The sequence below is a fragment of the Serratia sp. Tan611 genome, assembly GCF_905188235.1.
Classification (GTDB): domain Bacteria; phylum Pseudomonadota; class Gammaproteobacteria; order Enterobacterales; family Enterobacteriaceae; genus Serratia_B; species Serratia_B rhizosphaerae.
The window spans coordinates 401,243-458,206 of sequence record NZ_LR994655.1 but is presented as its reverse complement, the minus strand read 5'-3'; the positions used below and the strand labels follow the sequence as shown (position 1 = coordinate 458,206).

Below are 56,964 nucleotides of genomic sequence, written 5' to 3'. Positions count from 1 at the left end.
CCGCTTTCGGCGCATCGCCCGCTTTCTCTCCGGCTTTCTTCACCATATCGACCGCCGGCTGTACTTCTTCCGGTAGCGGATTGGCCGGCGTTTTCGGCAGGGCAATCAACAGCGAAGCGATTTTGGTCGGCTGCAGTTGCAGCGCGCGCTCCTGCCATTCGGCACCGGTGCTGAACTCCCCGAGTGAAATGGCGGTGTCGTCAACGTTGACCTTGACGTTATTCAGCGCCAGTTTGCGCAGGATAATCGGGTAGGGAGTGCTGAGATCGGTGGTTGGTTCGCTGCTCTCCGCCGCCGGCTCGGACGGCGCCATTTCGCTGGTTTTCACCACCACGTCGACGTCATCAGCGGTCAAGGCGTTCACACACAGCGAACTGCGTTTAAAACATGACAAATCGAGTGACAGATGGAACTGGCCGGCATTCACCGTCACGCCCGGCATCTGGTATTTCACGCCTTTCAACGTCAGATCGCGCCAGCCGCCGCTGACGCTGGCGATATCCAGCCCCGGCACCCAGCGCGCCGCGCCGTTGAGCACCATATGCAGACCGCTGGTGGTGCCGAGCAGGTAGGCAACGCCTCCCACCAGCAACAGCAGAACGATCAGCGCCCCAAGACAAATCTTTTTCACCAGGCTCATAGTTCAGGCCCCAAACCGATATAGAACTGCATCCCGTGGGTTTCCTTATCCCCGACCGGGGCGGCAATATCCAGTTTCACCGGCCCGACCGGCGATTGCCAGCGCACGCCAACGCCCGCGCCGGTTTTGAAATTGCTCTGTTTGATATCATTCACCGCTTCGCCGGAGTCGACGAACACTGCGCCCCACCACTTGCCGGTCACGTTGTATTGATACTCCAGCGAGCCGGTCAGCATCTTAGAGGCGCCGGTCAGCTTGCCGTCTGCGTCACGCGGCGAGATGTCTTTATATTTGTAGCCGCGGATGCTGCGGTCGCCGCCGGCGAAGAAGCGCAGATCCGGCGGCACCTTATCGAAATCATTGGTTTCAATCCAACCCACCTGACCACGCGCCACAAAGCGGTGTTTATCCGCCAGCGTGCGGATCCAGACGTTCTGCGCCTGCAGCAGCGCAAAATCGACGCCTGAGCCCCAGGTGGTATCGGAAACGTCAATGGAATAGCGCTGGCTGTCGCCCCAGGTCGGCATCAGACCGCCGCGCGAGCGGGTGCGGCTGAGGCTGGCGCCCGGATACAGCAGCACGGTGGTGTTGGTGACATTACCTTGGGTAAAGTGGTCAAAACGACCGGTCATATTGATGGCGTACTGCCAGCCGCTGGATTTATCCCAGTTGCGCGATACCACCACCTTGGTGCTGTCTGACTTGGTGTCGTTCAGGTCGCTGCGCTTATAGCCGCCCTGCATCAGGTAATACTCTTCCAGCGGGCTCTTCTGCAGCGGAATTTTATACGTCAGATCCAGCTGCTGCTCCGGCGCCGAAATATAGGCGCTGGTTTCCAGACTGTGGCCGCGATCGTTCAGCCAGGGCTTCTTCCAGGTGCCCTTTATCCGCGGCCCGACGTCGGTGGAATAACCCACGCCGGTTTCCAGCGTATTGCGGCTGCGCGGCGTCACCAGCGCATCCAGCGGCAGGATCTTGCTCTCTTTGGCATCTTCAAAATCAGGCGACACCACCACCGAGTTAAACCAGTTGGTGGCAGACAAACGGCGGTTCAGCTCGGCCAAATCCTGCGAGCTGTAATACTCCCCCTGATGGAAGGGGATCAGGTTTTGCAGATAGTCTTCGCGGATTTGCGAACCTTCGAACTTCACTTTACCAAAGCGGTAGCGCTCGCCGCTGTTAAAGTCGAAATCCCAGTACGCCTTACGCAGCTCTTCCGACACACCCAGTTGGCTCTTGGTCATCTCGGCGTCAAAGTAGCCTTTGCGCAGCGCCAGACCGCTCAGGGAGCTTTTAAAGCTTTCATAGGTGCCGTGGTTAAGGATCTCGCCGATGGTCGGCCGTCCCTTCTTCACCAGCGCCAGATAGTCTTCATCGGTTTTAGCGCCGCCTTCCAGCGTGATATTGGCGCCGGCAATACGCACCGGCTCGCCGGGCTTAACCTTGGCATGCAGCACCGGACGCGACAGCTTGGGGTTGTCGTCGAGAGTAAATTCAATGGTCGGCTCATAATAGCCCAGCGCGCGCAGCCCCTGACGCACCGCCTGCTCTACCCGCGCACGAAAGCGACCGTCGGCGCTCACCTCTTCGGGGGTGATGGCTGACAGACGAACCCGCACGTTTTTTTCCAACTCTCCGCTCAGCCCTTCGACCTGCAGCCGCAAATTGGCCGACAGCGCCGCAGGCGCGACAAATAGCGCGCATAAAACGCAAAGGACACGGTAACGTGGCACACGTTCTCCTTAATTTATTGTACTTTCCTGTAAAAACCGTCGTTCAGATCGCCAGACCATGCCGCCACGCTATCAAAATGGCGACTCTCCCATGGCCGACTCCCACCGACCTGCGCACAAATTGGCATAAACAGGACGTATTCTTGGCTTTTTGCGCTCAAAAGACTGCGTTAAGCTTACACATAAACGCAACATCGGCCTTATTGTGGGCAAATAAGCGACGAGTTACAACTCGCACAATGCCGTCTGGGGCCAATTCTTATGAAGACAACAGGAGTCAATCGCGGTGCAAAATACAGATAAATCTCGCCTGGTCGACCAGGCCAACGCGCTGCCGGGGCGCGCCACGCCGGTGCCGGTCGCCGCACTCAACATCGTCACTCAGCACTCTATGACAGAGGTGCCGGCCGGTATGGACGTGGCGATTTTCGCCATGGGCTGCTTCTGGGGGGTCGAGCGCCTGTTCTGGCAACAGCCGGGCGTCTACAGCACCGCCGCCGGCTACACCGGCGGCTACACGCCGAATCCGGCCTACCATGAGGTGTGCACCGGCCAGACCGGCCACGCCGAAGCGGTGCGCGTGATCTTCGATCCGAAAGTCATCAGCTATCCGCAGCTGCTGCAGGTGTTCTGGGAAAATCACGATCCGGCCCAAGGCATGCGTCAGGGCGGCGATATCGGTACCCAGTACCGTTCTGCAATCTACTACCTGACGCCGGAGCAGCAGGCCGACGCCGAGCGCAGCCTGGCCAGCTTCCAACAGGCGATGGACACCGCGGGAGACCAGCGCGTCATCACCACCGAAATCGCCCCGGCCGCGCCGTTCTACTACGCCGAAGACGACCACCAGCAATACCTGGAAAAGAATCCGGGCGGCTACTGCGGGCTGGGCGGCATCGGCGTTTGTCTGCCCCCGCAGGCCTAACGCGTTAATTTTTAACCACTGGCGGGCCTTATCGGGCTGCTGCTATACTATCCAGGCCGCCGATACGCGGCCTGCTTTTTGCTTCGGCAAAACGGGCGCTGTCAAACGCGTCCGGCAACTCTTTTTTACAATGTATTGCCCTTCCTCAAGAGCGCCGTCATCCCGTCGGCACGTATGGATAGATTATGTTAAACAGTATTTTACTGATTCTTTTTCTGATCGCAGTGAGCGCCTTCTTCTCTGTATCGGAAATTTCTCTGGCCGCCTCGCGCAAGATTAAACTGAAGCTGATGGCTGACGAAGGTAACGTCAACGCGGCCAAAGTGCTGAAACTGCAAGAAACACCCGGCCTGTTCTTTACCGTGGTGCAAATCGGCCTTAACGCCGTCGCCATTTTGGGCGGTATCGTCGGCGACGCGGCATTCTCCCCGAGCTTTCAGGTGCTGTTCGATCGCTTCCTGTCGCCGGAACTGTCGCAACAGCTCAGCTTTATCTGCTCATTCGTACTGGTCACCAGCCTGTTTATCCTGTTCGCAGATCTCACCCCGAAGCGCATCGGTATGATTGCACCAGAGGCGGTCGCCGTCCGGATCATCAACCCGATGCGTTTCTCGATCATGATTTTCCGTCCGCTGGTCTGGCTGTTCAACGGTATGGCGAACCTGATTTTCCGCCTGTTCAAACTGCCGATGGTGCGTAAAGACGACATCACGTCCGACGATATTTACGCCGTGGTGGAAGCTGGCGCGCTGGCCGGCGTACTGCGCAAGCAGGAGCATGAGCTGATTGAGAACGTGTTCGAGCTGGAATCACGTACCGTACCTTCCTCGATGACCTCCCGTGAAAGCGTGGTCTATTTCGACCTGCGCGAGAGCGAAGAGAGCATTAAAGAGAAAGTCTCCACCCATCCGCACTCTAAATTCCTGGTGTGTGACGGTCATATCGATCAGGTAGTGGGCTATGTGGATTCCAAAGACCTGCTGAACCGCGTACTGGGCAATCAGAGCCTGGTGCTGAGCAGCGGCGTACAGATCCGCTCCGCGCTGATTGTGCCGGATACCCTGACGCTGTCCGAGGCGCTGGAAAGCTTTAAGGCGGCCGGCGAAGACTTCGCGGTGATCCTGAACGAATATGCGCTGGTGGTGGGGATTATCACGCTCAACGACGTGATGACCACCCTGATGGGCGACCTGGTGGGGCAAGGGCAGGAAGAGCAAATCGTCGCACGCGACGAAAACTCCTGGCTGATTGAAGGTGGTACGCCAATCGACGACGTGATGCGCGTGCTGGATATTGACGAGTTCCCGCAGGCGGGCAACTATGAAACCATCGGCGGCTTTATGATGTATATGCTGCGCAAGATCCCGAAACGCACCGACTTCGTCAAATATGCTGGCTACAAGTTTGAAGTGGTCGATATCGACAGCTACAAGATCGACCAGCTGCTGGTCACCAAGCTGAGCGATAAGCCGGCGGCGACGCTGCCGAAAGCGGCGGATGAAAACCTGCCGGCCTGATGCGCTACGGCCATTAAAAACATCAGCGGCCCCGTTTGGGGCCGCGCTTACATCTGTACGCTGTTATCGCGGCAGCCCTCAAGCTACAGCCATAACAACGTTTTAACCCATTTCCGATTGCAAAAGCAGCACTTGCCGATTAACTTCAGACATCACGCTGAGATGACGCTTGTCGCGGACTTTCGGCACCAGGATTCGGCCTTTGTCGAATTCAAATGCACCAACGTCCTTGATATATAAACGTCCGCGGAATAGGGTCTTCACATATTTGGCAATTTTCAAAGGGTTATAACGCTGGAAGATTCTCATTTTGTTCTGTGCTCCTCCGTTGGACCTAGCGTTCATTCGAACCGCTAATCGGGCGGTTTCTTATACAAGAACGCAATTGATTGCAGTGGTGTAGACCTAGTTAAGACCATTTTGTTCACTTTCGCCTGGACGTCTTCACTGGATTTACACTTGTTGACAGATTTGTATATGATTATTTACGGCATATTCAGAATATCCCTTCAAAATAAAGGCGTTAGAGACCGATAGGGAAAACTGAGATCGCGCTAACAGGACAGACCTCCGATCACTGCCTAAGATTTAGGCTGCGGAGACTGTTCGCACTATCCCCCATAACAAGGAGCAAGCATGAAAAAGAGTCGCATGCTAATGATGTCCCTGCTGTTCGCCCCCCTACTGGCCTCAGCGCACAACTTTCAACTGCTGCAGCGCGTAGCGCCGGTCAGCGTCACTGACCGTGGCGAGCTACATTACGCTAACGGCGACTTCAGCTACGAAAAATGGAGCAGTGGCAAGCTCAGCGGAAAAGTGCGGGTAATTCAGCATATTGCCGGCCGCGGTTCCGCCAAAGACATGAACGATCCATTAATTGAAGCCATTAAGGCCGCCAAACTACCACGCGATCGTTACCAAACGACGACAATCATCAATATTGATGACGCCATCGTCGGCACCGGCATGTTTGTGCGCAGCAGTATTGAAGACAACAAAAAAGAGTTCCCGTGGTCGCAGTTTATCGTCGACAACAAGGGCTACGTGAAGAAGGCCTGGGATCTGCAAAGCAACGGCTCGGCCATTATCGTGCTGGACGATCAGGGACGGGTGAAATTCGCCAAAGACGGCAAGCTGACGGAAGAAGAAGTGCAGCAAGTGATGAACATGCTGCACCAGATGCTGCGCTAACCGATCAGAACAGCGACACGCGGAAGCCGGGGTTGAGGAAAGATTCACGAGGCGAATAAAGCAACGGCTTGCCTTGCCAATCGTGAATCTGCGCCCCGGCAGCGATCGCCACCGCATGCCCTGCTGCGGTATCCCAGATATTGGTCGGCCCAAAGCGCGGATACAGTTGCGCCTTGCCCTCCGCCACCAGACAGAATTTCAGCGACGATCCCACCGAGATGGTTTGGTGCACGCCCAGCTGTTTCAGGTAGTCCTTCAGCTCATCATCGCTGTGCGAACGGCTGACCACCACCAACGGCGGCTGCCCTTCCATCACATGAATAGGCCGGCGCTGCCCTTTTTCTTCTTTCCACGCCTTGCCGCGCTCCGCCAGATACAGCACGTCCAGCGCCGGCGCATACACCACGCCCATCACCGCCTGGCCGTCCTCAATCAACGCGATGTTGACGGTAAATTCACCGTTGCGCTGCAAAAACTCCTTGGTGCCGTCAAGCGGGTCCACCAGCCAATAACGCGTCCAGTGCTGGCGCTCTTCCCACGCCGGCGGGTCTTCTTCCGACAGCAGCGGGATATCCGGCGTCAGCGCCGCCAGGCCCGCCTTGATGATGCCATGGGCCGCTAAATCGGCGGCGGTAACCGGTGAATCATCTTTTTTCACCGCGGCCTCAAGCGGCTGTTCGCCGTGATAGACCGCCATAATTGCTGCGCCCGCCTCGCGGGAAAGCTGGCAAATTTGTTCTAACATCATTCACCTCAGATCAAACAATTCCGTGGGAAATCTCCCGCTACCTTTGCTAGCAGACTAGTTTTTTTTGCCGGGAATATCCATCCCGGCGTGGTAACGGCAGGTAATAATTCAAGTTTGCCGGCGCGTAACTGTGAGCTTTCCCGCGGTGCCAACGGGTATTTTCTGCCACACTTCACGTTTTCTGATGGCAAGTAAGCATAATTACATCGTTCTTTGCGGCTTCTCACCAAGAAGGCGCCAAAAACATCATGGTATGGAGAACACCAATAATGATGAAACGTCCGCTGGCATTATCCGCCCTCGCCCTGCTGATTTCCGCCACGGCGCAGGCGGCGAAGGTCGACCTGCGCGTGCTGGAAACCACCGACCTGCACGGCAACATGATGGACTTTGATTACTATAAGGATAAGCCCACCGAGAAATTTGGGCTGGTGCGTACCGCCAGCCTGATTCAGCAGGCGCGCCAGCAGGCGGTTAACAGCGTGCTGGTCGACAACGGCGATATTATTCAGGGCAGCCCGATGGCGGACTATATGGCGGCCAAGGGGTTGCGCAAAGGCGACATACACCCGGTCTACAAAGCGCTGAACCAGCTGGATTATGTGGTAGGCAATATCGGCAACCACGAATTCAATTACGGCCTTGATTATCTGCAAACCGCCCTCGCCGGCGCCAAGTTCCCCTACGTTAACGCCAACGTTATCGACAGCAAAACCCAGAAACCGCTGTTCACCCCGTATATTATCGTCGATACGCCGGTAAAAGACCGCGACGGCCACACGCACACGCTGCGCATCGGCTATATCGGTTTCGTCCCGCCGCAAATTATGGTCTGGGACAAGGCCAACCTGCAGGGTAAGGTCACGGTCAATGATATTACCGCCACCGCCAAACGCTACGTGCCGGAAATGCGTCAGCAAGGGGCCGATCTGGTGATCGCCATTCCCCACTCCGGCCTCTCCAGCGCGCCTTATAAAGCCATGGCGGAAAATTCGGTCTACTACCTCAGCCAGGTGCCGGGCATCGACGCCATTATGTTCGGCCACGCCCACGCGGTCTTTCCCAGTAAGGACTTCGCCGCGATTAAAGGCGCCGATATTGAGCAGGGCCTGCTGAACGGCGTACCGGCAGTGATGCCGGGCCAATGGGGCGATCACCTCGGCGTGGTGGATTTACAGCTCAGTAACGACAGCGGCCGCTGGGCGGTCACCCGTGCCAAGGCCGAGGCGCGGCCGATTTACGACAGCGCCGCCAAACGTTCGCTGGCGGCGGAAGACGCCGGTCTGGTGAAGGTGCTGGCCGACGATCATAAGGGCACCCGCGAGTTCGTCAGCCAGCCGATCGGCAAGTCCGACGGCAATATGTACAGCTATCTGGCTTTGGTGCAGGACGATCCGACGGTGCAGATCGTCAACAACGCGCAGAAAGCCTATGTGGAGCACTACATTCAGGGCGATCCGGATCTGGCGGATCTGCCGGTGCTGTCCGCCGCCGCGCCGTTCAAGGTCGGCGGCCGCAAAAACGATCCGGCCAGCTTTGTGGAAGTGGAAAAGGGACAGCTGACCTTCCGCAACGCGGCCGATCTGTATCTCTACCCCAATACGCTGGTGGTGGTCAAAGCCAGCGGTAAAGAGGTGAAAGAGTGGCTGGAGTGCTCCGCCGGGCAGTTTAACCGCATCGACGTCAACAGCAGTAAGCCGCAGAGCCTGATTAACTGGGACGGCTTCCGCACCTATAACTTCGACGTGATTGACGGCGTCAGCTACCAGGTAGACGTCAGCCAACCGGCGCGCTACGACGGTGAATGTCAGTTAATCAATGATAAAGCGGAACGGATCAAACAGCTGACCTTCAACGGCAAACCGATCGACCCGAACGCCACATTCCTGGTGGCTACCAACAACTACCGCGCCTATGGCGGCAAGTTTGCCGGCACCGGCGACAAACACATCGCCTTCGCCTCGCCGGATGAAAACCGCGCCGTACTGTCGGCCTATATTAGCGCAGAGAGTAAAAAACACGGGGCGGTGCATCCGCAGGCGGACAACAACTGGCGTCTGGCCAACATCGACGCCGCCCAGCCGCTGGATATCCGTTTTGAAACCTCACCAAGCGACAAGGCCGCGGCGTTTATCCGGCAAAACGCCCGTTACCCGCTGAAGCCTGTCGGCAACGACAGCATCGGTTTTGCGATTTATCAGGTCGGCCTGCAAACGCCGCCCGCAGAGGCAGCGCGCTAAATAACAAACAGGGCGCCGTCTGGCGCCCTGTTTCGTCAATCCCGCTTACAGGATTTCCAGCAGTTCAACTTCAAACACTAGCGCGCTGAACGGTGGGATAGCGGCACCGGCACCACGCTCGCCGTAGGCCAGGTTGTGCGGGATATACAGCTGCCACTTGGAGCCAACCGGCATCAGCGTCAGGGCTTCGATCCAGCCTGCAATCACGCCGGTCACCGGGAACTCGGCCGGCTGGCCGCGCTCAACGGAGCTGTCGAACACATCGCCGTTAATCAGACGGCCGGTGTAGTGTACGCGCACGCGGTCCTGACGGGACGGGATTGGGCCGTTGCCCTGCTGCAGCACGGAGAACTGCAGGCCGGATTCGGTCAGCGTCACATCATCACGCTTAGCGTTTTCTTCCAGGAATTTCTGGCCTTCTACCGCCATCGCCTGCTGACGCTCACGACGTACGGCATCCGCACGCTCGTGGATTTCACGCAGCGCGCGATGTACGACGTCAACGGGAACCGCCGGGGCATTCCCTTCCAGCGCGTCACGCAGACCAGCCAGCAGAGCATCCGGTTGTAAACCTTCCAGACCGGATTCCTGCAGTTGCTGGCCGACCTGTAAACCAATCCCGTAGCTTGCTTGCGCTTCAACGCTGTCAAAAGAAGGGGTTGTCATGGGGTTTTCCTTAAGTCTGTAAAAAGTCGAAGGCGCAGCATAACAGCGCCGGAAAGCCGGGTAAAATCTTGTGTCGAGAATGATGACTTTTCGCGTAGAAAAAGAAACAATGGCCTTCTGTTAATCCCCGTTGCCGCGTCCGCCGTGCAATCACGCCGCTGCCTTTCACATCAAACAGTTAGCGGACTATACTGAAAGCGGGTCATCGGACCGTCGGCACACCATTTGGTACTGTGGCAATTTACGCAGTTGAAGAGAGGTCACCATGGGCAGAATCGCGCCCAGGAGAAGGAAAACCACCCGCACCCAGCGGTCGTTGCTACGCGTCTGGCAACGTATCAGCCAACGCCTGAAGTTCGGCGCACCACGGCAGATGTCCGCAGGGTCGGATTCGCAGCAGCCGCCTGCAAGCGGTCAGGGACAGGGAATCAAAGCGCTACTGTTGAAAATCTGGCATTTGCCGGACGGCTTCGGCTGGCTGGAACCTTTGCCCTATTTCCACCGCCGCTGGGTCATCATCTTCGGCGCCGTGCTGCTGCTCTCGCTGTTGTGGCCCTATTCGCCGGAGCGCGATGAGCGCCCGTACGGCCGTGAGCCGCAAAGCGTGCAACAGACGGATGCGCAGCCGCCCGCCACAGCATCGGATCCCGCCGGTCAGTGGCAGCGTTACCGCATTCAGCCCGGCCAGACGCTGGCGCAGCTGTTCCGCGACAACAGTCTTCCGGTCAACGAGGTGTTCGCCATGGCACAGGTGGAAGGCAATGATAAGCCACTGAGCAATCTGAAAGCCGGGCAGGAAGTGCGTATCGAACGGGATAGCAACGGGGTGATTATCGCGCTGTCAGTCACCACGCTCGACAATAATCAGGTGACCTTCCGTCGTCAGTCCGATGGCGGCTACCGCCGCCAGCGCTAAGCCGACAACCGTTCCAGGAGGAAATCGCGCAGCACAACGCCCTGGTTGTGCTGTGTGTCCTTGCTGCCGTACAGCAGGGTCAGACACTCGCCCTGCCGCAACAGCGCTGTCAGCGGCTGCCAGGCGCTGCTGGTAGCCAACTCCTGCCGATAGCGCGCGACAAACGCGTCCCACTGGTCAGTATGATGATGGAACCACTGGCGCAGTTCACCGCTGGGCGCCACCTCTTTCAGCCATTCAACGCCTTCCAGCCGCTGCTTGCTGATGCCGCGCGGCCACAGCCGATCGATAAGAAAACAGTGCGGCGCCGGGCCGCTGAAGTCATACACCCGCAGTAATCGGATCTGCGTCATCGTTGCCTCCTTGTCGTTCCTGGCACCATAACGCATTTTACCGGCGACAGAAAAGCAAAACGCCAGCACGAGGCTGGCGTTTTGCTTGGGTGGCAATCGCGATTAAGCGACAGCAACCACAACTACATTCAGCTGTGCGAACACGTCGCTGTGTACCTGGAAGTGCACTTCGTGCTCACCAGTGGTACGCAGAACGCCGTTCGGCAGGCGAACTTCGCTCTTGGCAACGTCAACGCCTGCAGCGGTAACTGCGTCAGCGATGTCGCGGGTGCCGATAGAGCCGAACAGTTTACCTTCGTCGCCTGCTTTAGACTCGATGGTAACTGTCGCCAGTTCGTTGATCTTGGTTGCGCGCGCTTCAGCAGCAGCCAGAACGTCAGCCAGTTTGGCTTCCAGTTCAGCACGGCGTGCTTCGAAGAACTCGACGTTTTTCTTGGTAGCAGGAACAGCTTTGCCCTGTGGTACCAGGAAGTTACGGGCGTAGCCCGCTTTAACGTTAACTTGATCACCCAGGCTGCCCAGGTTTGCTACTTTATCAAGCAGAATAACTTGCATTACCTTATCCTCTCAAAGTCGTTAATGGACAGTGGCCGATTACTGATGACGATCAGTGTACGGCAACAAAGACAGGTAGCGCGCGCGCTTGATAGCACGGGCGAGCTGGCGCTGATATTTTGCACGAGTACCGGTGATACGGCTCGGGACAATTTTACCACTTTCAGTGATGTAGTTTTTCAGCGTAGCGATGTCTTTATAGTCAATCTCTTGAACGCCTTCCGCGGTGAAACGGCAGAACTTGCGACGACGGAAATAACGTGCCATTTGGCTAGTCTCCAGAATCTATCAATTCAATCTGCTCGGCATGCAGGACCAATTTGTTCAGGCCGTTGCGCCCTTGATGGCAGCTAACAAAACCTTGAACGGTAACCTGACTGCCGACCGTTAATCTTTGAGTCAGTGCTTGTGACTGTTGTCCGCTGACAACCACGGGCATGCGGCACCATGCTTGTCTGCTGAATCCGGCTTCTGTCTGCGTCGATCTGTGCTCAAGCACAAACTGGCAGTGGGGAATGCCGGAAGGACTTACCTTTCGCACCGGTTGCTTGCACAGCGTGCCAGACAAAACCAGACGATTAGTCGTCACGGCGGCAATTACTCTTCAGAATCCCCAGCATCTGCTTCTTCAGTGGTTTCGTTAGAGAACTCTTCGCGGCGCTCGCCACGACGTTCGTCTTTCGCTTTAACCATTGGAGATGCTTCAGTTACCGCGTGCTTAACGCGCATAACCATGCTGCGGATAACGGCGTCGTTGAAGCGGAAGTTAGTTTCCAGCTCATCGATCGCTTCCTGCGGAGCTTCAACGTTCAGCAGAACGTAGTGAGCTTTGTGCAGTTTGTTGATCGGGTAAGCCAGTTGACGGCGGCCCCAGTCTTCCAGACGGTGAATCTGACCTTGCGCGTTAGTGATGGTAGCACTGTAACGCTCGATCATGCCCGGAACCTGTTCGCTTTGGTCAGGATGGACCATAAAAACGATTTCGTAATGACGCATCGAATTGCTCCTTACGGATTATTCAGCCTCCTGTCAGGGTCAACCGCGGCCCATGGAAGCAAGGAACGTGTTTGTGTGCGGCTGAAAAATGACGCGTAATCATACTGGCGCAGGGGCGGAAACTCAAGAACAGAGTGGGATTTATTCACCGTCAGGCGGCGGGAAAGTAAAAACCGCACAATTTGCCATGGCAAAGCAGCAAGGACACGCGGCCGCACAGGCGGGAATCTTTCAATAAAATCATCATCAACCGCGACGCTTTATTCATATTTTTTGAAAAACCCCATCAAATAGCTGCGCTTTTTTATCTGTGAGAACGGACTAGAATTAAACATATCCGCCGCAGACAGCGCGACGAACAGATTCAAGGTTATTCAAGACAGACAAATAACTTTTTGCCCCACGATCATCGCTGCCGGACCGACCGGGCCAAAGAGTTAAGCGAGGCTTTATGAAACACGCCACTCTCGCCATGCTTGCAGTATTGCTGTTTTCCAGCGGTGCGATGGCCGCAGAAGAGATCGACGCCCGCCAGGCTTCACAGCGCCAGAGCATCGGGTTTGTCACCCTGAACCGCAACGTGGTGTCTCCCGACGACGCCGAGGCGCAGGTCAGACAAATCGCCGAACGACGCGGCGCCGGCGCTTATCGCGTCATCGCCATGCATGAGCCGGGCAGCAACGCGTCGATACACGTCAGCGCCGAACTGTACCGCTAACCGAACGATCAACGCCAGGGAACCAAGCCGCAGCCAAAAGCGGCAGTCTAAAATGGTAATCCAACCCAACGCCCCCTGCTTGCAGGGGGCTTTTTTATAACGCGGCGCGGAAAAAACCCACGCAGGCGTCCAGCGCCGCCGGCGTAATGCGGTGCTTCACGCCCGCCTCAACCGCCACCGTCAGCCGCTCGGCCAGACCGCGTTCGCGCAACACCTGCGCCAGTCGCAGGCTTTCCGCCGCGGGCACCACATCATCGGCCTCGCCGTGCCACAACAGCAGCGGGCGTTCGGCCAACTTATCCCACTGCCGCTCAAACTCATCATCCGCCAGCGGCGCCAGGTATGCGGCATGCTGCGCGTCAGCCAGCGGTTGCCCGTGTGCATCCAGCGGCGGAAACAGCGTGCGTGACAGCGAGGTAAACGAACCGGACCCCATCAGGCTGGCCGCCGCGGTGATCCACGGATAGCGTGTCAGCGCTCCCAGCGTGGTCATGCCGCCCATCGACGCCCCGGCAACGCCGACGCGCGCACCGTCAATCAGCCCGCGCTGTGCAAAATGCGTCTGCAGCGCCGGCAGTTCGTCGATATTGCTTTTCAGGATGTCCCAGAACTGCGCCAGCCGCCGCTGCTCATCGCCATGATAGCGTTCGCCATGCTGAGCGGCGTCCGGCAATATCACGCGGAATCCGGCCTTCGCCAGCGCATAGCCAAAATAGGCATACACTTCTTTCGATGAGCAGTAACCGTGATAAAAGAACACCGTCGGCAGGGGGTGCTCATATTTCCCGGCCGGCACCGCATGAATAACCGCAATTTCCCCAACGCGTTCGTCAAATAGCTCAACCATCGATAAACCTCTTATTGCTCCGCAAGCCGCTCTATCATGGCAAAAAAACGCCGTGAGCATTAGCTCATTCTGTTCCAGCTTATGCTTAAGCATTACACTTGGGGTATTGCGATGAAAATAGCGAGGTCGCCGATGACTCTTACACGCACTGCCGCCCTGCTGACGCTGCTGGCCGCGTTATCCGGCTGCGGCCTGATGACCACCACGCCCAAACCGCCGCCGCCGCCAATTGCCGGACAGGCGCAGGAGGTCATCCGGGCGCAGACCTTTGGTCTGGAAAAGATGACCACCGTCAGCGCGCTGGTGCACGGCAGCCCGATGAACGTGGAAGACGCCATCCAGAAAAAGGCCACCGCCAGCGGCGCCCGCTACTACCTGATTATTATGAACAGCGAAACCGTGGTGCCCGGACAGTGGTACTCACAGGCCATTTTGTATCGCTAAGCGATAAAGTGCGGCACAAAGCGTGACGTGTCTTTGGTGATCGGCGAATTATCTTCCCGCAGACCGATGCCTGCCGCCCGATCGCCCACCAGCCAGCTACCGATCAGCGTATAGTCATCGCCAAAACGCGGCAGCGGCGCGCAGGCCTGCCAAATCTGCGCTTCCTGCGCATAGTCGCCGCCGGTCATCGCCTCACAGCGCAACCCGTCCCGATCGCTGAACATCGCCACATTGGCGCCTTCGCGGGAATACAGCGGCTTACGTACAAAACCGCGCCACTGCGCGCCCATCTCTTGCGCCAGTCGCCAGCCCGGCCGCTGCACCTCCTCGGCAAAATAGGCCGGCAGCAGGTTCGGATGGCCGCGGTGCCAACGCCACAGCAAGGGCAGAATCCCCTTGTTGCTCACGATGCTTTTCCACAGCGGCTCCAGCCATTGCGTACGGCCGCCGCGCAGTGCGGGGCCGAAATCGTCGCGCATCATCCATTCCCACGGATAGAGCTTAAACGCCTGACGCAACGTCCGATCCTGCAGGTCGGTAAATACGCCGCCAACGCCGAGACCAATCTCCTCCATATGCAGAAAACGGGTGTCCAGCCCGGCCTGACGCGCGCAGTCCTCCAGATAACGCACGGTACCGCGATCCTCCTGCGAATCGCGACAGCAGCAAAAGTAGAGCGGATCGGCGCTGCGCCACAGCGCAAAGCGCTGGATCAGCTGTTCCTGCAGGGAGTTAAACTGGTCTGCCCCTGCCGGAATGCGCCCGGCCGCCACCGAGTCCGCCAGCCAGAGCCATTGGAAAAATGCGCTTTCGTACAAAGAGGTCGGGGTATCGGCGTTATACTCCAGCAGCTTCACCGGCCCGCTGCCTCCCCAGGCAAAATCCATCCGGCCATACAGCGACGGCTCTTGCCGCCGCCAGCTGGCGGCGATGGCATCCCAGTAAAGTTCAGGGATCGCCAGCTGCGTCAGCAGGGCATCGTCCGCCACCACTCGACCGACCAGATCCAGACACATGGCGTGCAGCTCTTCGGTCGGTGCTTCAATCCCCTGTTCTATCTGTTGCAGGGTAAAACGGTAGGCGCGCGACTCATCCCAATAGGGTTCGCCGTCGATGATATGAAAGTGGAAACCGTAACGGGCGGCGATGTCTGCCAGGTTGCGGCGCGGCGTCATCGGTAAACGTAGCACCGTTAACCACCCCAACTGCGCGATGAAGAGCCAAAACCGCCGCGTGAGACCGTCTGCGCCGACGCCGGCTGAACGTTGCCCGCGCTTTTCAGGCGCCAGCTTTCGCGGTCGCCCGGCGTTTGCAGCTCATTGAACCTGTCGCGCGAACGGAAGAAGGGACGCGCGCGCGAACTTGCACCGCCGCCGTAATAGCTACCTCCGGACGAGGAGGAAGACGCACCGCTTTCATCATCCTGAGCATTCGTCGCCAGCGTAAAGCCCGCCATCCTCGGGATAAAGTGTTGCGTCGGTAAATCATAGGTGCAGTTATACGCGCCGTAGTGGGACTCGCAGCTGTCTATCCGAGTAAACCCCAGGCTGTCGAGCCGCAGCGCTTCCTGCGCCTGCTGATAGCTGTTCTGGCACACTGCCCGACTATTGCCGGCATCCACGCAGGCGGACACCGAATGATAAATCACCGCCTGCTCGGGCGCGGGGTCATCCAGGCTATACCACACCGCGCCGGCTGCGCCGCCCATCAACACCAGCGTCAACAGCTGCGGCGACTTGCGTGTGGTCGACGGTGATGAATAACGCTTGAACGCGGGTGTACTCTGCGTGTTGCGCGCCGTCTGCGCGCGCCGTTTGCCGGCCATGGCCTGTACCTTCCGTTTTCGTTAATTGATTAATATGTCATGCACGCCGCATTCAATACGCCGCCGCTGATGGAGACGCCGCCGAGGAAAATCCCCGCCGCCAAATGGTTGGCCTCAATTTTATCGCTGATGCGCGGCATATAGACTTTCACTGCGGCAAACAGCAGCAATTGCACCACCAGCGCGACCGCGCCCCAGATAACGTAATCCAGCAGGCTGACCGAGTTGATCGCCGCGCTGGCCAGGGGAATCACGTACCCCAGACAGGCGCCGACGAAACCGAATGCGGCAGACTGATTATTCTGTTTAATCAATGCCCATTCGTCATGCGCCGTGATGCGGGTGTAGATAAACAAAAAGACCAGCACCATGGCAAAACCACTGAAAAAGTAGGCGGCAAACGCCGCCAGTGCGCTAATGATATCCATATAATCCTTCCTGAACGAGAGTCGTTATCCCTTTACGGGCCGATGCCGTGTGACAAAATGTTTCACGCCGGCGCTACTTTATGCCTAGCCGCCCATCGCTCTGTCAAGCAGCGATGCGCACAGCGTCTCCGGCAGTACGCGATCGCCGCGCGCATCCAACGCCATCTGACACCAGGCCTCCGCCAGCGGCGGCGCTGCGCTGCGCAACAGCTGCGCCGCCGCAAACAGATTAAACAGCTGCGCCGTCATGCTCCGCCCCTGCGCCTCCTGTCCCTTACGCAGCTGCTGCATCAGCTGTCGCCACTGGCGATCGAAGTGGCGGTTCTGCCCTTTGACCTCGCTGAACTCCTGCTGTACCGCCTCCTGTACCGCGCTGCTTTTCGTCCAGGCGCGCAACACGTCCAGGCTCATAATATTGCCCGAACCTTCCCAAATGCTGTTGACCGGCATCTCGCGATACAGACGCGGCAGTTCGCTCTCTTCGCAATAGCCGATGCCGCCCAGCGCCTCCATCGCCTCGGCGACAAAAGGGCTCCCCTGACGGCAGACTTCAAACTTCGCCGCCGACGTCATAATGCGGCTCAGCCCCTGCGCCAACGGGCTGCCAACGTCGCCATAGGCGCGCGCCAACCGCATCAGCGCCGCGACCTGCGCCTCTAGCCGTAGCGCCATACGCGCCAGCTGCTGGCGCATCAGCGGCAGTTGGATCAGCGTTTTGCCGAAGGCCTGGCGCTGATGGGCGTGATACAGCGCCACCGACAGCGCACGACGCATCAGCCCGTGGCTGCCGAGCGCACAGTCAAAGCGGGTCAGCGCGCCCATTTTGAGGATTTGCCGCACGCCATCGCCCTCGTCGCCCAGCAGCCAGGCGCTGGCGTCAAGAAACTCCGCCTCGCTGCTGGCATTTGAACGGTTGCCGAGCTTGTCCTTCAGCCGCTCCAGCCGCACCGCATTACGCGTGCCGTCGGGCAGGATACGCGGCAGGAAAAAGCAGGACAGCCCGCCGCCGGTCTGCGCCAACACCAGATGCGCATCGCTCTGCGGCACCGAGAAAAACCATTTGTGCCCCACCAGGCGGTAAAGCTCGCCGTTGCCACGTCCGGCCAGCGGCGTCGCGGTGGTAGTGTTGCTCAGCACGTCGGAACCGCCCTGCTTTTCCGTCATGCCCATGCCGATCAACAGGCCGCGCTTCTGCGCCCCCGGCAGCAGATGGGCATCATAACGGTCGGACAGCAGCGGCGGCAGCCAGTCGCTGAACACCGCCGGCAGGGTGCGCTGCAACAGCGGCGTGGCGCCGTAAGTCATGGTGATGGGACACAGCGTGCCGGCCTCCACCTGCGCATGCAGCATAAAACGCGCCGCACGGGCGACCACCGAACCAACGCGCGCTTCCTCCTCCCACGGCAGGTTGTGTACCCGGTTAGCCACCAGCCCCTGCATCAGAATGTGCCAGGCGGGATGGAAGCGAACGTCGTCGAGCCGCTGGCCGCAGGCGTCGTAACGCAATAACTCCGGCGGGTTGGCGTTGGCCAGCCGCCCCAGCTCTAACGATTCCTGGGTGCCCAGCTGTTGTCCCAGCGAGGCCAACACCTCGCTGTCCCAGCCGGCCTGCTCGCGCTGCACCGCCTCGCGCAGCGGCGTATCGGAAAGAAAAAGGTTGCTGTTGCCCAGCGGTTTGGGCTGATTAAAGACATCGTGCGTATGCCAGACCATAGACCTGCTCCCTGTTCAAGACCTCAGCAAACAGTATGGCCGACGTGACGATTTCTGCCGCAGGGCGGCGCACAGGATGGGATATAGGCGGGGGAAAACAGCGGGCCAGACGATGCCTGGCCCGCAGGGATCAGCTGCGCTGGCGCACCGCTTCGAACAGGCAAACGCCGGTGGCGACCGACACGTTCAGCGAGGAAACGCTGCCCGCCATCGGAATGCTGATCAGCTCATCGCAGTGCTCGCGCGTCAGACGGCGCATGCCTTCGCCTTCTGCGCCCATCACCAGCGCCATCGGCCCGGTCAGCTTGCTCTGATACAGCGTATGATCGGCTTCGCCGGCGGTACCGACAATCCACACGTTCATCTCCTGCAGCAAACGCATGGTGCGCGCCAGGTTAGTGACACGGATCAGCGGCACGCTTTCCGCCGCGCCGCAGGCCACTTTCTTCGCCGTCGCGTTCAGCTGCGCGGAACGATCGCGCGGTACGATCACCGCATGCACGCCGGCTGCGTCGGCGCTGCGCAGGCAGGCGCCAAGGTTATGCGGGTCGGTCACGCCGTCCAGAATCAGCAGAAAAGGCGTATCGACGCTTTCCAGCAGCCCCGGCAGGTCATTTTCCTGATACTGGCGGCCTTCGCGTACGCGGGCGACGATCCCCTGGTGCACCGCACCTTCCACCTTGTCATCCAGCCACTGGCGGTTAGCCACCTGAATCACGATGCCGGTGGCTTCCAGCTCGGCGATCAGCGGCTGCAGACGGCGGTCGTCACGGCCTTTCAGGATAAACACTTCCAGGAAGCGTTGCGGGTCACGTTCCAACAGGGCTTTAACGGCGTGGATACCGTAAATAATTTCGCTCATGATGCTCTTTTAACCGTGCGGCCGACGTCGGTCGGCCGGTGATAATTACCGTGCGGCAGGTCAGCCCTGCTCCGCACCTTTCGTCTTGCCGGCACGCTTGGCCTTGGTGGCCGCGGCAATCTTTTTGGTTTTGGCCGATGCTTTCTTCGCTTTGGCCTTCTTGTCTTTCTTCACTTTGCCCGCTGGCTTGGCGTCATCCTTACGGAAGGCGCTGTCCGGCTCAAAGTTGGCCGGCGCTTTGCCGCCGCGACGCTTACGGCCATTGCCGTTGCCGTCACGCAGCGTACGCTGCCCGCCTTTCTTTGCCCGCTCGCGTTCGGTTTTACCTTCGCCGCGCGGCTTGCGGGTGCTGGAGATCAGCACGAAATCAATCTTGCGCTCATCCATATGCACCGCCTCAACGCGGATTTCCACCGTATCCCCCAGGCGATAGACCATCCCGGAAGATTCGCCGATCAGCCGCTGACCGATATTATCGTAGCGGTAGTAATCGTTATCCAGCGTCGAGACGTGCACCAGACCGTCGATAAACAGATCGTTCAGGCGGACGAAGAAGCCAAAGCCGGTTACGCTGGCGATAATGCCGGTAAACTGTTCGCCGACGTGGTCTTGCATAAAGTCGCACTTCAGCCAGTCGGCCACGTCGCGCGTGGCTTCATCGGCACGGCGCTCGGTCATCGAGCAGTGCAGACCCAGCTGCAGCATCTCGTCGAGATCGCTGTGCCAGCCGCCAGTCGGCGTCCAGCGATGCTGAGGCTCGCCGTGCTCTTTCGCCAGTTGGTATTTAATCGCCCGGTGCAGCGCCAGATCGGGATAACGGCGGATCGGCGAGGTAAAGTGGCCGTACGATGACAGCGCCAAACCGAAGTGGCCGCGGTTTTCCGGATCGTAAATCGCCTGCTTCATCGAACGCAGCAGCATAGTCTGCAGCATTTCATGATCCGGGCGATCGGCCACTTCATCCATCAGCGTAGCGTAATCCTTCGGCTGCGGCTTATTGCCGCCGCCCAGCGTCAGCCCCAGCTCGCCCAGTACGCTGCGCAGTGCGGAGATATGGTCGTCGCTCGGACGATCGTGCACGCGGAACAGCGCCGGCTCGTTACGCTTCTCAACAAAGCGCGCCGCGGCGATGTTCGCCAGGATCATGCACTCTTCGATCAGTTTGTGCGCGTCGTTGCGCACCGTCGGCTCCACGCGCTCAATGCGACGCTCGGCATTGAAAATAAACTTGGCCTCTTCGGTCTCAAACGCGATGCCGCCGCGCTCTGCGCGCGCCTGATCCAGTACCTTGTACATGTTGTGCAGTTCCTGCAGGTGCTTGACCAGCGGATGATACTGCTCACGCAGCTCCTGATCGCCCTGCAGAATGTGCCACACCTTGGTATAGGTCAGACGCGCATGAGAGCTCATCACCGCCTCATAGAACTTGGCGGTGGAGAGGCGCCCCTGCGCGGAGATGGTCATTTCACACACCATGCACAGGCGATCGACCTGCGGGTTCAGCGAGCACAGTCCGTTGGACAACACTTCCGGCAACATCGGCACCACCTGCGACGGGAAGTATACCGAGTTGCCTCGGCCGCGCGCTTCGTCATCCAGCGCGGTGCCCGGACGCACGTAGTAGCTGACGTCGGCAATGGCTACCCACAGCCGCCAGCCGCCGCCGCGCTTTTTCTCGCAGTAAACGGCATCATCGAAATCACGGGCGTCTTCGCCGTCGATGGTAACCAGCGGCAGCTTACGCAGATCCACGCGCCCCTGTTTGGCCTCTTCCGGCACCTGCTCGCTGAGATCGGCCACCTGTTTCTCCACCTGCGGCGGCCAGGTATGAGGAATTTCATGGGTGCGCAGCGCGATATCCACCGCCATGCTGGTGCCCATTTTATCGCCGAGGATCTCGACGATTTTCCCTACTGCCTTGGTGCGGCGCGTCGGACGCTGGGTCAGCTCAACCACCACCATATAGCCCATGCGCGCACCGGCTACCGCATCGTTCGGGATCAGGATGTCAAAGCTCAGGCGGCTGTCGTCAGGCACTACAAAACCGGTGCCGGCATCCATAAAGAAGCGGCCGACAATCTGGCTGGTTTTCGGCACCAGCACCCGCACAATGCGCGCCTCGCGCCGTCCTTTACGATCCGCACCCAGCGGCTGCGCCAGCACCACATCGCCGTGGATTGCCATTTTCATCTGTTCTGCGGAGAGATACAGGTCGTCTTTGCGCCCTTCAACGCGCAAAAAACCATAGCCGTCGCGGTGGCCGATCACCGTGCCGCGCAGCAGATCCAGCCGCTCCGGCAGCGCGTAGCACTGGCGGCGGGTAAACACCAGCTGACCATCGCGCTCCATGGCGCGCAGGCGGCGACGCAGCGCCTCCAGATGTTCATCACTGGTCAGGTTCAGTTCTTTTGCCAGCTCTTCGCGGCTGGCCGGCGTCTCACGCTTGGCCAAATGGGCAAGGATGAATTCGCGGCTCGGGATTGGGGATTCGTATTTTTCTGCTTCTCGTTCCAAGAATGGATCTTGTGACATTGCGGTTCCTCCGTTGTCATCAGCAGGATGTCGCTGAGCCTTGTCTTCTCAACGACGTTTTATTCGACAAGCAATAGCTTGTAGAGCGGCGGATTATCTTCAACCATATCGGCCAAAGTGTAGTTATCCAACTCTTCAAGGAAATTCTGTACCCCTTGTTGCAGTACCTGCTTCAGTCGGCAGGCCGGGGTGATGTGGCAAAAATCGCTGCTGCAGTTAACCAGGGCAAGCGGTTCCAGCGCCCGCACCACGTCGCCAAGACGAATGGTTTCAGCCGGTTTGCCTAGCCGGATGCCGCCATTTTTACCGCGTACGGCCGTAACCAGGCCAATACGGCTCAGTTGGTTGATTATTTTCACCATATGGTTGCGGGATACGCCATACACCTCGGTCACTTCCGAAATGCTGGTCATTTTATCCTTCGGGAGCGATGCCAGATAAATCAGCGCCCGCAGGCCATAATCAGTAAAACTTGTTAACTGCACGTTTACCTCTGGGCACGATAGGGCCCGTTTGCGTTTAATGTGCCGCTTTCGGCATTTTTCAAAAGATTGCTATTGGATAATAAACCAGCCGGTGAGTTTGCCGCTAATTATTTAGCGCATGAAAGACTTTACGACAGAACGGTGACGGTGTTTTGACGGGAACCGCAGAGAGTGGGAATAACCGCTATCCTCAGCGCCATACGCGCTGTGTTGACTCAATTCAGTGATACGGGCACGGCCGACAGAGCTCAAGCCGGAAAAAAACAAACCGGGACTCAGCCCGGTTTGCTTCATGCAGAAAAACCGATTATGCGTCGAACGGGTCGCGCAGAACCATGGTTTCGCTGCGGTCCGGGCCGGTAGAGATAATGTCTACCGGTACGCCGGTCAGCTCTTCAAGACGCTTGATGTAGTTCAGCGCCGCCTGCGGCAGCTTGCTGTACTCTTTTACGCCAAAGGTGGTTTCGCTCCAGCCAGGCATGCTTTCGTAGATCGGTTCAATACCTTCCCAACCTTCTGCCGCCAGCGGTGTGGTGTTCATTTCGCGGCCGTCTGGCATGCGGTAGCCCACGCAGATTTTCACTTCTTTCAGACCATCCAGCACGTCCAGCTTGGTCAGGCAGAAGCCGGACAGGGAGTTGATCTGTACCGCACGACGCACGGCAACCGCATCCAGCCAGCCGGTACGACGACGACGGCCGGTAGTAGCGCCGAATTCGTTGCCCTGTTTGCACAGGAACTCGCCGGTTTCGTCAAACAGTTCGGTCGGGAACGGACCTGCGCCAACGCGGGTCGAGTAGGCTTTCACGATGCCCAGCACGTAATCGACGTAACGCGGACCAATGCCGGAGCCGGTGGCAACGCCGCCAGCGGTGGTGTTGGACGAGGTGACGTACGGATAGGTACCGTGGTCGATATCCAGCAGCGTACCCTGCGCGCCTTCGAACATGATCAGGTCGCCACGCTTACGCGCGCCGTCCAGCAGTTCGGAAACGTCAACCACCATTGCGGTCAGGATATCGGCAATGGACATCACGTAGTCCAGCGTAGACTGGAAGTCGACCGGTTCGGCTTTGTAGTAGTTAACCAACTGGAAGTTGTGGTATTCGATGATTTCTTTCAGCTTAACCGCGAAAGACTCTTTATCGAACAGATCGCCAACGCGCAGACCACGACGGGCAACTTTATCTTCGTAAGCCGGGCCAATACCGCGGCCGGTGGTGCCGATGGCTTTCGCGCCGCGCGCTTTTTCACGGGCTACATCCAGCGCAACGTGGTAAGGCAGGATCAGCGGACAGGCTTCGGACAACAACAGACGCTCGCGTACCGGGACGCCGCGCGCTTCAAGTTCGCCCATTTCTTTCATCAGCGCGTCAGGCGCCAGTACAACACCGTTGCCGATGATGCTGGTGACGTTTTCACGCAGGATGCCAGAGGGAATCAAATGAAGAACGGTTTTTTCACCGTTGATAACCAGAGTGTGGCCAGCGTTATGGCCACCTTGGTAGCGCACAACATATTTAGCCCGTTCAGTCAGCAGGTCAACGACCTTGCCCTTACCTTCGTCACCCCATTGGGTGCCCAGTACGACGACGTTCTTACCCATTTTTCGAAATCACCGATTGCTTAAAAATGGATTCTAGCACCGTAATTTCAGAGTTTCAGCACTTTTCGCATACGATTGCGTATTTTTTCGGCTACACTTCAGCCACCAAGGCGCGTGCTCAACATATAGTAGATCACGATGCCGGCAACCACTATTCCACCGCCGAAACGACGCAACGTGGCGTCCGGTAATTGCGAAATCGTCAGGATCATTTTACGCCAGGCGCGCGGAAACAGCATCGGTCCCAGACCTTCCAGCACCAGAACCAAACCTAACGCCAGCCAAATTGTTGCATTCATGCCTTACCCCAAAAAAGAAGGGGCCCGTGCTAACACGGACCCCCGGTCACTGTTTTAACGCCTTATTTACGCGACGAATCCGGCGATTTCATATAGCGGAAGAAATCGCTGTCCGGGCTGAGCACCATCACGTCCTGGTTCTCTTTGAAGCTGGCTTCATAAGCACGCAGGCTACGGATAAAGGCATAGAAGTTAGGATCCTGGCTGAACGCGTTGGCAAACAGCTTGGCCGCTTCGGCATCCCCTTCACCGCGGGTGATACGCGCCTGACGCTCGGCTTCTGCCAACGTACGCGTTACCTCGTAGTCCGCGCTGGCGCGCAGCTTCTCGGCTTCTTCCTGGCCCTGCGAACGCAGACGACGTGCTACCGCTTCACGCTCCGCGCGCATACGCTGGTAAATGGCATCGGACACTTCCGCCGGCAGGTTGATCTGCTTGATACGCACGTCAACCACTTCAATACCCAGCGCCGCCATGCTGTTCGGATTCACCTGCGGCTGTTTGCCGGTGGTTTCACGCTCAACACGCGCCGCCGCAGAGGCGATAGCGTCGTCGGCTTCGGTCTTCGGCAACTCTTCGCCGTTATTCAGCGTACCGGTGTTCAACGCATCACGCACGTCGGACATCAGCTTGCCGCGTGAGTCGGTCACGATGTCTTTCACATCCAGACGGCCGATTTCAGAACGCAGACGGTCACTGAACTTACGCTTCAGCAACACCTCGGCCTGGGAGACGTCGCCGCCGCCGGTCGCCAGATAGTAACGGCTGAAGTCGCTGATGCGCCATTTCAGGTAGGAGTCGACGATCAGGTCTTTCTTCTCGCTGGTCACGAAGCGATCGGCCTGATTCTCCATGGTCTGAATGCGCGCATCCAGATTTTTCACCGATTCAATAAACGGGATCTTGAAGTGCAGGCCCGGCGCATAAATCAGCGGTTTGTTTTCGTCATCACGCAGTACCTTGCCGAAGCGCAGAACGATGCCGCGCTGGCCTTCCTGCACCACAAACAGTGAAGCATAAAGCGCCACCAGCACCACGAGGAGGATAACTACAAAAGACTTACGCATTGATTATTGTCTCCCTACGCGAGTGGTATCGTCACGCTGCGCATTCGCCCGGCGTTGGTCCATAACCGAACCGCTGTTCTGCGGTTTGCTGCCGGCGTTGCTGCCGGAAGTCGACGGCGCAGGGTTGAGACGAATCAGGCTGGTGTCTTTGTTGCCGCTGTCGCTGGATGCGCCGGCCTGGCCGCGCAGCATCTGCTCCAGTGGCAGCACCATCAGGTTGTTGCCTTTGTCATTCACCAGCACCTTGCGGGTATGGCTCAGGACTTTTTCCATGGTTTCGATATACAGACGCTCACGGGTAATTTCCGGCGCGGACTTGTATTCCGGCAGCAGTTTGGCAAAGCGCGCCACCTCACCCTGGGCTTCCAGGACGGTACGGTCTTTATACGCTTTGGCGTCTTCCAACAGACGCTGCGCCTGACCGTTCGCACGCGGCTGAACTTCGTTGGCGTAGGCTTCCGCTTCACGGATGTACTGCTGCTCGTTCTCACGTGCTGCGATAGCATCATCGAATGACGCCTTCACCTCTTCCGGCGGACGCGCCGCCTGGAAGTTGACGTCCAGCAGCGTGATGCCCATTTTGTACGGACGCACGGTCTCTTCCAGCATGCGTTGGGTATCGTTACGCACCACGGTACGCCCTTCGGTCAGGATGCGGTCCATGGAATACTTGCCGATCACGCCGCGCAGGGCGCTGTCGGTCGCCTGGCTCAGGCTGTCGTCAGCGTTCACCACGCTGAACAGGTACGCTTCCGGATCGGTCACGCGATACTGCACGTTCATCTCGACCCGCACCACGTTCTCATCGGAAGTCAGCATCACGCCGGATGCAGCCAGTTCGCGCACCGACTCCACGTTCACCGGACGCACTTCATCAATAAAGGTCGGCTTCCAGTTCAGGCCCGGCTGCACCAGATGGCTGAACTTGCCGAAGCGTGTGACCACGCCGCGCTCAGCTTCCTTAATGGTATAGAAACCGCTGGCCGCCCAAATCACCACCACAGCAACCGCCGCGATGCCGATGATACGGCCGCTGAAGCCCGCGCCGCTGCCGCCGCTATTGCCGTTAGAGCCTTTGCCTCCGCCCAGGCCGCTCAATTTCTTGCTCAGCTTGCGGAAGATATCGTCTAAATCAGGTGGCCCTTGATCACGACCGCCTTTGTTACCGCCAGAGTTGCCGCCATTATTATTGCTGCTCCCCCACGGGTCGCGGTCCTGTCCGTTATTACCGGGCTGATTCCACGCCATGTTTTAGCTCCATTATTCTGTGATTGGGTACTTCAGGTTCACGCGCGGGCCACAGCAAAAATTTGCCGCCCCTATAATGCCCGCAGACCGAGTGCACAAATGTAACAGGATATGATCATACTATAAAGTTAATCAGATCGTGTTCCTGTTTACACAGGCGACGCCACTCCACTATCGGCATACGCACCACCATGCCAATGCTGCCGTCTTCTTCGTTCCACTCTTTTTCGATTGCCTGAAGCTGGTAAAAACGGCTACGAAGACGGCCTGCCCGTGGCGGTAAGCGCAGCTCATGATGCGCGATTTCCCCCGATAAGCGCTCCGTCAACGCCTGATACAACAACGGAATACCTTCCCCGCTGACGGCGGACAGCCACACGCGGATCGGTAAATTTTCATCGTTGCGGTCGATACGCGGAACAAAATCATCCAGCATATCTATTTTGTTCATCACCAACAGTGTAGGTATCTCGTCCGACTCGATCTCTGTCAGCACGCTGTTTACGGCTTCAATGTTCTCGTCAACGCGGCTATCTGCGGCGTCGATCACATGCAGCAGCAACGATGCCTGCCGCGTTTCCTGCAGCGTCGCCTTAAAGGCGGCGACCAGGTCGTGCGGAAGATGTCGAATAAACCCTACGGTATCCGCCAACACCGTATCGCCGACGTCTGCGACGTCGATGCGTCGCAAGGTGGGATCCAGCGTGGCAAACAGCTGATCCGCCGCGTAAACCTCGGCGGATGTCATACGGTTGAACAGGGTGGACTTGCCGGCGTTGGTATAGCCGACCAGTGAGACGGTCGGCACGTCGGCGCGGGTACGCGCCCGTCGGCCTTGTTCACGCTGCTTCTCTACCCGCTCCAGGCGGCGCAGAATCAAGCTGATACGATCGCGCAACAAACGACGGTCGGTCTCTAATTGGGTTTCCCCCGGCCCGCGCAGGCCGATCCCCCCTTTCTGGCGCTCCAGGTGCGTCCAACCACGCACCAAACGCGTGGCGATATGGCGCAACTGCGCCAGCTCTACCTGCAGCTTGCCTTCATGAGTACGGGCGCGCTGGGCAAAGATGTCTAGAATCAACCCGGTGCGGTCGATAACCCGGCATTCACACAGACGCTCAAGGTTTCTTTCCTGCGCCGGGGAAAGGGCATGATCAAACAGGACAACAGACGCGCCGCTGGCTTTCACCGCATCTGCAATTTCTTCGGCCTTTCCTTCACCGACAAAGTACTTCGGGTGCGGGGCTTTGCGGCTGCCAGTCACCACTTGCAAAGCCTGAACACCGGCTGAAGAAACCAGCGACTCGAATTCGCTGAGATCTTCCGTATCTTTGTCCTGCGAGAAATAGATATGAACCAGTACGGCCTGCTCACCGGCTTCATAACGGTCAAACAAGCGTGCAACCTCTCAAACGGATATCAACCGCGAGTGTGGGGGACATAAACAGCGCAAGGCTGCTTACGTTCCCCGTCATGGTTGTCTTGCAATGCGCCTTATTCAGCGTCATCGCTTTCCTGCTGCGGCTGTTGCTGCGCAGACGGATTATTACCATGGTGATAGTTATTGCTGCCGCCGCTCGGATTGTTGCTGTGATGCGAAACCGGGCGCGATGGGACAACGGTAGAAATAGCGTGCTTATACACCATCTGGCTTACTGTGTTTTTCAACAGAATGACAAACTGGTCAAAAGACTCAATCTGGCCTTGCAGCTTAATACCATTCACCAAATAAATAGAAACCGGAACACGTTCACGACGCAATGCGTTCAGGAACGGATCTTGCAAAGATTGCCCCTTAGCCATTCTATCTTTTCCTTATTTGCTTGTTGTTTGTAACTAAGAACCTGTCGGCTCTAAAATGTACGACCTAAAAAAATTTGCGCGCTGAATACTCATCAATTGTACACAATCAATCAGCCTATGCACTAACAACCTGTGTCACCGACGCCAAAGCCTCTCCCGGCTTTTCGCTGTCCAGCCAGCGGACTGACTCCCAGCCCCGTAACCAGGTCATTTGACGTTTGGCCAACTGACGCGTTGCGCAAATACCACGATAAACCATTTCATCGTAACTAATTTCGCCAGACAAATATGACCACATCTGGCGGTAACCGACACAGCGAATGGAAGGCAAATCCGTATGCAAATCACCCCGCGCGAAAAGTGCGCGCGCTTCCGTCTCAAAACCTGCCGCCAACATTTGATGGAACCGCAGCTCAATGCGTTGATGTAACAACTCACGGCTGTTCGGCGCTATCGCAAATTGGTGAACATGATACGGCAACGATTCACCCGAAATTTTAGTCAGTTCCGTTAAAGTTTTACCCGAAATAAAAAAAACTTCCAGTGCTCTGGTCAGTCTCTGCGGATCATTCGGATGAATTCTTAACGCCGCTACCGGATCTATCTGATGTAACTGCTGGTGCAGCGCCTCCCAACCTTGCTCCGCCGCCTGCTGTTCAATACGTTCACGCACCGCCGCATCAGCGGACGGCAGCGGGGAAAGCCCCTCCAGCAACGCCTTGAAATACAGCATGGTGCCACCCACCAGCAGCGGAATGCGCCCGGCGGCGGTAATCTCGGCCATCTCTTTCAGCGCGTCGGCGCGAAAGTCCGCGGCGGAATACGCCTCAGCGGGATCGCGGATATCTATCAGCCGATGCGGCGCCTGCGCCAGTTCTTCGGCGCTCGGCTTGGCGGTGCCGATATCCATCCCGCGATAAATCAGCGCCGAATCGACGCTAATCAGCTCTACCGGCAGCTGCTCGCGCAGCGCCATCGCCAATGCGGTCTTGCCCGACGCTGTCGGCCCCATGATAAAAATCGCCGGAGGCCGCGGCGTTATTGCTGTTTCAGTCATGTGTAAGGGCTGCCAGTGCAGCCTGTAAATCAACAGGTTGTAAGAGACCGCTCGGTGGCGCTTTGACCAGCTGCGGGCAAAGTCGTTCAACGTCGGTCAGTAATTGTATCGCTTGCGAGGCGTTCCACTGTTCATGTTCACTGCCAAGATGGCGGGCAAACCAGGTGGCCAGCACCTCAGGCGACATCGCTTTATGGTCGGCCAGATAGCCTAACAGTTCCGGAATCAACTTTTGTAAATTTTGTTGGCGTAACGGTAAAGGCACTGCGCGCAACGTCACACGCCCGTGATCGACCTGCAACTCTATTCCCATTTTCACCAGCAGCGCCTGATGCGCCGTGCAGGCGGCAACCTCCGCTTTTTCCAGCGTCAGTTTTACCGGGATCAGCAGCGGCTGCGGGCGCAGCCCTTCTTCCGGCGGCGTCAGCTGCGCCTGGCGCAGCCAGCGCTCGGCCACCGGCAGGTTCAGCAACGACAGACGCTGTTGCTGCTCCATCAGCGCGTAGCACGGCGGGTACACCATCAATACCCGGCCGAAACCATGCTGGCTGCCGGCCAATGCCGGCTCCTGCGGTGCCTGTGTCGTTTTCGCCGACGGGAACAGCGGCGGTTTCTCTTTGGCAGCGGCCGGCGCCGGTTCAGGCGTCGCCTGCATCAGGCGCCCATACAGCTCGCCTTCGCGCTTCTGGTAGCCGGAGCCGCCGTGATAGCTCTGCGGCGCCCGCTCGCTCGCCGGTGCGGAAGGTGCCGTTTCACGCCGTGGCGTGCTCTCCGGCGCCGGCTGAGAAAAATGATTGCCGCCGGCAGCGACGCGGTTTTCCGGCTGCAAGGCCGGCGCGGGCTCCTGCTGCTCCGCTTCTTCCGACAGCGGCAACGGCGCCTGCCCTACCTGCTGCAGCACCGTAGTCACCGCCTGATAGATAAAATCATGCACCAAACGCGCCTGATGAAAACGCACCTCATGCTTGGCGGGATGCACGTTGACGTCCACCTGATGCGGATCGACGTCCAGATACAGCACGTATGCCGGCTGCTGCTCATCCTGCAGCTGGTCCTGATACGCCTGGCGGATCGCATGGTTGATCAGCCGGTCGCGCATCATCCGGCTGTTGACGTAGCAGTACTGCATATCGCCAAGCGCCCGCGCGCCTGCAGGGTCCGCCACCCAGCCACGGATGGTTAAATCGCCGTGCTGCCAGGAAACCGCCAGCGCATGCTGTAAAAACGCCGGGCCGCAGATGCTGGCAAGACGGCGTTCATGCTGGCTCTCTTCTTTCGCCGCACGATACTGACGCATCAGCTTGCCATTGTGGCTGAGCGTGATTGCCACATCGAAACGCGCCAGCGCAATGCGTCGCACCACTTCGTCAATATGGCCGAATTCGGTTTTTTCGGTGCGCATGAATTTACGCCGCGCCGGCGTATTGTAAAACAGATCCAGCACCTCCAGCGTGCTGCCTATCGGATGCGCCGCTGGCTTCACCGTCACCGCCTGCTCGCGCCCTTCGGCGTAAGCCTGCCAGGCTTCCTGCTGCTGGGCAGTGCGCGAAGTCAGCGTCAGGCGCGATACCGAACTGATACTGGCCAGCGCCTCGCCGCGAAAGCCCAAGCTAACGATCGCTTCCAGATCGTCGAGGGTGGTGATTTTACTGGTGGCGTGCCGCGCCAGCGCCAGCGCCAGCTCTTCCTTACCAATACCGCAGCCGTTATCGCGAATACGGATCAGCTTGGCGCCGCCGCGTTCAATCTCAATATCAATGCGCGTGGCCCCGGCATCCAGGCTGTTCTCCACCAGCTCTTTCACGACCGACGCAGGCCGCTCAACCACTTCTCCGGCGGCGATCTGGTTGGCAAGCTGTGGCGGTAACACCTGGATTGACATGCGGGTTCCCCTTGATGGTTCAGGTATGCGGAATGGTCAGCGTCCGATCCAGCGGCGCGACGTCCGACTTCAGGCGATTGGCGCTTTTCAGGGCACTGACGCTAACGCCATAGTGTACGGCAATGGAAGACAGCGTATCACCGCGCACCACTTTATGCCGCGACGGTTTGCTCACGCCGCCGTGCGTTTTGGCGATGTGCTGACTGCCGGCAGCGGCACCCGCCGCCGGCACTTTCAGCCGCTGTCCTACCCATACGCCGTCTTTCTTCAATTTATTGAGGTTATGCAACGCCGTCATGCTGGTGCCGTAACGGCGGGCAATTGCAGAGAGCGTTTCCCCTCTGCGCACAACGTGAATCTGCGTTTTACCCCGGTAACTGCTGCTAACGTCTGGTGAAGCCGTGTTAACCGCCGCTGCGACGTCCAGCGGTCGGTTTTCCACCTTTGGGTCGGCTTGTAGCGGATGCGACAGGAAGTAGCTGCGCAGACCGCGATGAATCGCCTTGGCTAGCTTTTCCTGATAGTCGCTACTGCCCAGCAGTCGCTCCTCCGAAGGGTTGCTGATAAAGCCGGTTTCCACCAGCAGGGAAGGAATATCCGGCGAGCGCAGCACGCCAAGACTGGCCGGCTGCGGACGGCTCTTGTGCAGCACGCCGATAGTCTGCATTTCACTCAGCACCTTCACCGCCACATCATAGCCCACGCGCTGCGAATGGCCGAACTGCAGGTCCAGCACCGCCTGGCTGAGATACGGATCGGCCTGATTGCTGGCCAGCAGATCGCCCGCGCCGCCCAGCAGCTCGGACTGTTTCTCATGCTGTTCCAGCCAGTTGGCCATTTCACTGTTGGCACGGCGGTTATTCAACACCCATACTGACGCACCGGTCGCTCTTCGGTTTGGCGCCGAGTCCGCGTGGATCGACACCAGCACATTAGCCCCTTGCTTACGCGCCACTTCCGAACGCCCCATTACCGACACAAAATAGTCGCCGGTACGCGTCAGCACCGGTTTGAACATCGGATCTTTCTCCAGCAACGTCTCCAAACGGCGGGCAACGGCAATGGTTACGTTCTTTTCACGCAACCCGTTTTGCCCCAGCGCGCCGGGATCCTGGCCGCCGTGGCCGGCGTCGATCGCCACCACGACGCGGTTGCCCGAACCGGCGGACACGCGGCTGCTGCGCGGCGTTTCCGCCGTTGCTGTGCCGGCCACCACGGTCGGTTTTTCCTTGAACGGATTGCTGCCGGATGAGCGGGTAGACGCCACATGGCGCACCGGTTCTTCTGTTTTCGTCACCAGCGGTTTACTGGCCAGCGGCTTACTGGCCGCCGGCGCGGGCGCCTGGCGCACGACGTTATTGCTGCCCGTGGCGGCAATGGTAAACACCACGGTATACACGTTGCCGTTCTGCCGCGTGACCGCGCGGGTTTTCGCGCGCTGCGTCAGCTCAAACACCAGGCGCACGCTCTGCGCGTCTTTCGGCGCGCTGGAGCGGATGCGTTTCACCAAATTCTGGCCGCTGAAGTTAAGCGGCAGGCCGCTGACTTTGCCGCTCTGATTGACGTCCAGCACTACGCGCTCCGGCCCGTGCAGCGGGAAGAACGCATAGGCCGGCGGGCCGTTAAAGCTGACCGCGACGGTCGCCTCGCGCTGGGCGTTGGTGACTTTGATATCCGCCAGCGACGATGACGCCGCCTGCGCCAACGACGGGCCAAACAGCCCCATCGCGACGATCAGCGCCATGCCGAGGATTTTCTTTAGTCCATACATCATGTTGGCGTCATCCCTGTTACCCGTGGATTCGGTCGATGAGTTGGCTGCCATAGTCGGACAGCGCGTCCAGACGCGCTTCCCGGCCTTGATCCTGGTAGCTAAGATGCAGCGCCAAATCCGGCGGCGGCAAGACGCCCGCGCCCTGCTGCGGCCATTCCACCAGGCAAATGGCATTCTGCGCGAAGTAGTCGCGAATGCCCATAAATTCGAGTTCTTCAGGATCGGCCAGCCGATACAGATCAAAGTGATAAACCGACAGCGGCTCCAGAGCATAAGGCTCCACCAGCGTATAGGTCGGGCTTTTCACATTCCCCTGATGGCCCAGCGCCTGCAGGAAACCGCGGCTGAAGGTCGTTTTACCGGCGCCCAAATCCCCATACAGGTAAATGACGCTGGCCCGATCGCACGCCTGCGCCAACGCGGCTCCCAATTCAACCGTCGCTGCCTCATCCGGCAGAGGTAACACGAGTTCTTTCATTCGATAATATCTATTTTGCCAACTGAGGATTAACGTAATAGGGGATCGCCGGCAGTAAATCGGTCGCCAGCAACCCTCTGGTGCCCTGTTTTTCCGCCACGCTATCTGCGGCAACGCCGTGGACCACACAACCGGCGCAGGCGGCATCATACAGCGAGAGCTTTTGCGCCAGCAATCCGCCGATAATACCCGCCAGCACGTCGCCCATACCGCCGGACGCCATACCTGGGTTGCCGACATCGGCAATCGCCATCGCGCCGTGCTCATCGGCGATCAGCGTCCCCGCGCCTTTCAGCACCGCAACGCCGCCATACTCCGCCGCCAAACGTCGCACGGCAAGTAAGCGATCACTTTCAATGTCAGCGGTGCTACAGCCCAACAGCCGCGCCGCTTCGCCGGGATGCGGCGTAATAACACGATTCTGACGCTTCTCGGGATTTAATGCCAGCAGGTTAAGCGCATCAGCATCCCATAATGTTGGTTTATCGCTGGATTGGAGAACTTTCAGCGCATTCTGACCCCACGCCTCCTGCCCAAGACCCGGGCCAATTACCGTGACATCAGCCCACGCCTGCGCCCGCTGCAGGGCCTCGTCATCCAGCGCTTGCACCATCAGCTCGGGACGCGCCGTCAGCAGCGGCGCCACATGCTCATAGTGAGTAAGTACTCGCACAAGACCTGCACCGCTGCGCAGCGCCGCTTCAGCGGCCATACGTATCGCACCGCCAAAGCCGCGATCGCCACCGACCAACAGCAGGCGCCCGTGTTCGCCTTTATGAGAACACGGACGGCGCGGTGGCAGCCATCCCGCCAGATCGGGCGCACTAACGCGCTGAATCTGCACCGGTTGCTGTGCCAGCCAGTCAGATAATCCTAGCGTACTCTGATGAAGTTGCCCGACCCAATCGCGCGCCTGGCCGGTCAGCAGGCCCGGCTTCAATCCGATAAAGGTGATGGTGTGCGCGGCGCGGATCGCCGCACCGGGAACCGCGCCGCTGGCGGCCAGTAGCCCGGAGGGAATATCCAGCGCCACAATCGGCAGCCCGCTGTGATTGGCCGCCTCGATTAATGCCGCCACCGGCGCACGCGGCGCGCTCGTCAGCCCGCTGCCCAACAGGCCATCAATGATCAGGTCGATATCCACCGGCCAGCGGCTGTCGCTCGCCAGTTCCAGACCGCCGGCATCCAGCCAGGCCTGGCGCGCCGCCGCTGCCTCCTCTGGCAAGGGGCGCGAACCTGTGCCGGCGATCAGCGTCACCCGCACGCCGGCTTCGGCGGCCAGACGCGCGACCACATAGCCATCACCGCCGTTATTGCCATGCCCGCACAGCACCAGCCAATGACGCGCAGCCGGATAGCGATCGCAAGCCAGTTGGTAAGCCGCCCGGCCTGCACGCAGCATCAGTTCGTACAGCGATATCCCGGCCGCCGCCGCTAACGGCTCCGCCTGTCGGATCCAGTCCGCAGGCCAGACAGAGTGTGGTAAACTGACAGCGTATTGTTTCTCACTATGGCCCGTCATGACACACCCTCTCGATCTCAATCAACTCGCCCAACATATCAAGCAATGGGGGCAATCGCTAGGATTCCAGCAGGTTGGTATCTGCGATACCGATCTGAGCGCAGAAGAGCCCAAATTGCAGGCGTGGCTTGATAAGCAGTACCACGGCGAGATGGAATGGATGGCGCGCCACGGCATGCTTCGCGCCCGGCCGCATGAGCTGCTGCCCGGCACTCTGCGGGTGATCAGCGTGCGCATGAACTACCTGCCGGCCAAAGCGGCCTTCGCCAGCACGCTGAACAATCCGCAGCTCGGCTATGTCAGCCGCTATGCGCTGGGGCGTGATTATCACAAACTGCTGCGTCAGCGCCTGAAAAAACTCGGCGAACAGATCCAGCAGTATTGCGGCGAACTGAATTTTCGTCCGTTTGTCGATTCGGCGCCGATTATGGAGCGCCCGTTAGCCGCCAAAGCCGGGATTGGCTGGGTTGGTAAACACTCACTGATTCTCAATCGGGAAGCCGGTTCATGGTTCTTCCTCGGTGAACTGCTCGTGGATCTGCCTCTGCCGGTCGACCAGCCTCAGGAAGAGCAGTGCGGACGCTGTGTGGCCTGTATCACCACCTGCCCGACCGGCGCCATCGTCGAGCCATATACCGTTGACGCCCGGCGCTGTATCTCTTATCTGACCATTGAGTTGGAAGGCGCCATTCCGGAAGAGTTTCGCCCGCTCATGGGCAACCGTATTTACGGCTGCGACGACTGCCAGCTGATTTGCCCGTGGAACCGTTTCTCACAGCTGACCGACGAAACAGATTTCAGCCCGCGCGCGGCGCTGCACGCTCCGCAGCTGATCGATCTGTTTTCCTGGAGTGAAGAGAAATTTCTGCGCATCACCGAAGGCTCGGCGATTCGCCGCATCGGCCATTTGCGTTGGTTGCGTAACATTGCCGTTGCGCTCGGCAATGCGCCGTATCAGGAAGCGATTCTCAGCGCCCTGCGCACGCGGCTGGGGCAAAGCGAACTGCTGGATGAACATATCGAGTGGGCGCTGCAACAGCAGCTCGCCCGCCGTACCGAACACCGCATTGAGGTACAAAGCCCGCAGAAAAAACGGTTAATACGCGCTGTGGAAAAAGGATTACCCAGAGATGCCTAATGCCAATGGCAGACCTATCGGCCAATCCTGAAGGTCACCTGTGGACTTGTGTATAAAAATAAAAACCCGTTGTCTTTCAAACGTCACAAAAAGAGCAAGTGATCGGGATAACGTTTTCAAATTAATAAATATTCTTTAATATCAAAAAGATAAATATTTCATTCTGGTAACGTTGTTTTTTTATCCAAGAGGTATTACCCATCCAGCCTGTGGATAACTCTGTTTACAAGATTTTTCGCAAGGATAAGAGAGAAGACGCGTTACCGCACCTTTTCAGGCGGTATGGGTTCATTCAGGGGGAGAAAATTGGAGCGGGAAACGAGGCTCGAACTCGCGACCTCAACCTTGGCAAGGTTGCGCTCTACCAACTGAGCTATTCCCGCACACAAGAGATGCTTTACAGCATCCGGCCAAAAATGAAGATGGCCTTTGAAATTTTGGAGCGGGAAACGAGGCTCGAACTCGCGACCTCAACCTTGGCAAGGTTGCGCTCTACCAACTGAGCTATTCCCGCGTCGCATGGTTACTACTGGTACTGCTTGTTACTCATCATGCCGCATAGTGCGACATTGCTGAATTTGGAGCGGGAAACGAGGCTCGAACTCGCGACCTCAACCTTGGCAAGGTTGCGCTCTACCAACTGAGCTATTCCCGCGTCGTATCGATAGCTGAACTTTTCGAAATTCTTCATCGGTACGGGGTGCGCATTATACGAGAATTCCTTTTTGCCGCAAGCCCCTAAACGCAAAAAATCGCTTTTTTTGTTTGATTGCTGCTTAATGCGCCAATGTGGCGAATTAAGCGGCGAAAAGCGGCATTTTCTGAACGTCTAACGGCTATCTGCAGCTTACAGCTGAATAAAATGCTCGCGGTAATAGGCCAGCTCCGCCACCGACTCACGGATATCGTCCAGCGCCTGATGGGTGCCCTGCTTTTTAAAGCCGGCCAGAATTTCCGGCTTCCAGCGGCGCGCCAACTCCTTCAGCGTGCTGACATCCAGATAGCGGTAGTGGAAGTAGGCTTCCAGCAACGGCATATAACGGAACAGAAAACGCCGGTCCTGGCCCACGCTGTTGCCGCAAATCGGCGATTTGCCCGCCGGCACCCACTGCTCAAGAAACGCAATGGTCGCCAGTTCCGCTGCCCGGTCGTCAACGGTGCTGGCCTTCACTCGTTCCACCAGCCCGCTGCCGGTGTGGGTGCGCACGTTCCAGTCATCCATGAGCGCCAGCTGTTCGTCTGACTGATGCACGGCGATCACCGGCCCTTCCGCCAGGATGTTCAGATTGGCGTCCGTCACCAGCGTTGCAATCTCGATAATGCGGTCACGCTCGGGATCCAAACCGGTCATTTCCAGATCGATCCAAATCAGGTTATTTTCGTTTGCGGTCATGATAGTTCCTGCCTGTAAGCCTCAAGACAACCCTGCGCCGGCCGGCGGCGGCAAATATTCCGCAACGGCGCGCGGCGCCCGGCAGCCAACAACGGTTATTTAATATAAAATAGCGTGTATCATAGTCTTTTTAGTCGCAACGAGCGATAGAGCGATATAAAGCCGAAGAGTGAGGCGCAGTGAGCAAAAACAAACTGTCTAAAGGTCAACAACGCCGTGTGCAGGCGAACCATCAGCGTCGCCTGAAGCGCACTGATAACAAACCGGAACTGGACGATAGCCAATTGGGTGAACCGCAAGAGGGGATCGTCATCAGCCGCTTTGGCATGCACGCCGACGTTGAAGCAGCAGACGGTAGCCAGCATCGCTGCAATATTCGTCGCACCCTGCGTTCGCTGGTGACCGGCGACCGCGTAGTCTGGCGTCCCGGCCTTGGCAACCATGAAGGAGTAAAAGGCATCGTCGAAGCTGTGCATGAGCGCAGCTCGGTGCTGACGCGCCCGGATTTTTACGACGGCGTCAAACCGATCGCCGCCAATATCGATCAGATCGTGATCGTCTCGGCGATCCTGCCGGAACTGTCGCTGAACATTATCGATCGTTATCTGGTCGCCTGTGAAACCCTGGATGTCGAGCCGCTGATCGTGCTGAACAAAATCGACCTGCTGGATGATGAAGCGCGCCAGCTGGTTGACGGCATGATGGATATTTACCGCCGCATCGGCTACCGGGTGCTGGAAGTTTCCAGCCGTACCCGTGAAGGCATGGCGGAATTCGAGCAGGCGCTGGCGGGGCGCATCAGTATTTTCGCCGGGCAGTCAGGCGTAGGGAAATCCAGCCTGCTGAACGCCCTGCTGCCGCCGTCCGACGAACAGATTCTGGTGAATAACGTTTCCGATGTCTCCGGCCTCGGCCAGCACACCACCACCGCGGCGCGGCTGTACCATTTCCAGCACGGCGGCGATGTTATCGACTCGCCGGGGGTGCGCGAGTTTGGCCTGTGGCACCTGGAGCCGGAACAGATCACCCAGGGTTTCGTCGAGTTCCGCGATTATCTGGGCGGCTGTAAATTCCGCGACTGCAAACACGACAACGATCCCGGCTGCGCCCTCCGCGCGGCGGTGGAGCGCGGCGACATCGCCGAAGAGCGGTTCGATAACTATCACCGTATTCTGGAAAGTATGGCGCAGGTCAAGGTTCGCAAGAACCTGCTGGACGCCAACGGTTAACGCAATCGGGCGAACGTTGACAGCGATCTGCGGGTCGTTACAATGCGCGCCTTTTACCCCCTTTTTAAGAGGTTAACGTGCTGGATAGCATCAAAATCAAATTACAATACTGGCTGCCGAAGTTGGCGCTGACCCGTCTGGCCGGCTGGGGTGCAGACAAAGAGGCCGGCTGGCTGACACAACAGGTGGTAAAACTGTTCGCCCGCTATTACCGCGTGGATATGCAGGAAGCGCAGAACCCGGATTTGACCTCATACGCCACCTTCAACGAATTCTTTGTACGCCCGCTGCGCGACGGCGCGCGTCCCGTCGTCAGCGAAGCCAACGTGCTGGCGCTGCCGGCTGACGGCGCCATCAGCCAGCTTGGCCTGATCCGCGACGATCAAATCTTCCAGGCCAAGGGGCATCACTACAGCCTGGAGGCGCTGCTGGCCGGTAACTATCAGTTGGCGGACACCTTCCGCAACGGCCTGTTCGCCACCACCTACCTGGCGCCGCGAGACTATCACCGCGTGCATATGCCGTGCGACGGCGTGCTGCGCGAAATGATCTACGTACCGGGTGACCTGTTCTCGGTCAACCCGCTGACCGCCGCCAACGTGCCTAACCTGTTCGCCCGTAATGAACGCGTGATCTGCGTCTTCGACACGGCGTTCGGGCCGATGGCGCAAATTTTGGTCGGCGCCACCATCGTCGGCAGTATTGAAACCGTCTGGGCCGGCACCGTCACCCCGCCGCGCGAAGGCATTATCAAGCGCTGGACCTATCCGGCGGCCGGTGAAGACGACGCCATTACGCTGGCAAAAGGCGCTGAAATGGGCCGCTTTAAGCTGGGGTCGACGGTGATCAACCTGTTTACCGCCAACAGCGTGCATTTCGAACCGCGCCTGAACAACGGCACCGTGACCCGTATGGGCGAAGCCTTTGCCGAAGCGGCTACCGCGCGTGACGCGGCAGAAGCGCCGCAAACCTAAAGGAATGATGCCGTGCGCCTGATTATCACCACGTTATTGCTCGGTTGTTTACTGGCTCAGCCGGCGCTGGCGGCGGCGCTGCCTAGCGAGTCACAGCTCAAACAGGAGCTGAAACAGGCAGAAAGCAACAAGAACGCACCCAATCAGGCGGAAACGGTTGAGGCGCTGCAAAGCGCCCTCAACCGGCTGGCCGAACGCACAGAATCCCTGACGCGTACGGAACAGTATCAGAAAGTGATCGACGACTTTCCCAAGATGGCGCAGCAGCTGCGCCGTCAGTTAACGGTCGAAAGCGCCAAAATCCTGCCGAACGGCGACAATCTGCCTACCAGCGAGCTGGAACAGCAAATTCTGCAGACCAGTAGCCAGCTGTTGGAACAGGCGCGCCTGATGCAGCAGGAGCAGGACCGTTCGCGCGAGATCAGCGACTCACTCGGCCAGTTGCCACAGCAACAGACCGAGGCCCGGCGCGCACTGACGGAAACCCAGCGCCGCCTGCAGGCGCTGCCGCCAAACCCGACCAAACCGCAGGCGCTGGCGCAGCTGTATCTGCTGCAGACCGAATCCGCCGCGCGCAAGGCCAAGGTCAATGAACTGGATCTTGCACAGCTGTCGGCCAACAACCGGCAGGAGCTGGCGCGCATGCGTGCCGAAGTATTTAAAAAGCGCCATGAAAAGCTGGATATTCAGCTGCAGGCGCTGCGCAATAACCTGAATAACCAGCGTCAGCGCGAAGCCGAACTGGCGCTGAAAAAAACCGAACAGCTGGCCGAACAGAGCGGCGAGCTGCCGAAAAGCATCAGCGAACAGCTGCAAATCAACCGTGAATTGTCCACCGCGCTGAACAACCAGGCGCAGCGCATGGATCTGATCTCTTCGCAGCAGCGCCAGGCCGCCTCGCAAACCCTGCAGGTGCGCCAGGCAATGAGCACCATCATCGAGCAGGCGCAATGGCTGGGTTCGTCGCCGGTGCTGGGCGAAACGCTGCGCGCGCAGGTGTCGACGCTGCCGGAAATGCCCAAACCGCAGCAGCTGGACAGCGATATGGCGCAGCTGCGCGTGCAGCGCCTGCAGTTTGAAAACCAGCTGGAAAAACTGCCGCAGCGCGCGCAAAGCCTTAAACAGGACGACGGCTCCGACCTGACGCCGGGGCAGCAGCAGATTATCGACGCGCAGCTGCGCACCCAGCGCGAGCTACTTAATTCCCTGCTGTCCGGCTGCGATACGCAAATTCTTGAGCTGACCAAGCTGAAGGTGGCCAACACGCAGCTGGTCGACGCGCTCAATGAGATCAAAGACGCCACCCACCGTTATCTGTTCTGGGTGCCGGACGTCAGCCCGCTGACGCTCTCCTACCCAATAAACGTGGCGCACGATCTGACCCGCCTGCTGTCGTTGGATACCCTGGCTCAGCTGAGCAGCGCCTTTGTGATGATGGTGACCAGCCGTAGCACGCTGGTGCCCATTTTCGGCGCCCTGCTGCTGGTGATATTCAGCATCAGCACCCGCAAGCACTATCACGCATTTCTGGAACGTTCGAGCAGTAAGGTCGGCAAGGTCACTCAGGATCAGTTCTATCTGACCCTGCGCAACGTCTTCTGGTCTATTCTGGTGGCGCTGCCGCTGCCGGTGCTGTGGGCAGCGCTGGGCTTCGGCCTGCAAAATGCCTGGCCTTATCCGGTCGCCGTGGCGATCGGCGACGGCGTGACCGCCACCCTGCCAATCCTGTGGGTCTGTATGATCAGCGCCACCTTCGCCCACCCGCGCGGGCTGTTTATTGTGCACTTCGGCTGGCCGGCGCAGCAGGTTTCCCGCGCCATGCGCTATTACAAAATGTCGATCTGGCTGATTGTGCCGCTGATTATGGCGCTGATTACCTTCGATAACCTCAACGACCGCGAATTCTCCAACACGCTGGGACGCCTGTGCTTCATCCTGCTGTGCGTCGCCCTGCTGCTGGTGACCAGCAGCCTGAAGCGCGCCGGTATCCCGCTCTATCTGGATAAGAAAGGCTCCGGCGAAAATATGGTGAACACCGCGCTGTGGGGCGTACTGATGTCTGCGCCGCTGCTGGCAGCGCTGGCGGCCGCCATCGGCTACCTCGCCACCGCCCAGGCCCTGCTGGCGCGTCTGGAAACCTCGGTCGCCATCTGGTTCTTCCTGTTGGTGGTCTACCACATCATCCGCCGTTGGATGCTGATTCAGCGCCGACGCATCGCCTTTGACCGCGCCAAACAGCGGCGCGCCGAGATTCTCGCCCAGCGCGCGCGCGGGGAAGACGAAGCCGGCAATACGCACGTTACCGGCAGTAATGAAGGCACCGTCGATGTCGATGAGACAGAAATCGATCTGGATGCGATCAGCGCCCAGTCGCTGCGGCTGGTGCGTTCGATCCTGACGATGATCGCGCTGGTGTCGGTGATCTTCCTGTGGTCGGAGATCCATTCCGCCTTTGCTTTCCTGGAAAACATCTCCCTGTGGAACGTGACCTCCACCAGCAACGGCATTGACAGCGTTCAGTCGATCACCCTTGGCGCAGTGCTGATCGCGGTGCTGGTGATCATGGTCACTACCCAACTGGTGCGCAATCTGCCCGCGCTGCTGGAACTGGCGGTGCTGCAGCATCTGGATCTGTCTCCCGGCACCGGTTACGCCATTACCACCATCACCAAATATCTGCTGTTGCTGTTCGGCGCTATCCTCAGTTTCTCCTGGATCGGCATCGAATGGTCGAAACTGCAGTGGGTGGTCACCGCGCTGACCTTCGGCCTCGGCTTCGGCATGCAGGAGATCTTCTCCAACTTCATCTCCGGCCTGATCATTCTGTTTGAAAAACCGATCCGCATCGGCGATACCGTCACGATCCGCAACCTGACCGGCAGCGTCACCAAGATCAATACCCGCGCCACCACGATTTCTGACTGGGACCGCAAAGAGATCATCGTGCCGAACAAGGCGTTTATCACCGAACAGTTCGTCAACTGGTCGCTGTCCGACGCCATCACCCGCGTGGTGCTGACCGTACCGGCGCCGGCGGAAGCCAACAGCGAGGAGGTGACCAAAATCCTCACCGACGCCTCCCATCGCTGCTCGCTGGTGCTGGATAACCCGCCGCCGGAGGTCTATCTGGTCGATCTGCAGCAGGGTATCCAGATCTTTGAACTGCGTATCTACGCCGCCGAGATGGGTCACCGTATGCCGCTGCGCCACGAGATGCACCAGTTGATCCTGGCCGGCTACCGCGAACACGGCATTACCCTGCCGTACCCGCCGTTCCAAGTGCGCACCGACACCCTGTCGCGCATCACCAACCACGACGGCCGCGCAGTGTCCTCTACGCCGACGCCAAGCACCAAGCGCAGCTCCGGCAGCCTGTAAGCACAAAAAAGGCCGACATCATCATGTCGGCCTTTTTATTTCATTGCGGACAACGCTGCCAATCAGGCTCGCGTCACCGGGAATGCAATCACTTCACTCAGGCTTTCTGCCCCCAGCGCCAACATCACCAGGCGATCGACCCCCAACGCCACGCCGGCGCACTCGGGCATACCGTGGCTTAACGCATCCAGCAGATGATAATCAATCGGCTGCTGCGGCAGGCCGCGCGCCGCGCGTTTGCGGTTATCCTGCTCAAAACGCTGACGCTGCTCATTGCTGTCGGTCAGCTCGCGGAAGCCGTTCGCCAGTTCGATGCCTTTAAAATACACCTCAAAACGCTCCGCCACACGGTGATCTTCCGTACTGATCTCCGCCAGCGCCGCCTGTGACGCCGGGAAATGGTAGACGAACGCCGGCTTCTCACGGCCGATGTGCGGCTCTACGCCGAAGGTAAACAGCAGCTGCAGCAGCGTATCGCGATCCTCTTCCGTATCGGCGATATTGCTGAGATCCAGCTTGGCGGCAGCTTCGCGCAGCTGCGCCTTATCCGCCGACAGCGGGTCAATCTCCAGATGGCGCTGGAACGCCTGTTGGTAGGACAGCGTTTCCGCACTGTCGCAGTCCAGCACCTGCTGCAATAAGTCATCCACTTCATTCATCAGCCGGTACATATCGTAATGTGGACGGTACCACTCCAGCATGGTGAATTCAGGGTTGTGGTGGCGTCCGGCCTCCTCATTGCGGAAAGCCCGCCCCAACTGATAAATCGGGCCGCTGCCGGCTGCCAGCAAACGCTTCATGTGATATTCCGGGCTGGTCATCATGTACAGCGTCATGCCATCTGCCGCGTTCGGGCCGACAAACTGCGTCTGAAACGGGACCAGATGGACATCGGTGACGGTCGCTTGGCTCATCGCCGGCGTTTCCACCTCTAATACGCCGCGATCGGCGAAAAAGCGCCGAATCTCAGCGAGAATCGCTGCGCGTTTCAACAAATTGGCGATGGGTGCACTTGGCTGCCAGCTTGCCGCTTCGCTCATGGTAATTACTCCGAAATCAAACAGGGCATGCAGTCTACTCGCATCCCGCCGGGCAAACAAATTCTTGCCGCGGCCGGCCATCAGCCAATTAAAAACATAAAAACAGTAACGGCTATATAAACCGCTGTGAATAAGGCAAATAGAAGTGGAATGAGAGCGCGATACCGTTTTTCACAGTAAGGCCTCCGGCAAGCGTAATAAACGACAAAATAATCGATCACATCAAATTCCACCTACTCAACTTTGGGTATATTAATCCCCAATATTTGCCGGGAGTTATCTGTGCATGGGGGCCAAGTCCATCAATTACCGGCGTTTTTAATTAGCATCCGAATGATTCCTGAATCTTAAGCATTGAAAGTTAATCAGCCGTTCTGACAAGAATACTGGAGGAGTGCAGTGCAAACCTTTAACGCCGATCTCGCCATTATTGGCGCCGGGGGCGCGGGTTTACGTGCGGCGATTGCCGCCGCGGAAGCCAACCCCACCTTAAAAATCGCGCTGGTGTCAAAAGTCTACCCCATGCGCAGCCACACGGTGGCCGCCGAGGGCGGTTCCGCCGCTGTGACCCAGGAGCACGACGCCTACGATTATCACTTTAACGACACCGTCGCCGGCGGCGACTGGCTGTGCGAACAGGACGTGGTGGATCACTTCGTGCATCACTGCCCGCGTGAAATGGCCCAGTTGGAGCAGTGGGGCTGCCCGTGGAGCCGTAAACCGGACGGTTCGGTCAACGTGCGCCGTTTTGGCGGCATGAAAATCGAACGCACCTGGTTTGCCGCCGATAAAACCGGCTTCCATATGCTGCACACCCTGTTCCAGACCTCGCTAAAATACCCGCAAATTCAACGTTTCGATGAACATTTCGTTCTCGACATTCTGGTCGATGACGGTCAGGCGCGCGGCCTGGTCGCCATTAATATGATGGAAGGCACCCGGGTGCAAATCCGCGCCAACGCGGTGGTGATGGCCACCGGCGGCGCCGGCCGCGTTTATCGCTACAACACCAACGGCGGTATCGTCACCGGTGACGGTATGGGCATAGCCTTCCGTCACGGCGTACCGCTGCGTGACATGGAGTTTGTGCAGTATCACCCTACCGGCCTGCCCGGCTCCGGCATCCTGATGACCGAAGGCTGCCGCGGCGAAGGCGGCATTCTGGTGAACAAAGACGGTTATCGCTATTTGCAGGATTACGGCATGGGGCCGGAGACGCCGCTCGGCGAGCCGAAAAACAAATATATGGAGCTGGGGCCGCGCGACAAAGTCTCTCAGGCCTTCTGGCATGAATGGCGCGCCGGTCGCACCATCGCCACGCCACGCGGCGACGTGGTCTATCTGGATCTGCGCCACCTCGGTGAGAAGAAGCTGCTCGAACGCCTGCCGTTTATCTGTGAGCTGGCCAAGGCTTATGTCGGCGTCGATCCGGTGAAAGAACCGATCCCGGTGCGCCCGACCGCGCACTACACCATGGGCGGTATTGAAACCGACCAGAATTGCGAAACCCGCATCAAGGGTCTGTATGCGGTGGGTGAATGCTCCTCCGTCGGCCTGCACGGCGCCAACCGTCTCGGCTCCAACTCGCTGGCGGAACTGGTGGTGTTCGGCCGCGTGGCGGGCGAACATGCCGCGCAGCGCGCACTGGAGAGTACGCCGGCCAACGGCGGCGCGCTGGAGGCGCAAAGCCGTGATGTCGAGCAACGCCTCCATGCCCTGATGGCGCAGGAAGGCGACGAAAGCTGGTCGGCAATCCGCGACGAAATGGGCCTGTCGATGGAGGAAGGCTGCGGCATCTACCGTACGCCGGAACTGATGCAGAAAACCATCGACAAACTGGCGGAGCTGAAAGAACGCTTTAAACGCGTCAAGATTGCCGATCGTTCCAGCGTCTTCAATACCGACCTGCTGTACACCATCGAACTGGGGCACGGCCTGGACGTAGCGGAATGCATGGCGCACTCCGCCTTTAACCGCAAAGAGTCGCGCGGCGCCCACCAGCGGCTGGATAACGGCTGCACCGAGCGTGATGACGTCAATTTCCTCAAACATACGCTGGCGTTTCACCACGCCGACGGCGCGCCGCGCCTGGAATACAGCGATGTGAAAATTACCAAACTGCCGCCGGCCAAGCGCGTATATGGCGCAGAGGCCGATGCGCAGGAAAAAAAGGAGAAGGAGCAGACGAATGGCTGAGATGAAAACGCTGAAAATCGAGGTCATGCGTTATAACCCGGAAAGCGATGACGCACCACATTTCGCGACCTATAGCGTGCCTTATGACGAGCAGACCTCGCTGCTGGATGCGCTGGGCTATATCAAGGATCACCTGGCGCCGGATCTGTCCTACCGCTGGTCCTGCCGCATGGCGATCTGCGGCTCCTGCGGCATGATGGTCAACCGCGTGCCGAAGCTGGCGTGCAAAACCTTCCTGCGCGACTACACGGGCGGCATGAAGGTAGAGGCGCTGGGCAACTTCCCGATCGAGCGCGACCTGGTGGTCGATATGACCCACTTTATCGAAAGCCTCGAAGCGATTAAGCCGTACATCATCGGCAACGATCGCAAGCCGGAAGACGGGCCCAACGTGCAAACGCCGGCGCAGATGGCGAAGTACCACCAGTTCTCCGGCTGTATCAACTGCGGTTTATGCTACGCCGCCTGCCCGCAGTTCGGCCTGAATCCTGAGTTTATCGGCCCGGCCGCCATTACGCTGGCGCACCGCTATAACCTCGATAACCGCGACCACGGCAAAAAGCAGCGTATGCCGCAGCTCAACGGCCAGAACGGCGTCTGGAGCTGCACCTTTGTCGGTTACTGCTCTGAAGTCTGCCCGAAACACGTCGACCCGGCCGCCGCGATTCAACAAGGCAAAGTTGAAAGCGCTACCGACTTTATGATCGCCATGCTGAAGCCGCAATAAGGGAGAGGAGAGTGCAATGACAACACAACGTAAGCCTTATGTGCGCGCCATGGCGCCCAACTGGTGGCAAAAACTGGGGTTCTACCGTTTCTATATGCTGCGTGAAGGCACCTCCGTGCCGGCGGTGTGGTTCAGCATCCTGATGATTTACGGCGTCTTTGCCCTGAAGGGCGGCGCGGAGAGCTGGGCCGGATTCGTCGGTTTCCTGCAAAATCCGCTGGTGCTGCTGATTAATATCATCGCCCTGCTGGCGGCGCTGCTGCACACCAAAACCTGGTTCGATCTGGCGCCTAAAGCGGCCAATATCGTGGTCAACAACGAGAAAATGGGCCCCGGCCCGATCGTCAAAGCCCTATGGGCGGTGACCATTCTGGTCACGCTGGTCGTTCTCGCCGTCGCGCTACTGTAATTGGGAGGAAATATGATTAATCACGCACCTAAACGCTCCGACGAGCCGATCTTCTGGGGGCTATTCGGCGCCGGCGGCATGTGGGGCGCCATCGTGGCACCGGTGATCGTGCTGCTGCTGGGTATTTTGCTGCCGCTGGGGCTGTTTCCGGGCGATGCGCTGAGCTATGAACGCGTACTGACGTTCTGCCAGAGCCTGATCGGCCGCCTGTTCCTGCTGCTGATGATCATTCTGCCGCTGTGGTGCGGCCTGCACCGTATCCACCACGCGATGCACGACCTGAAAATCCACGTGCCGGCCGGTAAGTGGGTGTTCTACGGCCTGGCGGCCATCCTGAGCGTCGTCGCGCTGATCGGCATCGTGACGCTATAACCACCAGGGGCGGCCGAGCTATCCGGCCGCCCCTGGTATTTACCGCATCAGTGACTGCTGAATTTCAGCCCCAAAATCCCGGCAATGATCAGGCACAGGCTAAGAATGCGCATCATGTTGGTCGATTCGCCCAGCAATATCATACCCATCACCGCCGCGCCTACCGCGCCGATGCCGGTCCATACCGCATAGGCCGTGCCGGCCGGCAGCGTTTTCATCGCATTCGCCAACAGCAGCATACTCACCACCATCGCGGCGATGGTAATAATGCTTGGCGTCAAACGGGTAAAACCGTGGGTATATTTCAGGCCTATCGCCCAGACAACTTCCAGTAAACCGGCAAAAACAAGAATGATCCATGCCATGAAACGGCTCCAGGATTAGGTGGGGTCGTCCCCGGACAGCAGGAAGCGCAGGAAGGTCGTCCAACCTGGCTGAGTGAAGTTATGGATTATATCGCCAAAATGGCGTCTGCGGAACATACCGGCGCCGCACAAAAGCTATGCATACAGGGTATTCCACCGCCAGGGAACAGAGAACAACGCCCGTGATTGCTAATGGAATACCACAGACATTAGAGCGTGACGCTATTGCGCGCTGCGTTGAATCGCTTCGCCGCCGGCCTGTACATCCTTACCGATGCCTTCGGTGGTATTGCACGCGGTCAGCGAAAACAGGAACAGCACGGAGCACATAGCAAGGATACTTTTCTTCAGCATAAGACTTCCTTATTTATCAGTGATGAAAAGATACGGCTCTCTAAGCGTAGTCAATATTGGCGGGCGTTGCGCAAGAAATGGTGTGTGCTATGGACGGCAGCTTAGCTCGCGCCACGGGAGATCGCACCGCCAAGATGCTGAACGTCCTGGCCAAAACCACGGAAGGTGTTGCAACCGCTTAACGACAGCAGCAGCGTCAAGGAAATAACGGCCAACAGAGTTTTCTTCATCATGCAAATTCTGCCAACTATCAAGGGAATAAAATAAAACGGGGGAATCCGATGACTCCCCCGCTTTGATGCTTATTTAACGCGTGACACGTATTCGCCAGAGCGGGTGTCAACTTTGATCACTTCGCCAATCTGTACGAACAACGGTACTTTAACCACGGCGCCGGTAGACAGCGTAGCTGGCTTACCGCCGGTACCTGCGGTATCGCCTTTCAGGCCTGGATCGGTATCAGTGATTTCCGCTTCGATGAAGTTCGGCGGCTGAACGGCGATAGCACGGCCATCCCACAGGGTGATGATACATTCCGCATTGTCCTGCAGCCATTTTGCCGCGTCGGATACGGTTTTGCCGTCAACCTGATACTGTTCGAAGGTTTCAGGGTGCATGAAGTAATAGAACTCGCCGTCGGTGTACGAGTAGTTCATGTTGGTATCTACTACGTCTGCGCCTTCGCAAGAATCGGTAGATTTAAAGGTTTTTTCCACGCGGGTGCCGGTCAGCAGACGGCGCATTTTTACGCGGGCGAACGCCTGACCTTTACCTGGTTTCACGAACTCGCTGGATTCCACAGCATAAGGTTCGCCTTCAAACATGATTTTAAGACCCGAACGGAAATCGTTGCTAGAATAAGTCGCCATAATGGCCCTCTGAATTTTAAATTGGTAGCTTAGCCAAAAAAATGGCACATATTGTAACCCAAAACATCGCAGATAGAGAAGATTGGTTGCATCAACTCGCCGATGTTATTACCGACCCCGATGAATTGCTGCGGCTTCTGTCACTGAACACGCATCCGCAATTGCCTCAGGGACGCGATGCTCGCCGCCTGTTCCCGCTGCGCGTGCCGCGCGCGTTTGTCGCCCGCATGCGCGCTGGCGACGCCGGCGACCCGCTGTTACGTCAGGTGCTGACCGCCAGTGAGGAGTTTGTGACCGCCGCCGGCTTTACCACCGATCCGTTGGATGAACAGCGCAGCGTGGTGCCCGGCCTATTACACAAGTATCGTAACCGCGCCCTGCTGCTGGTAAAGGGCGGCTGCGCCGTCAATTGCCGCTACTGCTTCCGTCGTCACTTTCCTTATCAGGATAACCAGGGCAATAAGGCCAACTGGCGCCAGGCGCTGGACTATATCCGCCAACACCCTGAACTGGACGAGATCATCTTCTCCGGCGGCGACCCGCTGATGGCGAAAGATCATGAACTCGACTGGCTGATCGGCGAGCTGGAAACCATTCCGCATGTAAAGCGCCTGCGTATCCACACCCGTTTACCGGTGGTGATCCCGGCGCGCATCACCCATGAACTCTGCCAGCGGTTGTCCCAATCACGCCTGCAGGTGCTGATGGTGACCCATATTAACCATGCCAATGAAATTGATGCGGCGCTGACGGCCAGCATGGCGCAACTGCGCCGTTCCGGCGTCACCCTGCTCAATCAGAGCGTACTGCTGCGCGGCGTCAACGACCATGCCGATACGCTGGCGGCGCTGAGCAACGCCCTGTTTGATGCCGGTATTCTACCCTATTATATTCACGTGCTGGATAAGGTGCAGGGCGCAGCCCACTTTATGGTCAGCGACGATGACGCGCGCCATATCATGCAGCAGTTGCTGAGCAAGGTGTCCGGCTATCTGGTGCCGCGCCTGACGCGGGAAATCGGCGGTGAAGCCAGCAAAACGCCGCTGGATCTGCGGCTGGCGCAGGACGGGCCCCAGCCATAAGCGAAAAAAAGAGGAATGCGCAGGCATTCCTCTTTTTTATCTCGCTGGTTAACGGCGCGGAGCCGTTATGGGCATTTATAAACCTGACCCATCATTTTGCTGTCCAGAGGCGCAAAGCTGGAGAGCAGATTCTGGCTTGGGCTGGTCGCACCGTAAATCACGTTGCCGCCCATTTCAGCCGCCTTGTTACGCAGATCATTGGCCGCGCCGCGCAGGCCGCCGCTTTCTGCATTACTGCCGGACAGCCAGTTGCTCTGAGTGCCGGTGACTTCCCCCACCAGCTGACATTCCGCCGCCGGTTTGGTATCGGTAAATTTAACCTGCTGACCTGCGCTGGTCAGTTGATGAGTGGTGCTGCATCCTGCCAGCAGCAACGCCGCCGAAAGTCCCAGTAAGGCTTTAGTCCGCATCTTGTTCCCCATAGAATGTTGAGAATTACGCAAAAGCTTATCAGAAAGCAATGCTACCTCTTAAGCTTCCGTTGCCACGTATACTTGGTCAACGCATAGAGCGACAGTTGATGAGGTAACAGTTTACACGCTAAATCCGTCCGGCCGGTAAAAATATCGCCAAACACGGTGCGCCAATGCACGAAAAAGCGACCCTATAAAAAAACCCCGGCGCCAGGCCGGGGTTTTCACTCACGCAAGCGTGAAGGGGGATGATTACATCATGCCGCCCATACCGCCCATGCCGCCCATACCTGCAGCGCCCATGTCGGCTTTATCTTCTTTCGGCAGGTCGGTAACCATGCACTCGGTGGTGATCATCAGGCCAGCCACGGATGCCGCGTACTGCAGTGCAGAACGGGTTACTTTGGTTGGATCCAGGATGCCCATGCCGATCATGTCGCCGTACTCTTCAGAGTAAGCGTTGTAACCGTAGCTGCCTTCGCCCGCTTTCACGCTGTTAGCGATAACGGAAGCTTCTTCACCGGCGTTGACCACGATCTGGCGCAGTGGCGCTTCCATCGCGCGCAGCGCAACTTTGATACCCACGTTCTGATCTTCGTTGTCGCCTTTCAGCTCGGCAATTTTGCTGGCTACGCGGATCAGCGCAACGCCGCCGCCGGCAACCACGCCTTCTTCAACCGCAGCACGGGTCGCGTGCAGGGCATCTTCAACGCGGGCTTTCTTCTCTTTCATTTCAACTTCGGTAGCTGCGCCAACTTTGATAACGGCAACGCCGCCTGCCAGTTTAGCAACACGCTCCTGCAGTTTTTCACGATCGTAGTCGGAGGTCGCTTCTTCGATCTGCTGGCGAATCTGCGCTACGCGGCCCTGGATGGTCGCTTCGTCGCCGACGCCATCGATGATGATGGTGGTGTCTTTGTTGATCACAACGCGTTTGGCCTGGCCCAGGTCTTCCAGCGTGGTTTTTTCCAGTTCCATGCCGATCTCTTCAGAGATCACGGTGCCGGCAGTCAGGGTAGCAATATCCTGCAGCATGGCTTTACGACGGTCGCCGAAGCCTGGCGCTTTAACCGCAGCCACTTTCACGATGCCGCGCATGGTGTTCACCACCAGCGTAGCCAGCGCTTCACCTTCAACGTCTTCAGCAACGATCAGCAGCGGTTTGCCGGCTTTCGCTACGGCTTCCAGTACTGGCAGCAGTTCACGGATGTTGGAAACTTTTTTGTCAGCCAACAGGATGAACGGGCTTTCCAGCTCGACAGAACCGGTTTCCGGCTTGTTGATGAAGTATGGGGACAGGTAGCCGCGGTCGAACTGCATACCTTCAACCACGTCCAGCTCGTCCTGCAGGCCGGTGCCTTCTTCAACGGTGATAACGCCTTCTTTACCGACTTTTTCCATCGCTTCTGCAATCAGTTTACCCACGGTTTCGTCGGAGTTTGCAGAGATGGTGCCGACCTGTGCAATCGCTTTGGAATCAGAGCAAGGTACGGACAGTTTTTTCAGTTCTTCTACCGCTGCAATAACCGCTTTGTCGATGCCGCGCTTCAGATCCATCGGGTTCATGCCCGCAGCAACGGCTTTCAGGCCTTCGTTCACAATGGCCTGCGCCAGAACGGTTGCGGTGGTGGTGCCGTCGCCCGCAGCGTCGTTCGCTTTGGAGGCAACTTCTTTCACCATCTGTGCGCCCATGTTTTCGAACTTGTCTTCCAGTTCGATTTCACGCGCTACGGATACGCCGTCTTTAGTGATGGTTGGCGCGCCGAAAGATTTGTCCAGCACTACGTTACGGCCTTTCGGGCCCAGGGTGACTTTTACCGCGTCCGCCAGAATGTTCACGCCGTTAAGCATTTTTACGCGTGCGTCATTGCCGAATTTTACGTCTTTAGCTGCCATTGGTATTTCCCTTCAATTCTTTTCAGTTCAGAAGATAAAGCGTAATTACGCTTCAACAATTGCCAGGATGTCGCTTTCGGACATGATCAACACTTCTTCATTGTCGATCTTCTCGGCTTTCACGCCGTAACCGTCGTTGAAAATCACGATGTCGCCGATTTTCACATCCAGCGGTTGAATATTTCCGTTTTCCAGAACGCGCCCTTTGCCAACGGCCACTACTTCGCCACGAGTGGATTTACCCGCCGCAGAGCCAGTCAGTACGATGCCGCCAGCAGATTTTGATTCAACTTCTTTGCGCTTGACGATAACGCGGTCATGCAATGGACGAATACTCATTGAACGCTCTCCTGTAAGAAGGTCTGTCTCAGATTTAGGGTTGTGCACCGGATTATCATGTTTACCGGCCTCGTGGGTTTTGAGATGGGGGCATTCCAACCCCCTTCAAGGGGGCGGGAAAAAAAAATTTTTAACCGACGGAGTAATTGCGATCGCCCACACAAAAACGCGGCCAGAAGGCCGCGTGGTGATTCACTGTGAAATACGACAGACGTCCGTTAACGATCGTCACGTTTGTCATGATCGTCCGGGCGGTGTTCCAGCGTATGGCGATCGTCGTCCTTACGCTGGAATTCACCGTCAAAAGTATTGCCGTTGGCCGCATCACCACCTGGCCCCCGGCCGCCGGGGCGGTAAACCGACAGATGCGGCATCAGCTTCAGGGTCAGCGTTTTCTGCACCGGCGGCAGCAACAGCAGCAGGCCGAGGAAATCGGTAAAGAAGCCCGGCACCAACAGCAGGAAGCCCGCCATCACCAGCGAAACGCTTTTCACCATTTCGGCCGCCGGACTTTCGCCGGCCGCCAGCTTCTGCTGCATCTGCACAAAGGTTTTCATTCCCTGGTTGCGCACCAGCGATATCCCGACACAGGAGGTGAAAATCACCAGCAGCAGGGTGACGGCGACGCCCAATACGGCGGCGACTTTGATAAATAAAGATATTTCAATGTATACCAGCAGAAATATCAGCAAAAACGGTAACCAGCGCACCGTGTTCTCCTATCAGATAGCTTCGCGTACCCGCTCCGGGCGCATACGAGAATAATAAAGTGGCCTGATAAAACAGGTCGAGTTAATTACAATGAGGGTAGCCGAGCGGCTTTTCAACCGGCTGGTCTCTTTTAAATGGCTACACTGATAAATGTGAATCAGATCACGGAATGCAAAAGCTGTGGTTTTTGAACGTTCAGATAGTGATCTGTGTTCATTCATTTATTGCGAAGCAGCATATGATCGGCGCAGCTCCGACCGTTTAGGTTGATACTGCGGCGGTTGGCGCTCACGGCAACATAAATTAACTAACAAAATAAATAATTCGGTAGCTACATAGAGAAGGTTCTCATGTCAAACAATATTCGTATCGAAGAAGATTTGCTCGGAACACGTGAAGTACCCGCAGATGCCTACTACGGTGTTCACACTCTGCGTGCGATTGAAAACTTTTATATCAGCAACAGCAAAATCAGCGATGTTCCTGAGTTTGTCCGCGGCATGGTGATGGTGAAAAAAGCGGCCGCGCTGGCGAATAAAGAGCTACAAACTATTCCGCGCAAGATCGCCGATACCATTATCCTGGCCTGTGATGAGGTGCTGGATAAAGGTAAATGTATGGACCAGTTCCCGGTGGACGTCTTCCAGGGCGGCGCGGGCACCTCGCTGAACATGAATACCAACGAAGTGCTGGCAAATATCGGCCTGGAGCTGATGGGGCATCAGAAAGGGGAATACCAGTATCTGAACCCGAACGATCACCTGAATAAGAGCCAGTCCACCAACGACGCTTATCCGACCGGCTTCCGCATTGCGGTTTACGCCTCGGTGATGAAGCTGATCGACGCCATCAACCAACTGGGCGAAGGCTTCGAACGTAAAGCCAAAGAATTTGAAAATATCCTGAAGATGGGCCGCACCCAGCTGCAGGACGCCGTGCCAATGACGCTCGGCCAGGAGTTCCACGCCTTCAGCGTGCTGCTGAATGAAGAGACCCGCAACCTGCGCCGCACCGCGGAGCTGCTGCTGGAAGTCAACCTGGGTGCGACCGCCATCGGCACCGCGCTGAATACGCCGGACGGCTACCAGCAGCTGGCAGTGCAAAAGCTGGCTGAAGTCAGCAACCTGCCGGTCGTGCCGGCCGAAGATCTGATTGAGGCCACCTCGGACTGCGGCGCTTACGTCATGGTGCACAGTGCGCTGAAGCGTCTGGCCGTGAAAATGTCCAAAATCTGCAACGACCTGCGCCTGCTCTCCTCCGGCCCGCGCGCCGGCCTGAATGAAATCAACCTGCCGGAACTGCAGGCTGGCTCCTCCATTATGCCGGCCAAGGTCAACCCGGTGGTGCCTGAAGTGGTCAATCAGGTGTGCTTTAAAGTGATCGGCAACGATACTTGCGTTACCATGGCGTCCGAAGCAGGTCAGCTGCAGCTGAACGTGATGGAGCCGGTGATCGGCCAGGCGATGTTCGAGTCTATCCACATCCTCACCAACGCCAGTTATAACCTGCTGGAGAAATGCATCAACGGCATTACCGCCAATAAGGAAGTGTGCGAACACTACGTCTTCAACTCTATCGGCATCGTGACCTACCTGAATCCGTTTATCGGCCACCACAACGGTGACATCGTCGGTAAGATTTGTGCGGAAACCGGTAAAAGCGTGCGGGAAGTGGTATTGGAGCGCGGCCTGTTGACGGAAGCCGAACTGGATGACATCTTCTCCGTCGAGAACTTAAAACATCCGGCCTATAAAGCAAAACGCTATACAGATGAAAACGAACAATAACAGATACATCCGGTAGCCTGAAAGGCACGCTAAATCCTCTGGATAGCGTGCCTTTTTACTTTCTAGCGCCCACAAATTTTTAACGTTTCATTTTCATATAACCAAAGTTATTCGGGTTGTCGCGCCCCCGTCACGGCGCAGCGAACACGCCGATGGAACGGCGGATACGTACGGCCGGGCAAACGGCAGCCTGAAAGATGGCGAATATAAAAACTTTATTGCGAGGAGCAACACTATGTTAGCGGTGGAATTGATCATCGTTCTGCTGGCCATTTTTCTCGGGGCCAGACTGGGCGGTATCGGCATTGGCTTTGCAGGGGGCCTTGGGGTTTTAGTTCTGGCGATGATCGGCGTAAAGCCGGGCAATATCCCCTTTGACGTAATCTCCATCATTATGGCGGTGATCGCCGCCATCTCCGCGATGCAGGTCGCGGGCGGTATGGACTACCTGGTCCAGCAAACCGAGAAGTTACTGCGTAAAAATCCAAAACACATCACCATCCTGGCGCCGGTGGTCACCTACTTCCTGACCATCTTTGCCGGCACCGGCAATATTTCCCTCTCCGCGCTGCCGGTGATTGCCGAAGTGGCGAAAGAGCAAGGCATTAAACCCTGCCGACCGCTCTCTACCGCCGTCGTCTCCGCCCAGATCGCCATTACCGCATCGCCGATTTCCGCCGCCGTGGTTTATATGTCCTCGGTGATGGAAGGCCACGGCGTCAGCTATCTGCATCTGCTGATGGTGGTCATTCCGTCGACCTTCCTGGCGGTGCTGCTGATGTCGCTGCTGGTCACCTGGCTGTTCGACTCCAAACTGTCTAACGACCCGGTCTACCTGAAACGACTGGAAGAAGGCCTGATTACCCTGCGCGGCAACAAGGTGATGGAGATTAAACCGCGCGCCAAGTCATCAGTGTTGCTGTTCCTGCTGGGCGTGCTGTGCGTGGTGGCCTACGCCATCATCAACAGCCCGGGGCTGGGGCTGGTCGCCAAGCCGCTGATGAACACCACCAACGCTATTCTGATCATCATGCTGAGTGTCGCCACCCTGACCACGTTGCTGTGCCGCGTCGATACCGACGCCGTGCTGAACTCCAGCACCTTCAAGGCCGGCATGAGCGCCTGTATCTGTATCCTGGGCGTGGCCTGGCTGGGCGACACCTTCGTACAGGCCAACCTGGACTGGATCAAAGAGACCGCCGGCAGTGTGATTCAGGCGCAC

57 protein-coding genes and 3 tRNA genes (2 of these 60 only partly in view) are annotated in these 56,964 nt (G+C 58.0%); 18 read left to right on the top strand and 42 right to left on the bottom strand.

What is annotated here, in order from left to right:
- On the bottom strand, positions 1-640 hold the start of the coding sequence (locus TAN611_RS02120; protein WP_111737860.1) for a translocation/assembly module TamB domain-containing protein. It extends 3,182 nt beyond the left edge of the window; 640 of the gene's 3,822 nt are visible here — the first part of the coding sequence; it begins with the start codon at positions 638-640; its stop codon lies beyond the left edge, outside the window.
- Positions 637-2,373 (bottom strand): autotransporter assembly complex family protein, encoded by a 1,737-nt coding sequence (locus TAN611_RS02115; protein ID WP_105229503.1) that lies wholly within the window; start codon positions 2,371-2,373, stop codon positions 637-639. The genes TAN611_RS02120 and TAN611_RS02115 overlap by 4 nt, the downstream gene beginning before the upstream one ends.
- Positions 2,374-2,659: 286 nt before the next feature.
- On the opposite strand from TAN611_RS02115, the gene msrA reads away from it, so the two are divergent.
- Entirely contained in the window at positions 2,660-3,298 is a 639-nt protein-coding gene (msrA, locus tag TAN611_RS02110) for a peptide-methionine (S)-S-oxide reductase MsrA (protein WP_105229502.1), read from the top strand.
- A gap of 185 nt (positions 3,299-3,483) precedes the next feature.
- The gene (locus TAN611_RS02105; protein WP_105229501.1) at positions 3,484-4,815 is read left to right on the top strand and encodes a hemolysin family protein; all 1,332 of its coding nucleotides are present in this window, start codon (positions 3,484-3,486) and stop codon (positions 4,813-4,815) included.
- A 102-nt stretch (positions 4,816-4,917) separates the two neighbouring features.
- Here the strand turns inward: TAN611_RS02105 and TAN611_RS02100 are convergent, their stop codons facing one another.
- On the bottom strand, positions 4,918-5,124 hold the full coding sequence (locus TAN611_RS02100) for a DUF1107 domain-containing protein (RefSeq protein ID WP_015670582.1): 207 nt from the start codon (positions 5,122-5,124) through the stop codon (positions 4,918-4,920).
- 327 nt (positions 5,125-5,451) lie between these two features.
- Between TAN611_RS02100 and TAN611_RS02095 the strand changes: the two genes are divergently transcribed.
- Complete coding sequence (locus TAN611_RS02095; protein ID WP_105229500.1) at positions 5,452-6,006, top strand: YtfJ family protein; 555 nt, start codon at positions 5,452-5,454, stop codon at positions 6,004-6,006.
- Between the two features lie 4 nt (positions 6,007-6,010).
- Here the strand turns inward: TAN611_RS02095 and cysQ are convergent, their stop codons facing one another.
- Positions 6,011-6,751 (bottom strand): 3'(2'),5'-bisphosphate nucleotidase CysQ, encoded by a 741-nt coding sequence (gene cysQ, locus TAN611_RS02090; protein WP_172606356.1) that lies wholly within the window; start codon positions 6,749-6,751, stop codon positions 6,011-6,013.
- Between the two features lie 272 nt (positions 6,752-7,023).
- On the opposite strand from cysQ, the gene TAN611_RS02085 reads away from it, so the two are divergent.
- Positions 7,024-8,994, top strand: a complete 1,971-nt coding sequence (locus tag TAN611_RS02085) for a bifunctional 2',3'-cyclic-nucleotide 2'-phosphodiesterase/3'-nucleotidase (protein WP_203067203.1) — start codon at positions 7,024-7,026, stop codon at positions 8,992-8,994.
- Between the two features lie 45 nt (positions 8,995-9,039).
- On the opposite strand, the gene fklB is transcribed toward TAN611_RS02085, so the two are convergent.
- A complete protein-coding gene (gene fklB / locus TAN611_RS02080; protein WP_015670578.1) occupies positions 9,040-9,660 on the bottom strand; it encodes an FKBP-type peptidyl-prolyl cis-trans isomerase in 621 nt (206 codons plus the stop codon).
- A 265-nt stretch (positions 9,661-9,925) separates the two neighbouring features.
- Between fklB and TAN611_RS02075 the strand changes: the two genes are divergently transcribed.
- Complete coding sequence (locus TAN611_RS02075) at positions 9,926-10,576, top strand: OapA family protein (protein ID WP_105229497.1); 651 nt, start codon at positions 9,926-9,928, stop codon at positions 10,574-10,576.
- Here the strand turns inward: TAN611_RS02075 and TAN611_RS02070 are convergent.
- The 5 genes from TAN611_RS02070 to rpsF all read right to left on the bottom strand — a co-directional run bounded on the left by TAN611_RS02070 (position 10,573) and on the right by rpsF (position 12,480).
- Positions 10,573-10,929, bottom strand: coding sequence for a DUF488 domain-containing protein (locus TAN611_RS02070; protein WP_105229496.1), 357 nt, complete (start codon positions 10,927-10,929; stop codon positions 10,573-10,575). The genes TAN611_RS02075 and TAN611_RS02070 overlap by 4 nt on opposite strands.
- A 102-nt stretch (positions 10,930-11,031) precedes the next feature.
- Positions 11,032-11,484 carry a 50S ribosomal protein L9 gene (gene rplI / locus TAN611_RS02065; protein WP_105229495.1) on the bottom strand — a complete coding sequence of 151 codons (453 nt, stop codon included), beginning with the start codon at positions 11,482-11,484 and terminating at the stop codon, positions 11,032-11,034.
- 39 nt (positions 11,485-11,523) lie between these two features.
- The gene (rpsR, locus tag TAN611_RS02060) at positions 11,524-11,751 is read right to left on the bottom strand and encodes a 30S ribosomal protein S18 (protein ID WP_000135199.1); all 228 of its coding nucleotides are present in this window, start codon (positions 11,749-11,751) and stop codon (positions 11,524-11,526) included.
- Positions 11,752-11,755: 4 nt separating this feature from the next.
- Positions 11,756-12,073 carry a primosomal replication protein N gene (gene priB, locus TAN611_RS02055; RefSeq protein ID WP_015344308.1) on the bottom strand — a complete coding sequence of 106 codons (318 nt, stop codon included), beginning with the start codon at positions 12,071-12,073 and terminating at the stop codon, positions 11,756-11,758.
- Between the two features lie 8 nt (positions 12,074-12,081).
- Complete coding sequence (gene rpsF / locus TAN611_RS02050; protein ID WP_105229494.1) at positions 12,082-12,480, bottom strand: 30S ribosomal protein S6; 399 nt, start codon at positions 12,478-12,480, stop codon at positions 12,082-12,084.
- 451 nt (positions 12,481-12,931) lie between these two features.
- Here rpsF and TAN611_RS02045 point away from each other — a divergent pair, with 451 nt between their 5' ends.
- Positions 12,932-13,198 carry a DUF1471 domain-containing protein gene (locus tag TAN611_RS02045; RefSeq protein ID WP_105229493.1) on the top strand — a complete coding sequence of 89 codons (267 nt, stop codon included), beginning with the start codon at positions 12,932-12,934 and terminating at the stop codon, positions 13,196-13,198.
- 94 nt (positions 13,199-13,292) lie between these two features.
- Here TAN611_RS02045 and yjfP read toward each other — a convergent pair whose 3' ends face one another.
- A complete protein-coding gene (yjfP, locus tag TAN611_RS02040) occupies positions 13,293-14,045 on the bottom strand; it encodes an esterase (RefSeq protein ID WP_105229492.1) in 753 nt (250 codons plus the stop codon).
- Positions 14,046-14,177: 132 nt separating this feature from the next.
- Between yjfP and bsmA the strand changes: the two genes are divergently transcribed.
- The gene (bsmA, locus tag TAN611_RS02035; RefSeq protein ID WP_105229491.1) at positions 14,178-14,489 is read left to right on the top strand and encodes a biofilm peroxide resistance protein BsmA; all 312 of its coding nucleotides are present in this window, start codon (positions 14,178-14,180) and stop codon (positions 14,487-14,489) included.
- Here the strand turns inward: bsmA and TAN611_RS02030 are convergent.
- The 18 genes from TAN611_RS02030 to nnr form a co-directional block, all read right to left on the bottom strand.
- A complete protein-coding gene (locus tag TAN611_RS02030; RefSeq protein WP_111737864.1) occupies positions 14,486-15,679 on the bottom strand; it encodes a glutathionylspermidine synthase family protein in 1,194 nt (397 codons plus the stop codon). The two genes, bsmA and TAN611_RS02030, sit on opposite strands and share 4 nt — an antisense overlap.
- Positions 15,680-15,681: 2 nt before the next feature.
- Positions 15,682-16,314, bottom strand: a complete 633-nt coding sequence (locus tag TAN611_RS02025; protein WP_160028898.1) for a DUF1190 domain-containing protein — start codon at positions 16,312-16,314, stop codon at positions 15,682-15,684.
- A gap of 29 nt (positions 16,315-16,343) precedes the next feature.
- A complete protein-coding gene (locus tag TAN611_RS02020; RefSeq protein ID WP_105229488.1) occupies positions 16,344-16,742 on the bottom strand; it encodes a DUF350 domain-containing protein in 399 nt (132 codons plus the stop codon).
- Between the two features lie 84 nt (positions 16,743-16,826).
- Complete coding sequence (locus TAN611_RS02015) at positions 16,827-18,455, bottom strand: isovaleryl-CoA dehydrogenase (RefSeq protein ID WP_111737866.1); 1,629 nt, start codon at positions 18,453-18,455, stop codon at positions 16,827-16,829.
- A 130-nt stretch (positions 18,456-18,585) separates the two neighbouring features.
- Positions 18,586-19,317, bottom strand: coding sequence for a 23S rRNA (guanosine(2251)-2'-O)-methyltransferase RlmB (gene rlmB, locus TAN611_RS02010; RefSeq protein ID WP_015344301.1), 732 nt, complete (start codon positions 19,315-19,317; stop codon positions 18,586-18,588).
- A gap of 60 nt (positions 19,318-19,377) precedes the next feature.
- On the bottom strand, positions 19,378-21,849 hold the full coding sequence (gene rnr, locus TAN611_RS02005) for a ribonuclease R (protein WP_105229486.1): 2,472 nt from the start codon (positions 21,847-21,849) through the stop codon (positions 19,378-19,380).
- Positions 21,850-21,908: 59 nt separating this feature from the next.
- Positions 21,909-22,334 (bottom strand): nitric oxide-sensing transcriptional repressor NsrR, encoded by a 426-nt coding sequence (gene nsrR / locus TAN611_RS02000; protein ID WP_105229485.1) that lies wholly within the window; start codon positions 22,332-22,334, stop codon positions 21,909-21,911.
- A gap of 307 nt (positions 22,335-22,641) precedes the next feature.
- Entirely contained in the window at positions 22,642-23,940 is a 1,299-nt protein-coding gene (locus TAN611_RS01995) for an adenylosuccinate synthase (RefSeq protein ID WP_105229484.1), read from the bottom strand.
- 98 nt (positions 23,941-24,038) lie between these two features.
- On the bottom strand, positions 24,039-24,239 hold the full coding sequence (locus TAN611_RS01990; RefSeq protein ID WP_015344297.1) for a DUF2065 domain-containing protein: 201 nt from the start codon (positions 24,237-24,239) through the stop codon (positions 24,039-24,041).
- Between the two features lie 62 nt (positions 24,240-24,301).
- Positions 24,302-25,306 carry a protease modulator HflC gene (gene hflC / locus TAN611_RS01985; RefSeq protein ID WP_105229483.1) on the bottom strand — a complete coding sequence of 335 codons (1,005 nt, stop codon included), beginning with the start codon at positions 25,304-25,306 and terminating at the stop codon, positions 24,302-24,304.
- Between the two features lie 3 nt (positions 25,307-25,309).
- A complete protein-coding gene (gene hflK / locus TAN611_RS01980; protein ID WP_105229482.1) occupies positions 25,310-26,554 on the bottom strand; it encodes an FtsH protease activity modulator HflK in 1,245 nt (414 codons plus the stop codon).
- A 115-nt stretch (positions 26,555-26,669) separates the two neighbouring features.
- On the bottom strand, positions 26,670-27,950 hold the full coding sequence (gene hflX / locus TAN611_RS01975; RefSeq protein WP_111737867.1) for a ribosome rescue GTPase HflX: 1,281 nt from the start codon (positions 27,948-27,950) through the stop codon (positions 26,670-26,672).
- A 98-nt stretch (positions 27,951-28,048) separates the two neighbouring features.
- On the bottom strand, positions 28,049-28,357 hold the full coding sequence (hfq, locus tag TAN611_RS01970; protein WP_015344293.1) for an RNA chaperone Hfq: 309 nt from the start codon (positions 28,355-28,357) through the stop codon (positions 28,049-28,051).
- Between the two features lie 115 nt (positions 28,358-28,472).
- Positions 28,473-29,414 carry a tRNA (adenosine(37)-N6)-dimethylallyltransferase MiaA gene (gene miaA, locus TAN611_RS01965; protein ID WP_105229480.1) on the bottom strand — a complete coding sequence of 314 codons (942 nt, stop codon included), beginning with the start codon at positions 29,412-29,414 and terminating at the stop codon, positions 28,473-28,475.
- Positions 29,407-31,296: a DNA mismatch repair endonuclease MutL gene (gene mutL, locus TAN611_RS01960; protein WP_203067202.1), complete on the bottom strand. Its 1,890-nt coding sequence runs from the start codon at positions 31,294-31,296 to the stop codon at positions 29,407-29,409. The genes miaA and mutL overlap by 8 nt, the downstream gene beginning before the upstream one ends.
- A gap of 19 nt (positions 31,297-31,315) precedes the next feature.
- Positions 31,316-33,070 carry an N-acetylmuramoyl-L-alanine amidase AmiB gene (amiB, locus tag TAN611_RS01955; protein WP_187043783.1) on the bottom strand — a complete coding sequence of 585 codons (1,755 nt, stop codon included), beginning with the start codon at positions 33,068-33,070 and terminating at the stop codon, positions 31,316-31,318.
- A gap of 16 nt (positions 33,071-33,086) precedes the next feature.
- Positions 33,087-33,548: a tRNA (adenosine(37)-N6)-threonylcarbamoyltransferase complex ATPase subunit type 1 TsaE gene (gene tsaE / locus TAN611_RS01950; protein ID WP_105229477.1), complete on the bottom strand. Its 462-nt coding sequence runs from the start codon at positions 33,546-33,548 to the stop codon at positions 33,087-33,089.
- A 10-nt stretch (positions 33,549-33,558) separates the two neighbouring features.
- The gene (gene nnr, locus TAN611_RS01945; protein WP_203067201.1) at positions 33,559-35,070 is read right to left on the bottom strand and encodes a bifunctional ADP-dependent NAD(P)H-hydrate dehydratase/NAD(P)H-hydrate epimerase; all 1,512 of its coding nucleotides are present in this window, start codon (positions 35,068-35,070) and stop codon (positions 33,559-33,561) included.
- Between nnr and queG the strand changes: the two genes are divergently transcribed.
- On the top strand, positions 35,069-36,208 hold the full coding sequence (gene queG, locus TAN611_RS01940; RefSeq protein WP_105229475.1) for a tRNA epoxyqueuosine(34) reductase QueG: 1,140 nt from the start codon (positions 35,069-35,071) through the stop codon (positions 36,206-36,208). The two genes, nnr and queG, sit on opposite strands and share 2 nt — an antisense overlap.
- A 307-nt stretch (positions 36,209-36,515) precedes the next feature.
- Here the strand turns inward: queG and TAN611_RS01935 are convergent.
- From TAN611_RS01935 to orn, 4 genes are all read right to left on the bottom strand, one after another.
- Positions 36,516-36,591 (bottom strand) — tRNA-Gly (locus TAN611_RS01935).
- Positions 36,592-36,646: 55 nt separating this feature from the next.
- Positions 36,647-36,722: transfer RNA gene (locus TAN611_RS01930), tRNA-Gly, on the bottom strand.
- Positions 36,723-36,787: 65 nt separating this feature from the next.
- Positions 36,788-36,863, bottom strand: a tRNA-Gly gene (locus TAN611_RS01925).
- 192 nt (positions 36,864-37,055) lie between these two features.
- Entirely contained in the window at positions 37,056-37,601 is a 546-nt protein-coding gene (orn, locus tag TAN611_RS01920; protein ID WP_105229474.1) for an oligoribonuclease, read from the bottom strand.
- 179 nt (positions 37,602-37,780) lie between these two features.
- On the opposite strand from orn, the gene rsgA reads away from it, so the two are divergent.
- From rsgA to mscM, 3 genes are all read left to right on the top strand, one after another.
- Complete coding sequence (rsgA, locus tag TAN611_RS01915; protein WP_105229473.1) at positions 37,781-38,830, top strand: small ribosomal subunit biogenesis GTPase RsgA; 1,050 nt, start codon at positions 37,781-37,783, stop codon at positions 38,828-38,830.
- Between the two features lie 77 nt (positions 38,831-38,907).
- Complete coding sequence (asd, locus tag TAN611_RS01910; RefSeq protein WP_203067200.1) at positions 38,908-39,804, top strand: archaetidylserine decarboxylase; 897 nt, start codon at positions 38,908-38,910, stop codon at positions 39,802-39,804.
- Positions 39,805-39,816: 12 nt separating this feature from the next.
- Entirely contained in the window at positions 39,817-43,182 is a 3,366-nt protein-coding gene (gene mscM, locus TAN611_RS01905) for a miniconductance mechanosensitive channel MscM (protein WP_105229471.1), read from the top strand.
- 62 nt (positions 43,183-43,244) lie between these two features.
- On the opposite strand, the gene epmA is transcribed toward mscM, so the two are convergent.
- Positions 43,245-44,222 (bottom strand): elongation factor P--(R)-beta-lysine ligase, encoded by a 978-nt coding sequence (epmA, locus tag TAN611_RS01900; protein WP_105229470.1) that lies wholly within the window; start codon positions 44,220-44,222, stop codon positions 43,245-43,247.
- 399 nt (positions 44,223-44,621) lie between these two features.
- Here epmA and frdA point away from each other — a divergent pair, with 399 nt between their 5' ends.
- From frdA to frdD, 4 genes are read left to right on the top strand one after another with little or no spacing between them, the layout of a single operon-like run.
- Positions 44,622-46,418, top strand: coding sequence for a fumarate reductase (quinol) flavoprotein subunit (gene frdA / locus TAN611_RS01895; protein ID WP_111737873.1), 1,797 nt, complete (start codon positions 44,622-44,624; stop codon positions 46,416-46,418).
- On the top strand, positions 46,411-47,145 hold the full coding sequence (locus TAN611_RS01890; protein ID WP_105229468.1) for a succinate dehydrogenase/fumarate reductase iron-sulfur subunit: 735 nt from the start codon (positions 46,411-46,413) through the stop codon (positions 47,143-47,145). The genes frdA and TAN611_RS01890 overlap by 8 nt, the downstream gene beginning before the upstream one ends.
- A gap of 16 nt (positions 47,146-47,161) precedes the next feature.
- On the top strand, positions 47,162-47,554 hold the full coding sequence (gene frdC / locus TAN611_RS01885) for a fumarate reductase subunit FrdC (RefSeq protein WP_105229467.1): 393 nt from the start codon (positions 47,162-47,164) through the stop codon (positions 47,552-47,554).
- A 12-nt stretch (positions 47,555-47,566) separates the two neighbouring features.
- On the top strand, positions 47,567-47,926 hold the full coding sequence (gene frdD / locus TAN611_RS01880; RefSeq protein ID WP_105229466.1) for a fumarate reductase subunit FrdD: 360 nt from the start codon (positions 47,567-47,569) through the stop codon (positions 47,924-47,926).
- A 47-nt stretch (positions 47,927-47,973) separates the two neighbouring features.
- Here the strand turns inward: frdD and sugE are convergent, their stop codons facing one another.
- The 4 genes from sugE to efp form a co-directional block, all read right to left on the bottom strand.
- Entirely contained in the window at positions 47,974-48,291 is a 318-nt protein-coding gene (gene sugE, locus TAN611_RS01875) for a quaternary ammonium compound efflux SMR transporter SugE (protein ID WP_105229465.1), read from the bottom strand.
- Positions 48,292-48,513: 222 nt separating this feature from the next.
- Entirely contained in the window at positions 48,514-48,645 is a 132-nt protein-coding gene (locus TAN611_RS01870; RefSeq protein WP_054306510.1) for an entericidin A/B family lipoprotein, read from the bottom strand.
- 101 nt (positions 48,646-48,746) lie between these two features.
- Positions 48,747-48,878, bottom strand: coding sequence for an entericidin A/B family lipoprotein (locus TAN611_RS01865; protein ID WP_041411700.1), 132 nt, complete (start codon positions 48,876-48,878; stop codon positions 48,747-48,749).
- Positions 48,879-48,947: 69 nt separating this feature from the next.
- A complete protein-coding gene (gene efp, locus TAN611_RS01860) occupies positions 48,948-49,514 on the bottom strand; it encodes an elongation factor P (protein WP_105229464.1) in 567 nt (188 codons plus the stop codon).
- A 41-nt stretch (positions 49,515-49,555) separates the two neighbouring features.
- On the opposite strand from efp, the gene epmB reads away from it, so the two are divergent.
- Positions 49,556-50,596, top strand: a complete 1,041-nt coding sequence (gene epmB, locus TAN611_RS01855) for an EF-P beta-lysylation protein EpmB (protein WP_105229463.1) — start codon at positions 49,556-49,558, stop codon at positions 50,594-50,596.
- A 65-nt stretch (positions 50,597-50,661) separates the two neighbouring features.
- Here epmB and TAN611_RS01850 read toward each other — a convergent pair whose 3' ends face one another.
- From TAN611_RS01850 to TAN611_RS01835, 4 genes are all read right to left on the bottom strand, one after another.
- Positions 50,662-51,006, bottom strand: coding sequence for a DUF4156 domain-containing protein (locus TAN611_RS01850; protein ID WP_105229462.1), 345 nt, complete (start codon positions 51,004-51,006; stop codon positions 50,662-50,664).
- Between the two features lie 255 nt (positions 51,007-51,261).
- The gene (groL, locus tag TAN611_RS01845; protein ID WP_105229461.1) at positions 51,262-52,905 is read right to left on the bottom strand and encodes a chaperonin GroEL; all 1,644 of its coding nucleotides are present in this window, start codon (positions 52,903-52,905) and stop codon (positions 51,262-51,264) included.
- A 45-nt stretch (positions 52,906-52,950) separates the two neighbouring features.
- Positions 52,951-53,244, bottom strand: coding sequence for a co-chaperone GroES (locus TAN611_RS01840; protein ID WP_105229460.1), 294 nt, complete (start codon positions 53,242-53,244; stop codon positions 52,951-52,953).
- 218 nt (positions 53,245-53,462) lie between these two features.
- Positions 53,463-53,954 (bottom strand): FxsA family protein, encoded by a 492-nt coding sequence (locus tag TAN611_RS01835; RefSeq protein ID WP_105229459.1) that lies wholly within the window; start codon positions 53,952-53,954, stop codon positions 53,463-53,465.
- 351 nt (positions 53,955-54,305) lie between these two features.
- Here TAN611_RS01835 and aspA point away from each other — a divergent pair, with 351 nt between their 5' ends.
- Together aspA and TAN611_RS01825 are read left to right on the top strand one after the other, a co-directional pair.
- Positions 54,306-55,742 (top strand): aspartate ammonia-lyase, encoded by a 1,437-nt coding sequence (gene aspA / locus TAN611_RS01830; protein ID WP_105229458.1) that lies wholly within the window; start codon positions 54,306-54,308, stop codon positions 55,740-55,742.
- 235 nt (positions 55,743-55,977) lie between these two features.
- Positions 55,978-56,964, top strand: partial view of an anaerobic C4-dicarboxylate transporter gene (locus tag TAN611_RS01825; RefSeq protein ID WP_105229457.1) — the 5' portion only. The gene runs 315 nt beyond the window's last position; only the first 987 of its 1,302 coding nucleotides appear in the window; the start codon lies at positions 55,978-55,980; the stop codon falls past the right edge of the window.

Bases quoted from the DNA above. Each gene is read 5' to 3' on its own strand.
- amiB (WP_187043783.1), bottom strand. From the start codon at position 33,070: ATGATGTATGGACTAAAGAAAATCCTCGGCATGGCGCTGATCGTCGCG.
- TAN611_RS01850 (WP_105229462.1), bottom strand. From the start codon at position 51,006: ATGCGGACTAAAGCCTTACTGGGACTTTCGGCGGCGTTGCTGCTGGCA.
- TAN611_RS01870 (WP_054306510.1), bottom strand. From the start codon at position 48,645: ATGCTGAAGAAAAGTATCCTTGCTATGTGCTCCGTGCTGTTCCTGTTT.
- groL (WP_105229461.1), bottom strand. From the start codon at position 52,905: ATGGCAGCTAAAGACGTAAAATTCGGCAATGACGCACGCGTAAAAATG.
- queG (WP_105229475.1), top strand. From the start codon at position 35,069: ATGACACACCCTCTCGATCTCAATCAACTCGCCCAACATATCAAGCAA.
- frdD (WP_105229466.1), top strand. From the start codon at position 47,567: ATGATTAATCACGCACCTAAACGCTCCGACGAGCCGATCTTCTGGGGG.
- yjfP (WP_105229492.1), bottom strand. From the start codon at position 14,045: ATGGTTGAGCTATTTGACGAACGCGTTGGGGAAATTGCGGTTATTCAT.
- TAN611_RS02020 (WP_105229488.1), bottom strand. From the start codon at position 16,742: ATGGATATCATTAGCGCACTGGCGGCGTTTGCCGCCTACTTTTTCAGT.
- TAN611_RS02075 (WP_105229497.1), top strand. From the start codon at position 9,926: ATGGGCAGAATCGCGCCCAGGAGAAGGAAAACCACCCGCACCCAGCGG.
- sugE (WP_105229465.1), bottom strand. From the start codon at position 48,291: ATGGCATGGATCATTCTTGTTTTTGCCGGTTTACTGGAAGTTGTCTGG.
- rlmB (WP_015344301.1), bottom strand. From the start codon at position 19,317: ATGAGCGAAATTATTTACGGTATCCACGCCGTTAAAGCCCTGTTGGAA.
- rplI (WP_105229495.1), bottom strand. From the start codon at position 11,484: ATGCAAGTTATTCTGCTTGATAAAGTAGCAAACCTGGGCAGCCTGGGT.
- epmA (WP_105229470.1), bottom strand. From the start codon at position 44,222: ATGAGCGAAGCGGCAAGCTGGCAGCCAAGTGCACCCATCGCCAATTTG.
- TAN611_RS01865 (WP_041411700.1), bottom strand. From the start codon at position 48,878: ATGATGAAGAAAACTCTGTTGGCCGTTATTTCCTTGACGCTGCTGCTG.
- TAN611_RS02015 (WP_111737866.1), bottom strand. From the start codon at position 18,455: ATGGTCTGGCATACGCACGATGTCTTTAATCAGCCCAAACCGCTGGGC.
- aspA (WP_105229458.1), top strand. From the start codon at position 54,306: ATGTCAAACAATATTCGTATCGAAGAAGATTTGCTCGGAACACGTGAA.
- cysQ (WP_172606356.1), bottom strand. From the start codon at position 6,751: ATGTTAGAACAAATTTGCCAGCTTTCCCGCGAGGCGGGCGCAGCAATT.
- TAN611_RS02045 (WP_105229493.1), top strand. From the start codon at position 12,932: ATGAAACACGCCACTCTCGCCATGCTTGCAGTATTGCTGTTTTCCAGC.
- frdC (WP_105229467.1), top strand. From the start codon at position 47,162: ATGACAACACAACGTAAGCCTTATGTGCGCGCCATGGCGCCCAACTGG.
- fklB (WP_015670578.1), bottom strand. From the start codon at position 9,660: ATGACAACCCCTTCTTTTGACAGCGTTGAAGCGCAAGCAAGCTACGGG.
- TAN611_RS02085 (WP_203067203.1), top strand. From the start codon at position 7,024: ATGATGAAACGTCCGCTGGCATTATCCGCCCTCGCCCTGCTGATTTCC.
- hflK (WP_105229482.1), bottom strand. From the start codon at position 26,554: ATGGCGTGGAATCAGCCCGGTAATAACGGACAGGACCGCGACCCGTGG.
- tsaE (WP_105229477.1), bottom strand. From the start codon at position 33,548: ATGAAAGAACTCGTGTTACCTCTGCCGGATGAGGCAGCGACGGTTGAA.
- rpsF (WP_105229494.1), bottom strand. From the start codon at position 12,480: ATGCGTCATTACGAAATCGTTTTTATGGTCCATCCTGACCAAAGCGAA.
- TAN611_RS02100 (WP_015670582.1), bottom strand. From the start codon at position 5,124: ATGAGAATCTTCCAGCGTTATAACCCTTTGAAAATTGCCAAATATGTG.
- TAN611_RS01840 (WP_105229460.1), bottom strand. From the start codon at position 53,244: ATGAGTATTCGTCCATTGCATGACCGCGTTATCGTCAAGCGCAAAGAA.
- rpsR (WP_000135199.1), bottom strand. From the start codon at position 11,751: ATGGCACGTTATTTCCGTCGTCGCAAGTTCTGCCGTTTCACCGCGGAA.
- TAN611_RS02070 (WP_105229496.1), bottom strand. From the start codon at position 10,929: ATGACGCAGATCCGATTACTGCGGGTGTATGACTTCAGCGGCCCGGCG.
- efp (WP_105229464.1), bottom strand. From the start codon at position 49,514: ATGGCGACTTATTCTAGCAACGATTTCCGTTCGGGTCTTAAAATCATG.
- hfq (WP_015344293.1), bottom strand. From the start codon at position 28,357: ATGGCTAAGGGGCAATCTTTGCAAGATCCGTTCCTGAACGCATTGCGT.
- TAN611_RS01990 (WP_015344297.1), bottom strand. From the start codon at position 24,239: ATGAATGCAACAATTTGGCTGGCGTTAGGTTTGGTTCTGGTGCTGGAA.
- mutL (WP_203067202.1), bottom strand. From the start codon at position 31,296: ATGTCAATCCAGGTGTTACCGCCACAGCTTGCCAACCAGATCGCCGCC.
- nnr (WP_203067201.1), bottom strand. From the start codon at position 35,070: ATGACGGGCCATAGTGAGAAACAATACGCTGTCAGTTTACCACACTCT.
- hflC (WP_105229483.1), bottom strand. From the start codon at position 25,306: ATGCGTAAGTCTTTTGTAGTTATCCTCCTCGTGGTGCTGGTGGCGCTT.
- epmB (WP_105229463.1), top strand. From the start codon at position 49,556: ATGGCACATATTGTAACCCAAAACATCGCAGATAGAGAAGATTGGTTG.
- TAN611_RS02025 (WP_160028898.1), bottom strand. From the start codon at position 16,314: ATGGCCGGCAAACGGCGCGCGCAGACGGCGCGCAACACGCAGAGTACA.
- orn (WP_105229474.1), bottom strand. From the start codon at position 37,601: ATGACCGCAAACGAAAATAACCTGATTTGGATCGATCTGGAAATGACC.
- TAN611_RS01995 (WP_105229484.1), bottom strand. From the start codon at position 23,940: ATGGGTAAGAACGTCGTCGTACTGGGCACCCAATGGGGTGACGAAGGT.
- TAN611_RS01890 (WP_105229468.1), top strand. From the start codon at position 46,411: ATGGCTGAGATGAAAACGCTGAAAATCGAGGTCATGCGTTATAACCCG.
- TAN611_RS02095 (WP_105229500.1), top strand. From the start codon at position 5,452: ATGAAAAAGAGTCGCATGCTAATGATGTCCCTGCTGTTCGCCCCCCTA.
- bsmA (WP_105229491.1), top strand. From the start codon at position 14,178: ATGACTCTTACACGCACTGCCGCCCTGCTGACGCTGCTGGCCGCGTTA.
- miaA (WP_105229480.1), bottom strand. From the start codon at position 29,414: ATGACTGAAACAGCAATAACGCCGCGGCCTCCGGCGATTTTTATCATG.
- rnr (WP_105229486.1), bottom strand. From the start codon at position 21,849: ATGTCACAAGATCCATTCTTGGAACGAGAAGCAGAAAAATACGAATCC.
- TAN611_RS02105 (WP_105229501.1), top strand. From the start codon at position 3,484: ATGTTAAACAGTATTTTACTGATTCTTTTTCTGATCGCAGTGAGCGCC.